The following is a 57,671-nucleotide window of genomic DNA, read 5'->3' on the forward strand; positions in this document are numbered from 1 at the left end:
CGGCAACGAGCAAATCAGACGTCGCATAAGAAGCGACCTACTCGCAGCTTGCTTCCTGCACGGTTCCGCAGGGAACCATGGGATGCACCTCGCATGTATAGCTAACCGGGTTGTTTCTGGTAACAAGGATGCCTCGCCTGAGCTCCAGAGCCGTTGGGATCAGCTGGTTAACAGCTCTGGTCAGTTCGTCATCCCTGGTCCTCGCGTCAGAAACCGTGATTTCCAGCTGATGCAAGGAGTCCAACTTGGTCATGACTTTCATTCCTTCTAGTAGAACAAGGGTGTCCATAGGGGTTTGCCGAGACAGGATTCTCGACTTTGCAGCACTCTTAGAGTCCGGAGGAACCATTGACGGGAATTGCGGCCCGTCAACGGTTCCTCCGGAAGCCTGGCGGCGGAAGTCACCATCAGTGTGTTCACGTCGGGGGCACCGTAGCTTCGCCAGCGAAGCGAACCAGTGGCAGGGCTTAGGCTTGCGCCTCGACCTTGCTGGTCGCCGCGCCCAGCAGTTCTTCATCCTCCTGTGGCTGGTAATTCCGGCCAATGATCATTCCGACGATCGAAACGGCACAAGCGATGGCAACGTAGATTGCGACTGGAACCCAAATTTTAAAGCCATCGAAGAGGGCAGCGAACGCCAGTGGTGCGATGGCGCCGCCAAAGGTGCTGCCAAGCGCGAAGCCCATTGAGCTGCCGGTGGCCCGGACCCGTGGCGAGAATTGTTCCGTGATGAATGCCCCTTGCGGCCCGTACATAAAAGAGTGGATGGTCAGCCCGGAAGCAACGCCGGCAACCAAAGCCAGCATTGAGCCCGACGAGATCAGCGGAAAGAACAGGAACGGCCAAATTGCGGCCGCCAGTGCGGCAAGGGCAAACAACAGGCGCCGGTTCATCTTGTCGCTAAGTGCGCCGGCCAGCGGAACGAAGATGATTTGGCACACGGATCCGACCATCACCGCGATGAGCACCTGCTGGCGGGGAAACTCCAACACCAGGGTCGAGTAGGTATAGATGAAAACTGCGAAGAGAGCATAAGTAACGTCGGGGCCGATACGGGCAAATGCTGCCGCAATCAAGCCCCGCCATTCATAACGGAAGACGTCCCGCAGTGGAGCAACAGGCTGCAAACCCTCGTTCTGAATTGCCCGTGAGATGGCCGTGTCCTCCAAGCGGACCCGAATAACGAGACCGAAGGCGACAAGGATGACCGAGACAAGGAACGCGATGCGCCAGCCCCATGCGAAAAATACCTCGTCCGTCATGATTGACGACAGGATGGTCAGGGAAAGGTTAGCGAGCAAATTGCCTAATGCCGGGCCTATCTGTGAAGCCGAGGACCAAAAGCCACGGCGCGCCGAGTCCCCGTTTTCGTTGCTGTACAGCACAGCGACCCCAAGTTCACCGCCAACGCCGATGCCTTGGGCGAGGCGAAGCAGGACCAGCCCGATAGGAGCGGCGACTCCTATCGTCTCGTAGGTCGGCAGCAGTCCGATTACGAATGTCGAAAGTCCGATCAAGACGAGGGTCGCTACCAGCACCTGCTTACGTCCGACTTTGTCACCAAGCCGTCCGAAAATAATGGCTCCAAGCGGGCGGGCCACGTAACCGACTGCATATGTGGCGAAAGCCAGCAATATGCCAGTCATAGGGTCGGAACTTGGGAAGAACAGTCGCGGGAAGATCAGGGCAGCTGCTGAGGAGTAGATGGCAAAGTCATACCATTCCAGCGCCGTGCCGGTGAGACTGGCCGTGAAGGCCTTAACCCGGTCTTTTGGTTGGACATCTGTAACTGTCATTTAGAGCCCCTTTGCATCTGCTGCCGGTAGTAAATATACTTAACGTATATTGCAGGAGGGCCCAGTAGAACGCAAGACCTTTTTTGGAAGAGGCTGCTTAGGTTGAGCCCTTCCTACCCTTGCCTGGGCCTACGACAGAAGGATGGTCACATGAATAGCAGCCAAGCCGGATCTGCCAAGTTGGACGCACCCAGTGCCCTGGTTACCCCGGTCGTACGCTACGGCGACCTTATTTTCGTCAGTGGCCAGCTGCCCAGGCGAGATGGGGAAATCACGGCCCGCGGAGTCGTTGGTGACCAGTGCGCCGTAGAGGACGCACGCGCCGCAGCTGCCCTAAGCGCGGAAGCGTGCCTCAAGCTGGCTGCCCAGGCTGCGGATGGTGAGAACTTCGTTGTCGCGAAAATTACCGGATTCGTGGCCAGCGCACCTCTCGCCACTCATATGGGAGCCGTTATCGATGGTGCCTCTGAGTACCTTTTGAAGAACTTGGGCGAAGAAGCAGGACGCCATGCACGCAGCGCAGTTGGAGTTGCGGCGCTTCCGCATAACGCCAGCGTTGAAGTAGAGATGATCGCACGAATCCTCTGACAAGCAACAAGGGTGTCGGGTGGGGCCAGGTCTCATGCCGCTCAGACACCGCAGGAAACTGCGCTCAGGTCCCCAGAGCGGCTGAAACTGAGCACCGACAGGTGAAACGCGTGGCCAAGTAGGGGAGTGGCCAGCGCGGTCGCGCGGAAGTCTAGTGTCCAGAGAGCTGCTTTACACGACCCGGTTCCGTATCCCTTTGCGTCATGACCAGACGGCTACCCCGGCGAGAGTCCGCGGGCAGCGTTCCTGATCCTTCTGAAGGTCCCTGTCCGACGCTGGTACCGAGCGGCAGTCCGTCCCGATCAAGGGGACGCCCTTTTGATCGACATGAAGTCCTCAGTGATCTGCCCGGCGGCGGGGTTGACGATGATGACGGAGTTGGCCGGCCAAGACGGGTCGGGGCATGCGGGAGATGTCGAGGTCAGAGATAAGAGTGCTGTTTTTCGGCCTGTTGTAGGCGGCCACGACTTTTCCTGTGCGGTGATCATGGTCACTGGTTTCCTGAGGAATGCCTTTTGCGCTGCCACACAGGGCGTTGAGTTCCACGATCCCTCCAACCGCCGATGGGACACTCCTGTACGGTGTCCGGGCCACATGTGTCTCGGTTTTCGAGGAGCGCCCTAAGCGCTCGGGGAGCTGTCTTGCAGAAGGTAGCGAGGGACATTATGAGCGTCCGAGTGGAACTTTGGCGCTGTTTATAGCAGTCCGCGTCCGTTCTTGGAAGCGCCGTCAGTGGCCCGATCAGATTGTGTTGGTGGCGGTAGGAAGGAGTGAGCGTTGGCAAGTACGGGTAGTTTCAGGCGGACGTCTTCAACTTCGTTTGGGTCGATGTCTACGAACGCCAGGGATGGCTCTGCGCTGAGCTGAAGGATGACTTGACCGAGAGGTGAAACGACGGCGCTGTGCCCTACCCCTGTGGGGGCGTTCCCTACCCGCGGTATTCCAAGAGTCGTTGGATCGGCTTGCCCGCATGCAATGACGAAGGACGTGCTATCCAGTGCACGTGCCTGGGTAAGGAGGGACCATTGCTCGATCTTGTTTTCTCCGGCGCCCCAAGAGGCACACACGATGTTGATCGTGGCACCCATACCTGCTGATGCTGTGAATAGCGCGGGAAAACGGATGTCGTAACAAGTCGCCAGTCCTACCGTATGGCCGTTGAGTGCGAAGGTGACGGGGCGAGTGCCCGGCTCCACGCTGTCTGATTCCTTGTACCCGTACGCGTCAAATAGATGCACTTTGTCGTAGCTGTTGTCGACCTCCGGGCCCACTGCAAGCAAGGTATTTTTCACACGGTGTCCGCTCCCGGGCGTGAACATCCCAACGACCATGACGATGCCCAGACCTATAGCCATCTCGCGTACCCTGTTGGCCCAGGGACCGTTTAAGGGCTCGGCTATGGGATACAGATCGTTGCCAAAAGCGCACATGGTGGCTTCAGGGAACACAACCAGCTCGGCTCCCCCTTTCGCTGCGTCCTGACCAAACCGTTCAACGAGTTCCAAATTTTTTAGCGGATCCCCGCAGCTACTGATTTGTGCGACTGCTATGCGCATACATCGTTTCCTTCCTGGATATCGTGAGCACGGGTAAAGCGTTAGGTATACCGGGTTCCTGACGAGGCACGACGTACTCGTACCTCCGCCAGTACGTCTTGACGGACGGTTCGATGCAAGTTCAGTTACTCAACGAGCAGGAACTGGCAGAGCACATTAGCGCCTGCACGTAGCTCCGTCCGCAGTCATTCCTTCTCTTCGAGGACGACAGGTACGTGAAACTAATCCCTCAACTCAGCGCCTATGTCCCGCCCGTACTGCTGGCCCGTCGTTTCAGATCCCCTTAGGATTTGGTCCGTTTTTTGACATTCATGGATCGCGGGGCGTCTGTTGCAGAAGTGGCCTACACGACGCGCGCACGGTCCTTGCGTCATAGGTGCCCTAGTTGATTTCTCATCCTCCTGGCGGTCAGGTCGTTCGCGGACTGCGGCCTATCGAAGCACCGCGAGCAGAGCGAGATGAATCGGTATCGGAAAACACTGGCGGGATCGACAAACGGTTGAACCTAGCATATACATAACGTATATTCCTTCCAAGGGCTCTTATCTCGCGTTTCCCGGGCGAGGCTCAGGTCTATTCGAGCGTCGGCGATGCAGGTGTTGTAAGGCATACCCGGCATAGACGCACGTGCCCCCTAATACTTCAAACCACAATGCTGCATACGCAGAAGGAGACATGATGTCGACTCTTACTCTTGTGATGCCGGATGGAACAACTGAGGACGTCCGGGTACTCCATTTGCTTAACGCGGGCTACGCAGGACGTGAACAACAAGAAGTGCAGGCGCATATCGCTGAGCTGGCTCAGCTTGGTGTAGCTGCACCTTCCGCGACACCGGCCCTTTACCCAGTCTCTCCCTATCTCGCTCAGCAGACGGACACTGTTCATGTGCAGCACGATAAGACCTCTGGTGAAGCGGAATGGGCTCTCATCATCACCGAGGACGACGTGCTACTGACCGTCGCATGCGACCACACCGACAGAGCTTTAGAGGTACATGGGGTTGCGTGGAGCAAGAATGCGAGTCCTAACGTGCTGGGACGCCAAGCGTGGAAACTGGATCACATCCGCGAGCACTTGGACAGCATTACCCTTCGAGCATGGGTTGGCACTGGGCACGATGAGGAGCTGATCCAGGACACTACCCTGGAGACACTGCTATCCCCGGATTATTGGCTGCGTGTTCTATCTGACAGGGGGCTTCGCGAGGCCGGTACAGTGCTGATGTCGGGAACGGTTGCGATGATTCACGGCATTGATCAATTCGGTTCTACCTGGCGGGTCGAACTTGCCGATCCGGTCCTAAATCGTTCTCTTGAACTGAAGTACAACATCGTTGTCATGCCTGCGCCTGTTGGCTAGTTCGTGGATGCAGCATGGTCACGCCGCACCTATAAGGAGCGGCGTGAAGTTCGTCAGAATCACACAATGCCGGACCAATACTGGGTTGCGGACCCTAATGCGGTACAAGGAGAAATGATGTCAAAACCAAAAATTGAGTTTCATGTTCCTTCAGGGGAGTGGGTGATGGCGAGCAACTCAGGGATTTCTGATCAGATCCTGGCTCGTGACGAAGCTACTGGTGACACGACCCTGCTACAGCGTTATGAGCCGGGCGCGTCCACCCCTGAGGGCACCATCACGCACGACTATTGGGAGGAAGCGTTCATCGTGACAGGTACCTTAACTGACCTCGGATTGGGCGTAACCTTCGATGCGGGGTCATATGCATGTCGACCGCCTGGCATGCAGCACGGGCCATTTACTAGCGCTACGGGGTGCCTAACTTTCATTGTAAACAGGTATTCCTAACTCAAATCCCTGCTGACAGATCGCTTTTACCAGCTTCAGTGAGGCACACCCCGCGTCAAACTGAATAGCATCGCCTCCAAATCAGGCGAGGCTACTTCGGATAATTCAGGTGCACCTTTCGGGCAACATCTATAGCCTAACGCCGAGATGCCCCGGTGGTGACTGCTCGACGGGTAACGACTCTGGGGCGGCAGATCGAGCGTGGTTCCCGTGAACGAAGCGTTGTGGCTTCAGTACCGCGATTTCTGAACAGCGCGCCCAGGGGCATGGCTGCCCCAACGTCCTTTAAGTTCTGCGGCATGACCGTCGACATATGTGGCTGCTAAGACACCCACAATCAGCTCCTCGAAAAACGACGGGCTTTGTCGAGCATCAACTGAAAGAGAACCGCACATAGCTATGTACAAATGATCGAGAAGGAGTCTTCACATGAGCGCTTCTACCACTCAGGACCGTCACCGGGAGGTGCTCCGTGCGATAATCGGACTTGCTCCAGACGGTGTTGCGTATGTTCCCAGCGCGAGTATCGCACCCATCATAGACGGGGCACTGGAGGCCCAGGCGAACGGTGATCTTGCACTGGTGTACCCGGTGTCCCGTGAAGAGGAGGCAATGGGCCTTGTCGGCGCGTACCCTTTCGCCGGCAAGTTCGGCGTCATAATCATGCAGGACAACGGTTTCGGCAACGCCCTGACTGCGTTAACCACATTCGCCGCGGCCTACCACTTGCCGCTGCTCATCGTGGCGAACACCCGCGGTGGGTTGGGCGAGTACAACTCGATGATCCACAGCATCTCCGAGCCCGTTCCGGAACTGCTGCGCTCTGCAAACATCCCGGTATTTCGTGTAGACCGTCGAAACCCCCCAGAGGACTGGGGCGCCACCGTGAAGGAAGCCGGCAATCACGCAAAAATGACGTTCCGCCCGGTCACTGTCCTGATGGAGTTCTACGACCATAAAGATGGAAAGGCCAAGGCATGAAACGCATCGAAGCCCTCCGGGCGGTAGTAGACGCAACCTCGGACCTCCCCGTCATCGCCACGTGCGCTGCGACCAGCCGCGAACTTGCCTCCATTGAAGACCGTGACAATCACCTTTATCTTCTTGACGCGATGGGGCTTGCGGTCTCAGTCGGCACGGGCTTGGCCCAGGCGATCGAGGGAAGCGCTGTTTTGCGGGCAGTTGTTATTGAAGGTGACGGGTCATTGCTGATGAATCCGGGAGCTGCACTGACTGCCGGTTATCTGAGGCCGGAAAACCTGGTTATCGTGCTGCTGGACAACGGCGTGTACGCCTCCACCGCGTCGATCCCAACCCACGCGCAGCAGCTGGACCTTGGTCGCATTGCCGAGGCCGTGGACCTGAAAGTCCTCCAGGTGCAGAACACCGAGGAATTGGCCCTGGCTCTGAGGCAGACCCTGTCCGAAAACGGGCCGTGGTTCATCCACGCACGAACCGAACCCGGCAACGAGCCCGGGATCGAGCTGCTGTTAATCGATCCAGTGGTGCACGGTGACCGTTTTCGCCGATGGCTCAGCCAGCGCCTGCATGCCTGAAGCGCTGCGGGCCCGAAAGCCAACTGACCCGTAAAACTATTTGCATCATAATTGCGACGGGAGCATTGAATGAGTAGTGGACCTACTCTGGACCTCAGCCGAAGTAAGCTCTTCATCGGCGGGGAATGGAGACATGGGCGAACCGGCCAGACCCTCCCGGTCATCAACCCGGCAACGGGAGAAGCCTTTGCCTACGTAGCCGACGCCACCGTCGAAGATGGCCTGGCCGCATTGGACGCCGCCTGTACCGTCCAGAACAGCTGGGCGGCTACACCTGCCCGAGTCCGGGCTGACATCCTTGCCCGCACGTACCAAAGCATCATCGACCGCCGGCATGAATTCGCATGCCTGATCGCGGACGAGATGGGCAAACCTTGGGCGGAAGCCCAGACCGAAGTTGACTATAGTGCCGGGTTCTTCCGCTGGTTCGCCGAATCTGCGGGACGCATCCACGCCGAAGGCCAGCTCGGCCTCGAGCCCGGCTCCAAGTACCATATCGCCGTATCCAAGCGCCCGGTCGGCCCGTCCCTTCTGATCACCCCCTGGAACTTCCCTCTCGCCATGGGCGCCCGCAAGATTGCCCCGGCCCTTGCCGCTGGCTGTACCACAGTGCTCAAACCCGCCGCCCAGACCCCTCTGACTTCCCTGCTGCTCGCCCAGGTCCTACAAGAAGCAGGGGTCCCGGCCGGCGTCATAAACGTCGTTGTTACAGGTAACTCCAGGGACCTGATCGCTGCCATCATGAAGGACCAACGTACTCGGAAGATTTCCTTCACCGGATCCACCAAGGTCGGAAAGAGGCTCCTGGCCCAAGCCGCACAGAACGTCATGAACACCTCCATGGAGCTCGGCGGCAACGCACCGCTGATTGTGTTCGACGACGCCGACATCGAAGTCGCTCTCGAAGGCGCCTTCTTGGCAAAACTGCGCAACGGTGGACAGTCCTGCGTAGCCGCGAACAGAATTTATGTCCAAACCGGCATTGAAGCCGAGTTCACCGCAAAATTCATCGAACGCCTCGCAGCCCTACGGGTCGGTGACCCTCACGACCCGAACACAGTTTTGGGTCCGCTTATCGACGACAAGCAGCGCAGCACTGTCCACAGCCTTGTCACCGACGCGGTCACCAAGGGCGCCACCTGCCCCATCGGGGGCCAGATTATCGAAGGGGCCGGCTACTACTACCCGGCGACCGTCCTGACGGACATCCCTGCCGACGCCATAATCAGGAAGAAGGAGATTTTCGGCCCCGTGGCCGCCATCTACACCTTCAACACTGAACTAGATGTGATCGACCAGGCCAACGGCACCCCTTATGGCCTAGCCTCCTATGTCTTCACACAAAACCTCGCACGTGCACTGCGCGTTGCTAACGCCATTGACGCGGGCATGACCGGCATAAACTGTGGCCTCATCTCCAACCCTGCCGCCCCCTTCGGCGGGACAAAACAGTCAGGCCTCGGACGCGAAGGTGGCACCGAAGGCCTCGGCGCCTATCAAGAAACCAAATACACCGGCATTCAGCTTTGATCGGACAGGTCGGACTAACCGCAGGCAGAACCGGCAGGATCGGTCCTTCCTGTGGCTGCTCCTACAGAACTGATACCTGTTCCCCAGCGGCGAGGATCTGCACAGTGTCAACACCGTGTGCGGCTCCCAATTGCGATCCGCTGTCAGGCGTATCGGCCTGCACTGGAAGCCGCGCCCTCAAGTTGTTGGTGCCGCATCTGTCCGTTTGTGCAATTGCGAGTTGATCTGGTGTTCAAGCACAGCCGGCGGAGAAGCCATTATGACGATTGTTCGAGGCGAACCAACTAAACGCCGATAATGGATATTCCGTCAGGTATCTACACTGCCGCTCCCGTCAAAGTTTCTCTGAGGTCCCCTTACCGTGAAGTCTGGGGGACGGGGGGTGGCGGGCAGAGCGGTGCAACTTGCGGCCGCCGGTCCACAGTCGTATCTGGCGTACGGCAAACCTCGCGACGGATCGCGTTTCCGTCAAAATAGCGCGGTATTTCGTTTTCTTGGCAGTGACTCAATGGTCTCCTCAGATCCCACCCTGACAGTAGAGGGGCAGGAAACCGATAGTGCGATAGGCCGCGAATCATGGAAATAGTCCGAAAATCGGGGCTAAAAGAAAACAGCTTGGCGAAGGGGCCTGCGATGTTGCCCTTTGTGGCTCGGCAGGCGCCCGAGAACAAGAGCAGAGTGCACCGACAGTCGGATCCTCCCTTGTCAGGCAGCCCGGCCGTCAGATTGGGGTGTGCTTTCAACGGACACTCTGCGAAAGATTCATGCGTTGGCCTGCAATTCGGGCTCTTCTTACCTTGGCGCCCCTGCTGCCAAGCGTCCTGAGCTGACCGCTCCGGTAGGCATCCTGCCCGTCCCTTAACCACAGCCTGTTCGACTGTGGTTGCAGCCCTCCGCAGTGGCCGCTGAACGCCGCTTTGCCCGAACCAGCTTTCTGTCCGTGGTGTACGGGTTCCTTCCTTTGGGAGGTGATTAGCCGCTCCTGACAGGACCTGCCGATGGCTTGCAATTCAAAATCGTGTCCGACGATGATCCATCCCGAATCCTTTGGTGAGGCGGGGTAACAATGCCCCGCCTTGTGGGGAAATATTTTGGGCCTGCCGTTGGTCTTGAGATGGCACGAAGGGTTACGAAACGACTCCCACCTTGCTTCCTCGTCCTAATTCCACGGGAAAATCCGCGCAATCGGTACCTACCAGGGGTTGTTTGAGGACGATTCGCGACGCAACGCGACGGTGTACCAGTGGGTAGGTTTCGCTGCATTGCCCTGGATTTCTCTAGTTTCCGCCGCATGTCGTTGTGCGTCAGGTTTGCTCTGTGCGACGCCGTGTGATCTGACCGTTACTCCCGGTTTCCCTCCATTAACGGCGCTCTTCTGCGGCGGTTTCTTCTCTGCTCTCATGGTGGACACAACGCAAGGCGGCCACACCCCGTCCCACACATTCCACCCTCGAAGCTAAGAAAGTCCCTTATGAAAAACGCGCACATATCCCGCAGAACCTTCTCTGTCCTCGGCGTGGCCGCGGCCATGTCCGTCTCCTTGGTAGTGTCCGGCTGCGGGGGCCCGGCGACTGCTCAGGACAGTACTGGAGCACCTGAGGTTACGGAACTGCGCTACGAAGGCTCAGCCAACAGCGTCAGCCTTCCGGAGTTGGCCGAGGACCTTGGCTATCTGGGTAATGTGAAGCTGAACTGGGTGGGAAACACCATCAGCGGCCCGGCCAGCATCCAATCGGCCGCGACCGGTGCCACCGATTTCGGGGGTGCGTTCTCCGGGGCCGTCGTTAAACTCATCGAGGCAGGCGCCCCGGTAACTGCCGTCATCAACTACTACGGGTCGGACGAGAAGACCTTTTACGGCTTCTACGTCAAGGACGACAGCCCGATCCGCACCCCCCGGGATCTCATCGGCAAGAAGGTGGCCGTGAACACTCTGGGCGCGCACCACGACGCGGTCTTGAACAGCTACCTGAAGAAAAACGGTCTCAGCCAGGACGAGATCAAGCAGGTCCAGCTTGTCGTGGTTCCACCCAACGACACCGAGGAAGCCATCCGCCGTGGCCAGGTCGACGTCGGGGTCCTGGGCGGGGTGCTGCAGGACAATGCTGTCGCCAAGGGTGGGCTTCGTTCTCTTTTCAGCGACTTCGAGCTGTTCGGAACGTTCGCCGGCGGCCAGTACGTCCTGCGCAAAGACTTCATCGAAAAGAACCCGGAGACCACGAAGATCTTCACCACCGGCGTCGCCAAGGCCATCGAGTGGGAACGCACCACCCCGCGCGATGAGGTGATCGCCCGCTTCACCAGCATCATCGAAAAGCGCCAGCGTAATGAAAGCACCGCGGCGTTGAAGTACTGGAAGAGCGTCGGCGTGCCAGCTAAGGGGGCCATCACCGACCAGGACTTCAACCGCTGGTCAGAATGGCTGAAAGACACCGGCATCGTCACCGGGGACATCACACCGTCCAAGTACTACACCAACGAATACAACGGATTGCTGAAGGCCTCATCATGACGCAGAGCTACGTGCCTAAAATCAGCCTGCAGAACGTCGGGAAAACCTTCACCGTCAGGCCTACCAAGGACGCCCCGCTCGGTTCAACCCTAACGGCTCTGGACGGTATCACCCTTGACGTCGCCGCTGGGGAATTCCTCACTTTGGTTGGTCCCAGCGGGTCCGGGAAAACAACACTGCTGGACCTCCTGGCCGGGCTGACCCGGCCAGATACCGGAAAGGTGCTGCTGGACGGCAAAGAGGTCACCGGGCCGGGCAAGGACAGGGCTGTTGTCTTCCAGCAATACGCACTGTTTCCCTGGCGCACGGCCGCGGCGAATGTCTCCTTCGGGTTGGAAGGCACCGGACCGGACGGCAAACGCCTCAGCCGCAGGGAACGTGCAGAAAGGGCCCGCACCTACCTTGACCTTGTGGGCTTGGCCGGCTTTGAGGACCGTTACCCGCACGAACTCTCCGGCGGAATGAAGCAGCGCGTGGCAATCGCCAGAAGCCTCGCCTATGAGCCGGACGTCCTGCTAATGGACGAGCCTTTCGCCGCCTTGGACGCCCAAACACGCGAACAGTTGCAGGAGGAGCTGCTGCGGATCTGGCGGACCACCGGGAAGACCATCATCTTCATCACCCACGGCATCGATGAAGCGGTTTATCTGGGCCAGCGCGTTGCTGTGCTCAGCTCACGCCCCGGCCGGCTCAAGGAAATCGTCCCAATCAACCTCGGAGACAGGACCCGGGATGGCGACGTCCGATCCGACGCGAGGTTCGTGGAGCACCGGCACAAAGTCTGGGCGCTCCTTCACGACGAAGTCCTCAAGGCCCAGCAAGCCGGTCACACCAAGATCCTCCCCGACGGCACCGCACCCGATGAAACCCCGCAGCCTATCAGCGGAAAGGCAGCCTGATGAGCGCCCCAACCCTGACCACAAACACACACTCCACCACGCAGACCAGCGTCACCTCGCCCACCGCAGATGACGTCACCCTGCGGAGAAGCCCTGCTCCTGCAGCCGGTCTTTCCAGAATCAAAAGTGGACTAGTCAACGGCGGCCGGGCCCTTTGGAGGGCGGGTGCGATCCTGCTGTTCCTGCTTCTATGGGAACTCGGACCCCTCTACCTCGCCCCGGCCTCCACCCGGGTCTTCCTGCCGCCACTGCACGAAGTCCTCGCTGCTCTGGGCTCACTCATAGCCAACGGCCAATTGCAGAACCACCTCGGCGCCAGCCTCACCCGGTCCGCGAGCGGATTTGGCATCGCCGTGGTCTCCGCCGTCGTCCTGGGCCTCCTCGTGGCCTGGTACGGAGCCCTTGACCGGTTCCTGAACCCCCTGCTCGAAGTTTTCCGGAATACCGCCGCGCTGGCCCTGCTCCCCGTGTTCACCCTGCTGCTCGGGATCGGCGAAACCTCCAAGATCAGCATCGTGGCCTACGCCGCGTTCTTCCCGGTGCTCCTAAACACCATCGCCGGAGTTCGGACAGTAGACCCCCTATTGATCCGCGCAGCCCGCTCCCTGGGACTGTCGAACTTCACTCTCTTCCAAAAAGTCATCCTTCCCTCAGCGGTACCAACCATCTTCACCGGCATCCGCATGGCCGGCACCTCATCAATCCTTGTCCTCATCGCCGCCGAGATGGTCGGCGCGAAAGCAGGCCTGGGCTACCTGATCGTCAATTCGCAGATGAGCTTCCTCATCCCCGACATGTACGCCGGCATCCTGGCCGTCTCACTGTTGGGCCTGGCCGTGAACTACCTGTTGGTCGGCGTCGAACGCCACTTCTCCCGCTGGCGTACCGCAGTCGGCTCCCGGAACAGCTGACCTTCCCCGCAAACACCATCCCTGAACCACAAACTGAACTGCAAAGGAACCCATCATGTCCGTCATCACTGAAACCAGGCTCGAGTTCACCAAACTAGGCTCCCGCATCGGAGCTGAAATCCGCGGGCTGGATCTCAGCGCAGATCTCAGCGAGGCCACCATCGCCCAGATCCATGAAGCGTTGAACGAGCACAAGGCCCTCGTCTTCCGGGAAGCAAACGTGCTCGACGACGACGCCCAGGTCCGCTTCGCCAGCCGCTTCGGCCCGCTCACCAACGCCCACCCCACGGTTGCGTCGGTGGACGGAAAGCCGGCGGTTCTCCCGGTGGACAGCGAAAACGGCAGCGCCAACAACTGGCACACCGACGTGACCTTCGTGGTCAACCCGCCCCAGGCCTCCACACTGCGCAGCATCACCCTGCCAACGTATGGCGGGGAAACACTCATCGCGTCCTCTGCCGGCGCGTACCAGGACCTACCGGACGAGCTGCGCAATTTCACGGACACCCTGTGGGCAATTCACACCAATGACTACGACTACTCGGTTCCCAAGAACCTCGAACATGCCAACGCCGAGGAACGCCGCAAAGAGTTCACCCGCGTCCACTTCGAAACCGCCCATCCCGTGGTCCGCGTCCACCCGCTGACGGGGGAGCGGGGCCTGTTCATTGGAGGGTTCGCCCAGCGGCTGCGGATCGTGGGACTGTCCAACACCGAATCCAAAGACATCCTCCGGCTCCTGCAGGCCTACATCACCCGCCCGGAGAACGTGGTCCGGGTGAACTGGGAACCGAACCAGCTGGTCCTGTTCGACAACCGGATCACCCAGCACTACGCCCCGGACAACTACGACGGACAGCCCCGCAAACTGAACCGGGTTACCGTCGCCGGTGACATCCCGGTCGGGGTCGATGGCCGCCACAGCACCGCCATCAAGGGCGACTCGTCCACCTATTCCGAAACCGTTGTCCTGGAAGAGTCTGTTTTTGCCGGGGCGCAGCGATGACCGCCAGGCAGAGGCAGCTTCACCTCAACGCCTTCCTCATGAGCACCGGCCACCATGAGGCGTCATGGCGGCTACCGGAAAGCGACAGCCATGCAGGGACGGACGTAACCCATTTCCAGCGCCTGGCGCAGACAGCCGAACGCGGGAGACTGGATTCTATTTTCTTCGCCGACTCCCCGGTGTTGCACGGCGACGTCACCCAACGACCCTACGGAAGCCTGGAACCCACAGTCCTGCTCGCGGCGATAGCGGCCGTCACGGAACGGATCGGACTCATAGCCACCGCCTCCACCACGTACAACGAGCCGTACAACCTCGCCCGCCGCTTCGCCTCGGTAGATCAGATCAGCGGCGGCAGGGCGGGATGGAACGTCGTCACCACGGCCGGGGACGCTGCGGCGAAGAACTTTTCCCTGACCGGTCAACCTGCGCACGCGCAACGATACGAACGGGCCGCAGAGTTCCTCGACGTCGCCAAGAAGCTGTGGAACAGCTGGGATGATGACGCCGTCGTGGCCGACAAGGCAGCCGGCATCTGGGCGGATAACACCCGGGTGCACCCGGCTAACCATGAGGGCCGGCACTTTCAGGTTGAGGGCGCCCTGGACGTTCCAAGGTCCCCGCAAGGGCACCCCGTGATTGTGCAGGCAGGCTCCTCCGAGAATGGCAAAGACTTCGCCGCCCGCTACGCCGAAGCGGTCTTCACCGCGCACCAGACTCTGGCCGATGCCCAGGCGTTCTACTCCGACCTGAAACACCGCACCGCAGCAACAGGCAGGGACCCGGAATCGATCAAGATCCTGCCCGGCATCGTACCGGTCATCGCCTCAACCGAGCAGGAAGCGCAACGGCTCGAACAAGAACTCGATGACCTCATCCTTCCCGAATACGCCCGCAACCAGCTCGCCGGGGTACTGCGTGTTCCGGCGGAGTCCCTGAAGCTGGACGAACAGTTGCCGGCCGAACTGCCCTCCGAAGACCAGATCGAAGGCGCCAAAAGCAGGTACACCCTGATCGTGAACCTGGCCCGCCGGGAACACCTCACCGTACGACAACTCATTGGACGGCTCGGCGGCGGCCGGGGGCACCGGACATTCGCCGGCACCCCCGAACAGGTGGCGGACGCGATCCAGGAATGGTTCGAAGCGGGCGCCGCGGACGGGTTCAACATCATGCCACCCGTGCTGCCATCCGGACTGGACATCTTCGTGGACCAGGTCGTACCCATCCTCCAGAACCGGGAACTCTTCCGGCGGGAGTACTCCGGACGGACCCTCCGGGAACACTTTGGATTAGACAAACCCGCGGATCTATCCGCCCGGGTACCGCTACCGGTCTAGGTTCAAGAAAAAGAACACGCCCCAGCTTCGGGAGGCAAGCCGAAATGCGAGTCGCCCACCTCATCGTGGAACAGGTTCTAACAAACCGGGAAAGCTCAAACGGAAGAGGAAGAGACTCGCACCAACAGCACCTCCAAAAGCTCGAAAACTGGAGTTCACTTTGGAGGTGCAGCTCAGTAACGCAAGGGACACCGCGGAATATGTCTTCCTGAACCCTACTCTGGGGCTTTTCTAACCAAAACGCTCGAGGCTGGGGTGTGCGGTAACCGAACAACTGGGTGTAGGGGCATGTCCTGTTGGTTGGGGTGCTGTACGCGTTGCGCCGTGGTCAGGTCTGGCTGTAGGGCCATGCGATTTAGGTTTCGTGAGTGTGCTGAAGCTTTCGACCAGATTTTTCGGGCGCTCGTCCTGGACTTTGACATAGTCCAAGATGGATCCGCGGACCCGGTAGGCCAGGCGCCTGACCATGTCGTATTCGGGCCGGATGACGTTTGCGACGCCGAGTTGGTGAGGATTTCGGCGTGCGGTTCGCTGATGGCCTTGGCCCAGATCTGCGGATATTCGAAGGTGAGGAGCCGAGACGTGGTGAGGATGCTTGCCTCAAGATGGGCACCGATGCCTCCTTCATGGTGGTGCAGCATGAAGCACCCCCGCTGATGGTGTCCTGAATTGTGCACGCTGATATCACCGGGCCGGGGATTGCCTGGAGTCTGTGGCGCGGTCCTGGGGCCAGGAAATCCCGTTCCAAGGCGATGGGTTTTAAGCCACCGTTTCTATGCCTCCCTCGCAGGGGCTCCTGCTGAGTGCTGCTGCACCAGTACGCTCAAGCGCTCGGAGCTTGCCCGCAAGGCGTCCAGCTCGCGGCGGCTATATTCATCGACCGCGCCGTGTATCAAATCCGGGAGTTCTGCGTCTGCTCCCTCGTCCACTTCGAACTCGTGTGTAAGCGTGACCTCGGAGCAACCGTGCGCCTGCAGGATTGCCCAGTGACCGCCAAGATGCAGCAAGGGATATTCCAGATCGAGCTGTTCAAATTTGCCCCGGTGCCTGGCAGCGTCGAAGACCCGGTGACAGTGGCTGGAGTTCAAGGCACCGTTCACCACAACGGACGTCCGGAGCTCATGGTCGGCGTCATCACCGCTTACCCGCTCGGAGTACACGGTCAGACCGTCCAGGAACGGCCAGTGGGTTGAGTCCTGCAGCACGGTGAAGATCAGGTCGGCGGGGGCCTCGATGGTAAGCCTGTGGGTTGTCCGGCGCGTGGTTAGCGACACGTCATACACCTCCTCGATTCAATGGGAAACATTCAGCAATCTAAGCCAGCCCGGCCCCGGTGCGCGGGTTTTCGTCCTCTTGCGTCATGACAGGAAATCAGGGGTAACACTAGGTCCCGTAGTCGGCCCTTACCTGGTCACCGGATGAGGCCCGGCTGTCTTGTACTCTTCGATTGCTGGCAGTGCCTTGAACCGCGCTCCCTAAGTCCGGACAACCACTAACCGATCTTGCCCTGGTCCTTCCCCAGAAGTGCCAAACGAACGACCACGCCATTCAGCACCGATAACGGATTGTCAGGTCGGGTCCCGAAGCAATCAGCAGAGGCGCTTGAAGTCGGGGGGCATGGAACAGCGAGAAGCGCTGTCAGCCCAGGACTTGATTACCTCATGATGCGAATCGTGAACGCAGGTTGCCTTGGGCGTCAGTCCGTTTCACCACCGGTTGAACCCCACGCAAGCGGGTGGTTGGTTGGAGTCACCGGTTTCGAAAGGAAAAGAACATGACGGAACACTTCGATCTCAGTCAGCAGCGCCTGCGCCATATCCTGGGTCACTTCGCCTCCGGGCTGACCGTCATCACCGCGGCCACGGACAACGGTCCCGCCGGCTTCACATGCCAGTCCTTTTCTTCCCTTTCACTGGAACCGCCGCTGGTGACCTTCTGCCCGGCCCGCAGCTCCAGTACCTGGCCCCACCTGCGCCGCGCCAACCGTTTCACCGTAAATATCCTGCCGGCCGGACACCAGCACCTGGCTGCCCAGTTCGCCCGCTCCGGTACCGATAAATTCGCCGGCGTGGAATATTCGGCTTCCCCGCTGGGCAACCCCATACTGAATCAGTCGCTCGCCTGGGTGGACTGCGAACTACATGAAGAGTATGACGGCGGCGACCACACCATTGTGGTCGGTGCTGTCCGCGCCCTGAAGGCCCGGGAAGCGGCCGAACCGCTCCTCTTCTACAAGGGCAACTACATCAACGGTCCGCAGCTCCGCGCCGGCCGGCTGGAAAGCGTGGCATGACGTCTGCCGCACCCGACACCTCCCAGCGGAAGCGCCGCCCGACCAAGACGGCAATCGTCGACACGCGGCGTCGCGGCGAGCACTACCAAGCAAGCCGACACCAAGGGCATCTTCGACCTGACAGCACACAAAGAGCGGAAACTACTGCCGATAATTTCCAGGTATGAATAGCACCGCTATGCCGTTGTTGCCACCAGAACTGACACGACAGCAGTCCTTCCCACACAAGACCGACCTGGAGGATGAGCTCTACGACGCTCCTAAGCGCCGGGCTTCGACATGCTCCTGCATGCCCTATCGGTAGCCCGGGACCACGAGACCGTGCCGTCACCGGTCCGATCTTCGACGCGGCCTACGAATACATTCGCCGCAAAATGCTCGCCGGAAGGGCTCTCCCATGAGCCGCCTGAACAGCACCGACCGCACAGAGGATCTCATCCCGCTGCGCGAGGCCACCAAAGCATGGTTCAAGATCTCCCTGCAGACCTTCGGCGGCCCGGCCGGGCAGATCGCCTGATGCACCGGTCCCTTGTGGAGGAGAATCGCTGGATCGGGGAACGGCGTTTCCTGCACGCCCTGTCCTACTGCACGCTGCTGCCCGGCCCCGAGGCCCAGCAGCTGGCCATCTACATCGGCTGGCTGCTCAACGGCGCCCGCGGCGGGCCGATCGCTGGAACGCTGTTCGTCCTGCCCGGTGTCGTAGCACTGCTGGCACTCTCGGCCACTTATGCCGCCTTCGTGGACACGGGCGTCGTCACCGCCCTGTTCACCGGCCTGGCCGCCGCGGTCCTGGCCATCGTCGCCCAAGCGGTTATTAAAGTCGCCAAACGCGCCCTCGCCCTGCACCACCGGGCCCTCGTGCCCTCGCCGTCGCCGCGTTCGTGGCCCTGGCCGTTTTCCACGTGCCTTTCCCCGCGGTGGTTGCGGCCGCGGCCCTCACTGGGTGGACCATAAGACGGGTACGGCCCGGGATTATGGCCGCCCCGGCGTCGAAACAGACAGCTGACGGGCCGACACCGATAATCGCCGACGACGCCCTGCATCAGTCCAGGCCTTCCGCCCGGCGGGCCCTGCTCGTGCTGGGCGCAGGGATCCCGCTGTGGCTGGCCCCCGTCGGGCTAGCGGCGTTGCTCACCGGCCCGGGCAGCGTGTTCACGCAGCAGGGCCTGTTCTTCTCCGGCACCGCCTTGGTCACTTTCGGCGGGGCCTACGCGGTCCTGGCCTACGTCGCCCAGCAGGCCGTCGCCAGCTACGGCTGGCTGACCCCCGGGGAGATGGTGAAGGGCCTTGCCCTGGCCGAGACCACCCCCGGCCCCCTGATCATGGTCGTGCAGTTCGTGGCGTTCCTTGGCGCCTTCCGCGACCCCGGCACCCTCGACCCCTGGGTCGCCGCGGTGCTCGCCTCACTGCTGACCACCTGGGTGACGTTCGTTCCCTGCTTCCTGTTCATCTTCCTCGGCGCACCGTACGTTGAACGCCTGCGTGGAAACAAGTCCCTTTCCGCGGCCCTGACCGGTATTACCGCCGCTGTCGTGGGCGTGATCGCCAACCTCGCCGTCTACTTCGCCGTCCACACCTTCTTCACTACAACCACAGCCCTGATCTGGGGACCGAACCACCTTGACGTGCCAGACATCGCCAGCCTGCACCCGACCGCTGTCCTGATCTCGATCGCTGCCATGTTCATGATCTTCAAGCTCAAGTGGAGCGTCCTGCGCACCCTCGGCGTCTGTGCCGCCGCCGGCCTCGCATCCGGTCTCCTCTAAATCCGCCCCAAACACGTTGCCTTAATGTCACCCTGGTAAAGCCACCGGTGCGTCTCCGGTTCGCGCTTAAAGCCCTCGATAAAGAACTCCACTCTTGAGAGAGGGAACTTCAGCCGGTCTTGCTAAAAAAGACAAGGGCCTCGTGCAACCCTCACGGCGTCGCTTCCTCGGTTTCAATGCCGATTAGTGGATATTCGGTCAAGTAGCCTGAGGACCTACCCAAGCCCAAAGAGGATACGGTACCCGCCGGATCTGGCGGGGTTCGGAGACGTCGTGTCGCCGAAATGTCGGCTGTCAGAATAACGTCCAATTCCAACTCATTGACAGTGACTCGATGAGGCTTTCAGATCCCATCCTGACAACCCGGGGGGAGGAAATTGAGGGGGCGGTCCGTCCCGCGGAGGCGAAAGAGCCGAAATGTGGGGCTTGGTGGGGATTCGTTTGGGGGCAGGGGATGGCGAAGTCACCTCGCTCGGCTCGGGACGTTTCCGAGAACAAGGCCCCAGCTCCGACGATGGGAAAATCCTCCCTGGTCAGGCGAGTGCGGCGTCAGGTTGGGGTGTAGTCCACGTACCATTAGGGGCCTTCAAGGTTCTGCGCGACATAATGTTGCCGCACACCGTGACGGAAACTGGCTATGCGCTGTCATTCTCCTTGGACAACAGTCTCTGCGCGCTTCCGATGATGTGATCCTTCACCCGCTCCTTGATCAGCTCCTTGTCGTTTGAGCGAAAAGCGTCCACGAGCTCCTGATGCTCCTGGGGAATGTCTTGAATAGCACTGTGGCGGGCAGACAGCTTATAAATCTGCATCCTGATTCGCGGCTGGACGTTGTTCCAGATCTGTAGGGCGTGAGTAGAGTCAGCAGAGCGAACAAGCAGTTCGTGAAACTTCAGGTCAAGCTCATTAACATCCTGGAGAACGCCGACATCGGCAGCGCGGCGCATCTGGTCAACGATGCTTTGCAGACCAGTCAGTGTTTCCTCTTGGGTATCGATTTGAACCGCGGCATAGGTTTCTATTGCAAGGCGGCGGCGCACCCAAGGATCGCCGCTCCGGTGAGGACCTTCTTGCGGGGGAAACGGCTGGCCAGGAACGCTGCGGTTGCTGCTCCAATCAGGGACCCTGATTGCATGATGAGGGTGAACCAAAGGCTGGTGTTTACGGCGTAGCCCCGGGAGACCAGAATGGTTGGCATCAGGGTCAGCATTGAGATCTGGGCTGCGTAGGACATGCACACGGCGATGCAGAGCAGGACGGTCCGTTTCAAGAGCCTGCCGCGCAGGGCATCCTTCCAGTGGCCCTTGGACTCTATGACCGCCGGTCCAGGAACGGCTGTGATATAGACTTCGGGATTGTCGATCCGTCCTGACAGCTTGCCCCGGGCGAGCCGGGTGATGACCATGTTCGCTTCATCGAGCCGGCCCTGTGAGGCCAGAAAACGGGGAGTTTCCGGCACATACCGCCGGAAGAACATGACCAGCAGTGCCGGAATAAGGAGCAGGCCGAAGATTCAACGCCACTTGTCCGGGCCGTCGAAGAGGGTGAAGACCAGGATGCCGAAAGCGGGGGCCAGCATGTTACCAAGGCCTGCGGCGGTGACGTTGATGAGCCCTACAGCGGTGCCGCGGTGCTTGGCTGCGAAGAACTTGGCCATCATGATCACGGCGACGGCGATCTCGCCTCCGAGTCCGAAGCCAACGATGAACCGTCCCGCGGCGAGGACCGGGTAGTTCGGTGCCACGGCACAGAGCAGTGAACCCCCCGCGAAGATGATGAGATTGATGACCAGCGTGTTGCGGCGGCCGTACTTGTCGACAATGAGTCCGGTTGCCACGCGCCTGAGTGCTGTGGCGGTGAACGTCATGGTATTAAACCGGGCCAGTGATGCCGACAGCGTTCTGTTCCAAGGCATTAAAAAATACCCCGAGCAAAATCATCAGCACAATCTGGCGGTGTGCACCTGTAACCCCGATACGCTGATACGCGCCTTCGATTTGTTTAGCGAGGGTGGTCTTGGTGCTCCCAGCCTCTGATACCCCCATGCGGAACCCGATCCTGCGTTACCTTTGGTTTTGGTTTTTCGCCACCTGCATCGTCGCAGCAATGAACGCGTCCATCACCTGAAACTGTGCCGGCCGCGAACCCGCGTCCCAACGTAGGCTATTCGGCCGGGTACTGCTGTTTCCGTAGTACCCATGCCAGGTGGGCTGCGTTGCGGGCGAGTCCAGCGTTGGTGGAAGCAACTGGGTCGGGTACTTTGTCGAGGTCTTTGAAGTCCACGGTTTGCATGGCTTCACCGACCCAGTAGGTTGCACCCTGGGCGGGGATGGTGAAGCCGATGTCGTTCAGACCCTGCATCATGTCGGCGATGGTTTTGTGGGCGCCGTCCTCGTTTCCGACGACGGCGATCGTGGCAACTTTCCCGTACATGATGGGCCTGCCCTGGTCGTCGGTTTCGGACAGGTCAGCGTCGAGGCGTTCCATTACCTGTTGGGCGACGCTGCAGGGGTGGCCCAACCAAATGGGCGTGGACAGGACGAGGATGTCCGCGGCGAGGATTTGTTCCCGGATGGAAGGCCATTGATCACCGTTGCCCATGTCGATCTGCACGCCGCGTTTAACGTCGTAGTCCACTACCCGCAGGCAGGAAGTGCTGACCCCGTTTTCTTCGAGTGCGTCCAGGATATGCCGGGCCATGAGCTCGCTGCTCGAAGGCTTCGGGCTGGGGGTAAGGGTACAGACTACAGACGATGGCGATGGCAGTGAGGTCGATCATTGATGGTTCCCTTCCATGGCAGTGGCCGTCCTGCCGCATCCGGAAGAGGAGCAAAGACGTGACGGGACTCCCGGTCCGCAGGTGGCAGGCCTAACGCAGCAGTACACCACACGAAAGAGTTCGGCACCATGATTGACGGCAGAGACCTTTGAAAATGGTCATGCGGATGGATCAGGGGCCTGGGCGGGAGCGAAAAATTCCAGGGCCACTCCGTCGGGGTCTTTGAAGCTCAGTACTGTTCCATAGGAAGCAGTTATCAGGCCGCTGTGCTGTACGCCCATGCTGTCGAGGTGAGCTTCCCATTCTTCAAGCTGGGCGATCCCGGCGACGGAGAATCCGACGTGGTCAAGGCCGGGATTCTGTTCATCGAACGTGCCGAGGCCTTCTGAGGGCCGGTGTTCTGTCAGTCCCAGGCCAAGGCCGCCGGCAAGGGTGAATTTTCGGCGGACAAAGGGGCCGTCGTTCATGGTGCTGCTGGGCTGCACCCCCAGCAGCACTGCGTAGAAAGCGGCACTCTTTTCGACATCGGTCACCGTTAGAGCAAAGTGGTCAAGTCCGGGCAGCGAAGGCATGGTGTTTCCTTTCATGGCAAGATTTCCAGCTTGCGCAGGTGAAGTTGTGAGAGTTCTGCAGGGCTTGCGTTAGCGGATATCGCTCTTGACCCGGATCCAATGGACTTTCCGTTGTTTTGCGGTAGCTTTCCACCAGGCACGTCGGATTCTGTTGGTCAGGCCAATTCCGCTGTTGGCCTGCTTGGTTGGATGAAGGTGCCTGTTCCCTGGTGGAGCATCCTTCGGCCGAGGCCGCCGTCTGCCCAAACCCATACGACGGAATTGTCCGGCATTACGGCGTCCACCGTTCCGGATCCTTTGATGCCTTCGGCAATGAAGCTGACGTGCTCACCTACTTCAAGGCGGTCCTTCCGCCGCTTCCGGATTCGGGAGCCCTTGTGGGCAGTAGCAGCATCCCCCTGGTTCGAGCGGTCACCGGAGGGTTGCTGGCCGTATTCCTCCTTGGTTGTTTCGAAGCTGCTGGGGCTGGTGAGAGCTTCAGGCTGTGCCGCCTCCGTCGGGGTTTCGGTGACATTCACCGTTTCCGGAAGGTTGTGGTCCATACTCATTCCTTTCAGAGGAGGCATAGAAGACCCCTCTTTTTTAGCCGAGAAAGGTGTGCAGGCCGGCAGTGCAAGCCCTGGTTGTGGAGTTGCACTGCCGGCCGTGGGAGGACGGTCCGCTCAAAAAGCGTTTGCTAGTGGGGTTCGCCGTCGGACCTTGATGCGATTTTTACTTCGTTTCCGTTGCAGTCGATGAGTTTTCCGTTTTCGTAGCGGTCGCCGTGTTCGAGGCATGCCAGGTCTTCTTCTTTAATGACCCGCCCGGTGCCGGCGACGAAGACGGACTGGTTTTCGGAGTTGCCGGCTTTGAGGTGGTTGAAGAGCAGGTTCAACAGGATGGCCATGACTGCGGCGGAGCTGATGCCGGAGTGGAAGATGGTGGCGAACCAGTCGGGGAACTTGTCGTAGAAGGCCGGCGCGGCGATAGGGATCATGCCGAAGCCGATGGAGGTGGCGACGATGATCAGGTTCATGTTGTTCTTGTATTCCACCTTTGCCAGGGTGCGGATGCCGCTGGCGGCGACGGTGCCGAACAGGACGATGCCGGCTCCTCCCAGGACTGCTGTGGGGACCGCGGCGACGACGCGGCCCAGGACGGGCAGAAGCCCAAGGATCACGAGAATGACGCCGCCGGCGGCTACGACGTAGCGGCTCTTGATTTTGGTGACGGCGACCAGGCCAACGTTTTGGGCGAACGCGCTTTGGGTGAAGGATCCGAAGACCGGGGCGATGAGGCTGGAGCCCATGTCCGCGCGCAGGCCCGCTGCGATGCGCTTGGAGTCGACTTTGGTTCCGACGATTTCGCCGACAGCCAGGATGTCGGCCATGGTTTCGGTCAGGATGACCAGGACGACGATCAGCATGGAGATGATCGCTGCGATCTCGAAGGTGGGGGCGCCGAGGTGGAACGGGGTCGGGAACGCGGCAATCGGCCCTTGCCCGACCTTGGAGAAGTTCGCCATGCCGGTGGCGACAGCCACCAGGGTTCCGATGACCATGGCCAGCAAAATCGAGAGCCGGGAAATGGTCGCGTTGCCGAGCTTGCTCAGGACGAGAACGAGGACCAGGGTGATTGCGGCGAGACCGATGTTTTCAATGTTGCCGTAGTTCTCAGCCCTTCGGTTGCCGCCCATGGCCCAGTTGGCCGCGACCGGCATCAGGGTCAGGCCGATGGTGGTGATGACGGTGCCGGTGACCACCGGCGGGAAGAACCGCACGATTTTCGAGAAGACCGGGGCGATCAGAAGGCCGATGGCGGCTGAGACGATGACTGCGCCGAAGACGGACTGGATTCCTCCGCCGGTGGTGACGATGGCGACCATTGTTGCCACGCCGGCGAAGGATACGCCCTGGACCAGGGGCAGTTGGGAGCCGAAGAACGGGATGCCCACGGTCTGCAGGATGGTGGCGAGCCCGCCCATGAAGAGCGCGGCCGCGATCAGGATACCGATGTCGGCAGGGGGCAACCCTGCAGCCTGGCCGACGATGAGCGGGACGGCAACGATGCCGCCGTACATGGTCAGGACATGCTGGAAGCCGTACGCGAAACTGCTTCCGATGGGCAGCCGTTCGTCCTCGGGGCGGGTTGATTGCTGGCCTTTGCCGGCGACGGCGGTGGCGGATTTCCTTTTGATGTTCATGGCAGACTTTCCTGGTTCATGGCAGACGTCTTCGTCTGGCTAACGTTGTCTGGCTAACAAGTGCATAGGTGGCTGAAGGGGCCGAAGGGTTCTCTTGGGTGCCTTCGACCGCTGCGACGAGGGATGTGTGGTTCCTGAAGGTGGCGGGGCCCTCCGCTGATCCGGAGGGCCCCCGGGTGGCTGCCGGGTGCAGTCGGCGGTTTTAGCAGAAGCCGGCGATGCCGGACCAGGCGGCAGGAGCCGCGGTTGCGTCATCGCGCTGGACGGTGGCCTCGATCAGGCCGTACGGGCGGTCAGCTGCGTAGAAGACCTCGTTGGGGTTGTCCAGGCCGAACGGTGTGAGGTCGACCAGGAAGTGGTGCTTGTTGGGCATGGAGAACTTGATCTCGTCGATCTCGCTGTGGGCTTCGAGGACCTTGGCGCCCATGTCGAACAGGGTCTGCTGCAGGGCGTGGGAGTACTTCTCGGTGAAGCCTTCGAGCAGGAGCGCCTTGACGTCCTCGTAGCTCTTGTTGAAGTCCAGGGCGCTGAAGTCGGTCCCGGTCTTGAAGCGCCAGCGGGCGGAGACGTCCGTAGCCAGAATGCGGTCCGTGGTTTCCTGCAGAGTGGTGTAGCGGTCCCGCGGATAGCCGACAAAGCCGGACTGCGTGGACTTCAGGACCGTGAGGTCCTTGAGCCCGGAGATGAGGTGCTCAGTGGCGCCGTCGCGGACCAGGACCGCGGTGCGGACTTCCTGGCCGTTGCGGACGAACGAGTGGTCGTGTTCGCTGCCGTGCGCCTGGATGCGGTTCCAGGCGTACGACTGGGCTTCCCAGCGGCCGCCGGTGACCCAGTCGAAGCTGGAGGTGAAGTGCTCGCCGAGGCGCAGCAGGAAAGCTTCGGGTGAGCCGACGCCGTCGCGGGCAAAGGCGTAGATGGTGTTTTTCTGGGTGTCCGTGGCCACTACGTGGGCGTTGTCGCCCTCCAGGTGGGCAGCGGTGAAGTCGCCGCGCAGCTGCGAGGTGACGTTGAGGTCTTCAATTTCGTGGCGGTCGCTGTCTCGGGTGATCTTGACGACCCGGACCTCGGCCTTGCCGTACTGGTTTTCGCCGAGGATGATCTTGCTGCTCATAGCCGTTTACTCAACTTTCGTAATGCGGAAAAATTATTCCAAAATACAAATAGGTATGCGTTACCCATGGCTTATGATCTAGTCCGCCCACAAAAAAAGCCGACATCGATCGATGCCAGCTCATTACGACCCTGCCTGCTGCTCTCAGGTCACGTGACTTACATCACGTAGTAAGAAAATGGTACCTGCCGCTGGCCCCGGTGTATAGGGGCGAGGCTCTTCACTGATTATGACTGAGTGCGGTGGCGCTTCTCAGGCTCCTGTCGGCCTCGGTGCGGCATAGGCCAGGAGAGGCGGCACTTGTTCTGGGCTCAACTTTTCTCGAGGATGCTGAGGGTCCGGTAGATCGTGGTGTGAATGGGCGCTGGGATGCCGTGGTGTTGTGCGATCCTCACGACCGTTCCGTTTTGTTCGTCGAGTTCGGAGGGGCGACCCGCGGCGAGGTCCCGTTGCATCGAAGCGGTGCTGTCCGGGGTGAAGGCATCATATTGCGACATGGTGATTTGGATGTCAGCTTCGGTCAGGTTTGCCCCGGCCGCCCTTCCGACTGCAGCCACTTCCGCCATCGCATCCTGGACGAGTCTGCGGGTGTGAGGGTGGCTGCGGACCTCGCCGACAGGCTTGCGGCACAGGGCGCCGACGCCGCCGTAGGAGGTGATGAGCATGAACTTCCGCCACATGTCCGTGCTGATGTCGCTGGAAACCGTCGCTGTGATACCTGCGCCATCCAGCACAGCCTTCAGATCACGGACGCGGGACGTAGCAGCGCCGTCGAGTTCGCCGAGTGTGACAGCCGGTTGTCCGCCGACATGATGAACATGCCCTGGCTCCACCAGGTAGGAGATGATCATGCACACCCCGCCCAGGGCGTGCCCGGCACCCACGGCCCGGTGTATCTGTTCGGCTGCCGTCACCCCGTTCTGAAGGGGGAGAACCGGCGTGTTCTTGCCCAGGAGCGGACCGGCAGCAGTCATCGCGTCATGCACTTGTCCTGCTTTGCAGGCCAGGATGACCGCCTCACACCCACCGATCGATTCCGCATCCGTTGCCACCCCGGCCAGGGCAACCGTGCTGTCCTGCCCGTCACCGGTTGTCAGCCGCAGTCCTTGAACGGTAAGGGGCTGCACGTGCCGGGGTGTGGAAAGGACATGCACTTCATGCCCGGCAACGGTGAGGGCGGAGGCGAAGTACGCCCCGACTCCTCCGGCTCCGATGATCCCGATTCTCATGATGACTTCCGCCTTTCCTTGATGAACCCGCTGAGCGTGACCGTCCCGCGGGCACTGGTGCATTTGGGTCTGATGGCCAGAATGAGCGTCGCGAGGATGATGAGTGCTCCTATGATTTGCCCGGGAGTAAGGGTTTCATTCAGTAGTGCCCATCCACACAGGGTTGCGACCAGGGGGCTGAGGAGCCCGAGGAGTGCTGTTGTTGATGCCGGCAGCAGATGGATCCCCCGGAACCAGAGAATGTAGGCGAGGGCCGTGCCAATAAGTCCCAGATACAGGTAACCCATGAAGTTCAGCATAGAAAGGCTTGATGGGGGAGCCCCCTCCAGGAGGATTGTGACCGGAGTCAGAAGCAGTCCACCGGCAATGAGCTGCCAGGACGTGGAGGCGATGAGGTTCTGCGGCGGCCCCCACTTCTTGGTCAGGACGACCCCGGCTGCCATCGCGAGTGCTCCGCCCAGCCCGGCCGCGACACCCAGTCCGTCCAGGCGGCTCTGAGCCTGAAGTACTAGGAGCCCAACCCCGGTCAGCCCGGCAATGCCGGCAAAAACCTTGCCCGGTGTCAGCTTTTCGCTGATCCACACCGACGCGAGGAGGGCAACGAGCAGCGGCTGGACGGCGCCGACCATGGCAGCCACCCCGCCCGGCAGGCGGTAGGCGGCAATGAAAAGCAAGGCAAAAAAGACCCCGATATTCAGCATCCCCAAAACGCAGGACCTCCACCACCAACTATTCGATGGCAGGCGCCTGACCAGGGCAAGCATCAGCAGTCCGGCCGGCAGGGATCGAAGGACCGCGGCCAGCAGCGGCCGGTCCGCCGGCAGGAGTTCAGCGGTGATGATGTAGGTCGTTCCCCAGGCGCAGGGAGCGGCGGCGGTCAGAGCCACAACCATCCATTTATTGCTAAGCACTTAGCTAAGCTAGCTTAGCGCTTAGCAAAAAGCTAGAGTGATGGAATGACGGATCATGTCGAGGCGGTCCTTGCGCAGTGGCGACGCGAGCGTCCGGACCTGGACGTGTCGCCGATGGCCGTCATTGGACGGATATCGCGGGTAGCCAAGCAGGCCGACGATCATCTGGCCAGGAACTTTGCCGATCACGGGCTGGACCGGGCCTCTTTCGACGTCCTGGCAACGCTGCGCAGGTCCGGAGAGCCCTTTACCCTTGCCCCTAAGGATCTGGCCGGAAGCACCATGGTCACCTCCAGCGCCGTCGCCCAACGCCTGAACAAATTGGAGGCTGACGGTCTGGTTGTCAGGGAGCCCAGCGAAGCCGACGGCCGCGGCAAAAAGGTCCACCTTACCGATGTCGGTAGACGTCTTGTCGATGCTGCCCTTCCGCATCACCTGGCAACCGAGGAGGAGCTGTTGGCACCGCTCACTAAAAGGGAGCGGAGGCAGCTCGCTGACCTTCTGGCAAAACTGGACCAGCACCGCTGAACTCCGCACTAATCCCATAGCATTCGCCCTCCACCGGCGACGCATTGTCCTGCAGGAAAAAGGTGCAGGGTGTTGAACAGTGCGGGCAGTCGGTCGTGGACTCCTAGCCATGCCCGGCTGCCCGCAGCACCCCCACCGCTCGTAGCTCTGGCCCATCACCCTATGGTGCGTGAACGGCCCACCAGGACGGCCAAGAGACACAGGATTACCATGCACCCCGCTGCGAGGAGCAACGGAAGTTCGAAACTACCTGTCGCGTCGTAGAGCAGGCCGAAAGCCACAGGTCCTGCCCTGCGATGGCGTAACCCCCGGATTGCGCCATCCCTGGGAGACCCGCGGCCTGGGCGTGGTTGGTGGTCCGAAGGCTGAACAAGGAAAGGGCAATAACGATGAGACTGCCGCAAGCAAGCGCTGCGCAAATGACCCACAGCAACATCAGGTCCGGAACCCTTGCCAGTCCCAGGAAAGCGGTCAGTGCCAGCAGGCTGCCGGTGAGTCCTACAGCGCGCTGGTCCGACAGGCGCATCATGACTGCTCCAGTTCCGAGGCTGGCGCCTACACCCACCAGCAGGAAGAGCGCCATGTGCAGGCCGGCAGTACTATCAGACACTCCGTGGCTCCGCTCAATAGTGGGCAGCCACGCATTCAACACGTAATAGGTCAATGACTGGTCCTACCGCCCCCAGACAAATGGAAAGATCGAACGCTTTCACAGAACTCTCGCCGATGGATGGGCATTCAAGCGCTTCTACGCCACGGAATCAGCCCGCAGAAACGACCTCCTTGCCTGGCTACACCACTACCACACAGCAATCGGAGGCCATCCACCAACCAGCCGATTAACTAACCTCCCTGAGCAGTACAGCTAGGAAAAAGGTAACGGGGCACATCAGTGAGCAGCCACGGGTGTGGCAGCTGAGGCGTCGACGAGTCCCTGAAGCGACGCTCGCGTGGTGACGAGCGAGGCGATCCTAGCGTCATATTCGTTGAGGTGCTCGACAAGGACGGGCACAGTGCAGGGGTCGAGGCGGCCGGGTTCGTGTACGCAGTCCATCAGGTCACGGATGATGCGGATGGGCAGTCCTGCAGCAAGCAGTTCACGTATGTACAAGACCTGTTGAATGGCGCTGTTTTCGAACAGCCTCTGTTTGGTCGAGGACCGCTGTGCCGGAAGTATTCCTTGATTCTCGTAGTAGCGCAGCAGCCTGGCACTGACCCCGGTACGTGCTGAGAGATCTCCAACCCGGAGCAACCCGTCGGATTTTGCCTTTGTCACTAGTGTCAACTCCTACATTCGTAAGCATGATCTCCAAAACGTGCTTCAACGGTAAGCCTGCCACCGCCGACGACCTTGCCCCGCTGGCGTTCGCGGGATACGCGCACTTCACTGCCATGCAACTTCGCGATCGAGCAGTGCGAGGGCTTGATCTCCATCTCGACCGCCTGCGCAATGCGAGCGATGAGCTCTTCGGATGTCACCTGCCAGACAAAAAGATCCGCGAACTCCTGTCGTCGGCCGTAACCTCAACTCCACCCGATGTCACCTTAACTGTCTTCGTAAGCTCTCGACCCGGGGAGTTCATGCGGACGCACGGGAAAGTCGAGCTTGACGTGCTCACAAGAGTCACGGACCCGGTCATGCCATCAGCTGAGCCCCCAACCCTTGACGTCGTCATGCACTCCCGGCACCTTCCACATGTCAAACATGTAGGCGAAGTCGCGAAGACACAATTTCTCCGCCGCGCCAATAAGCGCGGCTTCGATGACGCTATATTCGCCGATGCCTCTGGATATCTCAGCGAAGCAACAATATGGAACCTTGCGTTTTGGGACGGGCGATCGCTGATCTGGCCCAAGGCTGACGTACTCCCCGGGATCACCATGCAGATCGTGAAGCGCCAACTGTCCGCCCGCAACATCAAGCAGGTCAGTCGCCGAATCCGTACCGCCGATCTGACCGAGGACCTCGCTGGCGCCGTGATGAACTCGTCGAATCCGGGAATCCCGATCGCACGCATTGGTGACTTTCCGCTGAGGGGACAGTCCGATGAGCTGACTCGCATCCTGCACGAAGCATATGCGTCCGAGATACCTATCACCCTGTGAGTCAGCCGACTGCCCTCGTGCCCCGAGACCGAACGTTGCAGAAAACAAGCTTGTCAGAGGGCTCAAAACGGGGCCAAGACCCTATTGCAGCTTCTTGGTGGCACCGACGTTAGGATCCATCCAAACCTCGTACTTCGACTCGGCCTCGTACAGTGTGCGGTGCCGGGCTCCCTGCGGTTCCAGCCAGACTATTGAAGAATCTGGCATAGCAGCGTCTACTATGCCCCTGGCAATAGCCTTGCCGTCTTTTCTGATTTCTACCGGGAGCCCGACTAGGCCATGCCATGCAAAGCTTTTTTCCATGCGCACTCACTCCAACTTTTTACTGAACGGTCATTTTCTCAAGGCAAAATACTGAGCGCCCTGGCGTTGCTCAGGCGTCACTGTGTAATCGGGCAGCTTGGTTGGATAGGGGTCGGTGGGCTTTGGGAACTGCATCATTGTTGCGTCCAACGCTGGGTGGCACAGGACGGCGAAAATCAGAAGTAGCACTCATTGCGTCGGAGGTAATCCAGCGTGACGAAGCGGGTACGGCAGGTGCTGGCAACAGAGACGGTTACATCGTTATGGAGCCCTACGGTTTGCAGAGTCACGCGCTGATTGGTGTCGCTGAAATGAACCTGGCTGGTGAGTTCCGGCGCTCCGGGCCGTCTCGCCTGGCGTAGCAGGTCATCAAGGGTTCCAGCGCCGGTTTTGAACAGGGCTTCAACCTGGGTCATCACCGCAGCGGAGGGCAAGGGTGGCCGTGGGTGCGCTGCCAGGACATCCACGCCGATGCGCCCCGGTCCGATGGCGACGGCAACCGTTCCCTGGTGATGGGACCATGACACATCAAGGTTGCCGGTGTTAGGAATGCGCGGCCGCCCGTGCCGGCCCCCACAGTGATCGCATAGCTGATGTATCTCAAGAGCCGAAGCTGGGACACCCCGCAGGTGTCCCATTAAAAGAAGAGCAGCTCTGCGGACGGCGGTGAAGTCTTCACGATCCTGCGCCCTGGCGAGCCGGCCGCGCCGTTCCGCGTCGGCCTCATCCAGCGGTGGCCCGTCGATAAGCTTCAGCACGTCGTGACTTCGTGCAACAGCGGTGAAGGCGTCCCCCAACGTCACCTTCACCGCCCTCACCGGATCATCTGGCGGCCGCCAGTGGAACGCGGTGAATCGAATGACCAAAGACATACTCAAGGTCATCGACGCACTTCAGGAGGAACGCAGGAGTCAGCCCGCACAGGTTGACGGAGGGGTCTGCACCCAGGGCAACAGTAAGTTCCTGAGATCCGATGAGCGAGCCGTAGGACGGCTCCTCCGGCCGTGAAAAACCTTCCAGCAGCGGCAGCACCGAAGCGCGCTTGTCGTCCCTGCCCAAGGCATTCAGGGCCACCGTGAACCTAGCGAACCAGTCAGCGTAGGACCCAATCCGGGTCAGCGGTACGCCCATATCAATAAGCCAGTCCACTATTGTGTCCAAGGACACGCCATCATCAAACGGGTTGACCAAGTGGTAGGTGGAAAAGGGCCTGTCCCGGCGTTGGGATGACAGGGAAGAGATAGCTGCAGCAACGACATCGACGGGCAGCCCGTCGTAGTGGGCGCGGTCGCCGTCGTGGCTGTAGAAGGATCCAGGCGCGAGTCCTGTCCGGACCAGGCTGTACAGCAGCCGTGTAAAGGTGTCGGGAACGTTGATCTGTCCCCGGTACTCGGAATGCGCCAGGATCATACTGGACCTGATGACGGTGACGGGCAGGTTGTATCTGTCGTGGGCGTCACGCAGGAGGACTTCCCCCGCCCACTTTGTTGCCGCATAGCCATCGACAATGCCGCCGGTTGTTTCAATCTCCGGAAGTGCCTGGCGGATGTCTGAGGGCTCATCCAGTGGAGCTGCAGGTCCGGTCAGGAGCGCCGTGGCGATGCTGGACATGAACGTCACAGGCTTCAACGTACCCGTCAGAGCCAGGCGGATGATGCCGGCGGTACCGCTGACGTTGGAGGCGAAAAGCTCCCGGTACGGAAGAGCGTGGTTGACCATCGCCCCCGCGTGGATGATGCTGGTGATGTTGTCACAGAGCTGCTCCCATACCGGGCCACCGAGCCCCAACCGGTCTTCGGAGATATCACCGGCGATGACATCGAGATTGGCGCTGAGCGCATCGAATTCAGCAAGCAGAGACTCGGTTGTGGAGAACGTCTTTCGTAGGCGGGTTCGTGCCGCAGCATCGTCACTGGCCCGGATCAGGCAGGTCACCCGGTGACGGGTGCCGGCAAATTCACGCAATTTTTGTAGACACAGAAAGCGGCCCAGGTAGCCGCTGGCACCGGTAACCAAGACTGATTGTGCGGCCCCTGGCATGGCCGGCTCGCCGGGGGCAGGAAGTTCATCTTCAAAGAACCTAGGGAGTACCAGGTCAGCCGCCAGGAGGCGGCTGGCTTCAGCACCGTGGATCTGTTCAAAAGACACTGTGTCACGGCGACCCGAGGACGAGGAGCGTTTGGCGTCGATGTACCCGGCCAGTTGCCCGATCGTATAGGACTCGCTGGCAAGGGTGTCCACAGGCACGCGGATGCCATAAATCTGTTCAAACAGCCGGGACAGGTAGACCGCGGTGAGTGAGTCTCCGCCAAGGTCACGGAACTTGGCGGCTAAAGCGATGTCTTTCACATCGCTTTGCAGGGACACAGCGATCGCGGTGCGCACAGTGGACTCAGTCTCATCGGCAGCACCGTGGGCCACCAGCCAGTCCAGGAGTACATCCTGGCTTGCCTTCATCTCTTGGTACAGGGCAGTGAGCCTGGGCCGGTACTTTTCGGTCAGGCGGGGCCGTACAGGCTTCCGGTGGTCCGAGAGCAGCCCGTTGGCTTCGCTAAAGGGCTCGAAATCCACGAGGACCGCAGCCGGGATCTCATAGGAGTTTAGACTCTCGTCAGCGGCGGTGCTCCTGAGTTCGCGTAGGATCCTCTTTTGGATGGCTGCCTCATCGTCATTGAGTTCAGCCCGCAGATCTTCGGAGGGGACGACGACACCAACGATGGAGGACTGGTCGCTTTCCCCGTAGAGGAAGACTTGGCGGACGACGTCGCTTCCGGCTGCGTACCTGGCCTCCAGTGATGGTAGCGCGACGAATTCTCCCTGGGAGAGTTTGATGATGGCGTTCTTGCGGTCGATGATCCGCACTCGGCCCTCGGGATCGACCGCGGCGATGTCTCCAGTGCGGTAGTAACCGTCTCCGGTGAAGATCTCAGCATTGAGTTCGGGGCGGTTGTAGTAGCCGGGCACCGTCGAAGTGCTCATGATGAGCAGCTCTCCACGAGCATCGGGCCGATCGGAGGAGAAGTACCCGAGCTCCGGGACGTCCTGGAGCCGGTAGTCGATGACTGGGGGACGCAGGAACCGGCCGTCGGCGAGGACGCCGCCGATCTCGGTCGTGCCATAGAGCTCGTGCAGCTCGATGCCGAGCAGGGATTCCATGAAGCTTTTCAACTCTGCCGACACCGGAGCCGAGGTGCAGCTGGCCCACTGGACCTTGCCGCCCAGGATGTTTTCGCGCATGTCCGCCAGCACGATCGAAGCATCGGCGTCGTGGAGCCGGCCCTGGTATTCCTGGTGCAGGAGTTCACAGACCCTGGGCACCAGGGACAGCTCAGTGGGCCGGGCCAGGCTGAGGTCCTCAAAGAAGCTGGACAGGTTGGTCGTGGACGCAAAGCAGGTCACCCCGCCACGGGCCAGAGTGTTTCTGATCGAGGAGTGGCCGGCCACGTGGCTCATGGGCATGTAGTGGAAGTTGGCGATGTCGGCTGCTTCGGCGAAAAACTCCGACCAGCCTTCCCCGCCCCACATCTCCGCGACCAGTCGCTGGGTGTACATCGCACCCTTGGGTGTGCCGGTGCTGCCCGAGGTGTACAGCAGCATCGCCAGGGCATCATCGGAGCTGATCTGTTCGGGGTCCGGCACGAAGCCGTCGCCGCCCAGGTCAATGGCCAGCGTCTCCGGCCGGAGCGAGACCTCCTTGGCCAGGGCTGAAACAGCATCCCGGTGTCCGGTGTCGCCACCGCGGTAGTCAAGAACGATGAGCCGCTCGAGATGAGGGTGCGCAGCCACGAGCAGCGCAGCGCGTTCCAGTAGGCCCACCGTGACGGCCAGGGTACGTGGGCTGGTTTCGGTAATGACCGCACTTTGCTGGTCAAAGGTGCCACTGGTCTGCAGCGGGACCGTTGTAATGCCGGCAAGGTTGCAGGCGAAGTCAACGGTTGTGTAGTCGACCCCGGCGTGTCCCAGCATTGCGACGCGTTCCCCGGGCCTAACAGGGGTGTGGTCGGGAGCACTGCCCTGCAGCTGGTTTGCTACCGCCGCCACCCTCCAGCCAAGTGCCCGGTAGGAGAGGGTCTCGAATGTATCCAGGACACGGTTGTCCATGTGGTTGAGCTGGTCGTTAGTCAAAGGGATGTTCCGACGCTCAGCCAGCGCCGGACGATCTCCGAAATGTGCGAAGGCTGACATCATTCTGGTCTTGAGACGCATCTATCAGTGCTCCATCGAAAGCTGTGAGGCTGCAGAACCGCTGGCCCCGGTGAACGTTGTCCGCCTGATACCGTCCCTGGGCGCCTGGAACTTGTTGGGCAGAACGCTGAGCCCGTCCCGGGATGCATCATCGTTGGGTGTGTAGACTTCCAGCCGGTGATCCGGAGACTCCGGCTGCAGCCAGACCTGGTAGTCAACATCCAGGGCCCCGACGGTGGGGTGCGCCAGCAGCATGTTGCCCACCGTGCAATCGGCGACGTCGCCTTCGGCCCACAGGCTGGCAAACTCGCTGCTCTTCATGGCCAGTTCGCCGATGAGCTCAGCAAGCCTGGCATCAGTGGGATAGCGACCCGAAGTCAGCCGCAGGTATGCCACATGGATGCGGGCGAGTTCGTGCCAGTTGCTGTACAGGTCCCGGGTAAGCGGGTCAAGGAAGAACAGCCGGGGAACCGAAGGCCGCCGGTTGACGTCCGTCGGCACCTCGAAGGGCAGGTGCTCAAAGAGCAGCTCATGGCCGGAATGGTTCCAGGCCAGGATGTCACCACGCCGTCCTAGGACAACAGCAGGGATGGTCTCGTGCAGTGACTCAAAGAGGGAAAGCACCCTGCGGTGCGGTTTTTCCACGGGCTCGCGCACCATCCGCGATGACGACGACGTGGAATTGGCCAGGTTGTACATGTGGACCCGCTCGGCGTCTTCGAGCCTCATAACGGTAGCAAGCGCATCGAGCACCTGCATTGATGCCGTCCGGGTCTGGTCCTGCTCGATCCGGGTGTAGTAGCCGACGCTGACGCCGGCCAGACGCGCCAGCTCCTCCCGACGGAGACCGGGCACTCGCCGGGGCGCGTTTCCGGGATCCAGGCCGATGGATGCGGGATCGGTCTTGTTGCGCCGGGTCTTCAGGAAACTGCCGAGAGTGCCTTTCATGTTTTTCAGGCTAGTCGTGTGTGAAGGGCAATTGGGCGGGTGAGGGTAACCCTGTTTGGTACACCCAGAAGGAGCTGAGACCTCGATGATCAGGAGCAGTTACTGATCTATGGGCACGCGGGGTAAACGTAGGACCGTCCTTTGGCATGTAAGCTGCTCGACCTGCGGATCAAAGATGCCGAAGTAGATCCATATAAGAACAGCGGCAATTGGTCGCGGCAGCCGGTACACCTGTTGTGGATACCCACCGCGGGTGTACCCACGGCCGCGAGTACCCAAGACTGTGGCCTTGTTGTGGCCCTGTGGATCTTCAAGCATGAGGACCATGGATGTCATCGCGCAGAGCAGTAAAGAGAAGACAGATTCCGCCCCAAGCAGGTCCTGGTGGGGCCTTATTGCGACCCTGGGCCCGGTCCTCGTAGTGGCCATGGACGGGTCAATCCTCTTCCTGGCCATGCCCAGTATCAATGAGGCAATCCGGCCCACCACTGACCAGAGCCTGTGGATCCTGGACATCTACGGATTCGCTGTCGGCTCGCTGCTGATCACTTTCGGCAATCTTGGCGACAGGTTCGGAAGAAAAAAGCTCCTGCTCATCGGTGCCACCGTCTTTGGCATCGGATCACTGTGCGGGGCACTGTCCCCCACTCCGGAGCTGCTGATCGCCTCCCGCGCCCTGATGGGCGTGGGCGGAGCGACGCTCCTGCCTTCCTGCCTGGCTGTGATCAGTGAGCTGTTCCAGAACCCGGCCCAGCGTGCCCGGGCGATCGGTATCTTTGCTGCGACATTCGCTGCCGGCTTCGTGATCGGCCCCATCGTCGGCGGCCTGCTGCTGAACCATTTCTGGTGGGGCTCGGTCTTCCTCATCAATATCCCCGTCATCGTGCTGTTCCTTTTTCTGGCGCCGGTCCTGCTGAAAGAAGTCCACGGCTCCCGCCCTGGCAAGATCGACCTGCTCAGCGTGGTTCTGTCCTCCATCGGCCTGCTGGTCGCAATTTACGGTGTGAAGCACGCTGCCACATACGGCATCGATGGCCAGAGCGCCGTGATGATCGCCGTCGGCATTGCGTTGACTGTTGTGTTCATCCGCCGTCAGAAGCGACTGGAGTTGCCGCTGCTCGATACCGGCCTGTTCAAAGAGCACGTCTTCGCCGTGGCGATCCTGACTGGACTGCTCGCGCTGTTCGTGTGGTCCGCCGCGGCGTACCTGAGCATGAACTACCTCCAATCGGTATTGGGCCTGTCGGTGCTGGACGCTGCACTGCTGGCCATCCCGGGCGCCATCGTCCTGACGCTCACCTGTGTGCTGACCCCGCGTCTGGTCGAACAGGTAGGAGCCCGCAAGGCCCTTCTGCTGTGTCACTTCTGCATGGGGCTGGGAATGCTGTTGTTGCTGTTCACCAACGACACCACAGGTGCGCTGTTCTACGTGGCCTCAACCATGGTCGCCGGCGTGGGCTTCGGTATCTCCTTCAGCCTTGTTGCCGACACCGCTGTCTCAGCTGTTCCGGAGTCGCGGGCCGGATCCGCCGGCGCCATCGCCGAAACCAGCAACGAGATCGGCAACGCCCTCGGCATCGCTCTGCTGGGGTCACTGGCAACGGTGGTTTTCCGTTCGGTGTACCCCGGCGAAGAGAGCGGCATTGGTGAAGTCCTGGACCGGCAGGGCGTCGGATCAGAAGCGTTCGTTCAGGCACAGGCTGCGTTCCTCACCGGCTTCCATTCAGTCGCGGCCGCGGCCGCAGTGATCTGCTTCGGACTGGGAATCCTCGCCATCCGGTGGCTTCCCAAGACATCCGATGTCCAGCACCAGGTCCAGGAGCAGCACGTCTGAGCATCACAGCAGACTTCGATAGCAGCCTCGGCTCACTCAACCTTTTTGCCACTTTTGTCACTGGAAAGAGACTCGAATGACTAGCAACAACACTGCCCTGATTACCCCTATCGAAGAAATACGGGACACCATAGCCGCGCTGCCGGCACAGCAGCAGCCGGACTGGGGCGATGACAAACTCAGCGACGCCATCGTTTCGCTCGAAGAGTCGGCGCCGCTGGTGACGGAGGCTGAGATCCTTGATTTCAGGAGCAGGCTTCAGGAGGTCGCTGAGGGCAGGTCGATCATCCTTCAGGCAGGTGACTGCGCTGAACCGATGACCGATACCTCTCCGAATGTCGTGGAACAGAAAGTGCTCGCCCTGGACATCATGGGTCAGTTGCTTACATACACCACGGGTCTGCCGGTGCTGCGCATCGGTCGTATCGCCGGACAGTTTGCCAAGCCCCGTTCCCAGACCCACGAAACAGTCAGCGGTTCTCTGATCCCTACATACCGCGGAGCGCTGGTGAATGACCCTTATCCTTCGGCCAGGGCGCGGGAACACGAGTCCGAGCGTCTTGTGAGGGCACGGGTGGCAGCGGAACAGGTCACCGAACACCTGCGTTCAAGGACCGCACAGCAGATCTGGACGAGCCACGAGGCGCTTGTGCTGGACTACGAGCTTCCGCAGGTGAGGCCCACCTCCGACGGACGGGCCATGCTGACATCAGCCCACACCGTGTGGATCGGGGCACGGACAAACCAGGTTGACCACGCCCATGTGGCGTTGGCGGCTGCTGTAATCAACCCGGTCGGCTGCAAAGTTGCGGCCACGACCACTCCGGAGGAGCTGGTTGAGCTGGTTGAAGCTATCAACCCGGAACGGGAATCCGAGAAGCTGATGCTAATCGCCCGTATGGGTACTGCGATCGATAAGCTTCCTGAGCTCATGGAGGCAGTGCAACGCCAGGGGCAGCCGGTCATCTGGCTGTGTGATCCGATGCACGCGAACACTGTCACCGCCGCTGACGGACGGAAGACACGGTACGTGGAGGACATCAGGCACGAGCTGGTCCGGTTCCAGGAGATTTCACAGGCCGCAGGTGTCATTGTCGGGGGAGTGCATCTGGAAACGACCATCGATGACGTCAGGGAATGCCTTGTCAATGAAGAGGAGACCCGGTACGGCAACGACCCGTACACCACGCTGTGCGATCCGCGGCTGACTGTCCGGCAGGCACTGGATGTGCTGAAGCACTGGCAGATCGGAGCGTAGCCATGACCAACATCCACTGGGACCAGGCGCAAACGATCAGCTACGACGCGCCACGGCCCGATGAGTATCCGGAACCGGTGGTGCACTGGCAGGCCTCGGCGGTCACGTCGGCGCTGCTGGTCCATGACATGCAGCGCTACTTCCTGCATCGTTTCGATGTCCAGGGACAACCTGCCGCCGGCCTGGTCGACAATATCGAGCGGGCCATCACGACGGCCCGGAAACTCGGGATACCGGTCATTTACACAGCACAGCCCGGAAGCATGACACCGGAGCAGCGCGGCCTTCTCAAGGATTTCTGGGGACCGGGGATGACGGTTGCACCCGAACACCGTCGTGTTGTTGACCGTCTCGCTCCCGACTCTGGCGATCTCGTGCTGGATAAGTGGCGGTACTCGGCCTTCGCGCGTTCTCCGCTGGAAGAGCATCTGCGCGTGACCGGTCGGAGCCAGCTGGTCATCTGCGGCATTTATGCTCATATCGGAGTGCTGGCAACGGCTTTGGATTCCTACACCCGTGACATCGAGACTTTTGTCCTGGCTGACGCTGTGGCTGACTTCGACCGAATCCAGCATCTGAACACTCTTCACTACCTGGCCCGCACCTCTGCGCGGGTGGCACCGACTGCAACTGTCCTGGATGAATGGGAACGCAACAATGACAGGTAACCGTGATGACGCCTTCGCGCTGATCATGAAGGACGGTGTTGTACACCGGTACGACGGCGAGTCCGCTCTGTTTGATGACATCGAGCAGGCCCAGGGCGAGTCCGGTGAAATGGTCCTTGCCCTGCCGTTCCGCCAGGCGCTTTGGGGGAGCCGGCCGATGTCCGGCCCCGAGCGGCTGGCCCGTCAGCATGTCTCCGCAATCCGGGTACGAAGCCACGGGGAATGCAGTGTTGAGGACTTCCTCAAAACCGGCGAAGGGTCAGAGACCCGGCTCAATGACGGACACTTCGACGTCAGCGACGAGGATTACGCAGAACGGGTCCGGTCGGTGGTGGATAACGAAATCCGGACCGGCCACGGGTCCAACTTCGTGCTGCACCGCACGTACCGCGGTCGCGTTTTTTCCCGGAACGTGAATACGGAGATGTCGATTTTCCGGTCGCTTCTCAGTAGTGAAGCCGGGGCCTATTGGACGTTCCTGGTCCATTTCCCGGACCACACCCTGATCGGTGCCAGCCCGGAAGTGCATCTGCAAAGGGACTCAAACGGCCTGACCACCATGAACCCGATTTCCGGAACATACCGTTATCCCAAGGGCGGACCGGATGAACGCTCCATGCGGACCTTCCTTCAGGACCCCAAAGAGCGCAATGAGCTGTACATGGTGGTTGATGAAGAACTGAAGGTCATGTCGGACCTCTGTGACGACCGGCCGTGGATTTCAGAGCCAAACCTGCGTTTCATGTCCAATTTGGCGCACACAGAGTATTACATCCACGGTTACAGTTCACTGCCCTGGACGGCGGCCCTGCGCGGTTCCTTGGTAGCACCGACTGTTCTTGGCAGCCCGCTTGAGTCTGCGTTCCGGATGGCTCACCGCAACGACCTGAGCCCAAGAAACTATCTGGGCGGGGTGCTGGCGCATGTGACAGGCGGCGGGGACGAGAGCTTTGATTCAGCCATCCTCATCCGGACAGCGTGCATTGAAACCACCGGTGAAGTCTCTATTCCAATTGGCTCGACGATCGTCAGGGACTCGGACCCGGCGATGGAGGCGGCTGAGACAGTGGCGAAGGCCTCCGGAGTGCTGGCAGCGTTCTCCAGGCCCAACCAGAAAGTCCTACGCTCCCTGGCCGCCGAGATACTGGAGGAAAGGGTCAACGACGTCGCAGGGTTCTGGGTGCAGCCCGCCAGCAGCAGGCTCGACCCCGGCCCGGGCAAATTCAAAGCGGTAGTAGTCGATCACGAAGATCGTTTCACGGGCATGCTCGCGGCCCATCTGCGATCACTCGGGCTGGACGTTACTGTGATTACCTGGAGCCCCTCGCCCGAGGAGCTTGCCGGCTTCGACCTGCTGGTCCTTGGGCCCGGTCCAGGTGACCCCGATGATGAAACAGATGAGCGGATCAGCGGAGCCCGGAAACTGGCCCGGTGGGCAGTAGAAACACGGGAAATCCCTACCCTGGCTGTGTGCCTGTCACACCAGCTGGTTTCCCGGGAACTCGGCTTTGAGGTCAGGCGCCTGCCCCAGCCCAACCAAGGCAGCCAAAGGATCATCTCCCTGTTCGGGGAGGAAGTCCGGGTCGGCTTCTACAACTCGTTCAGCGCCTATGACTCAGGGAAGCACCATCTCGATGTTGATGTCGCCCGTGACCCGGCCACCGGTGAGATCTACGCCCTTCGGACATCCGGGATCATCAGCCTGCAGTTCCACCCGGAATCCATCCTGAGCGTGGATGGGGCTGAAGTGCTGCGGAAGTCGGTTCTGGCCCTGGTGAGGGACCTCTCCGCTGTTGCCTGAACGCAGACAGCCCAGCTGCTGCAGGGGTAGGTGTTGCGGAAGTCGGGTGACCAGTCCGTACCCTCAACGGACAAGGAGTACCGGCAGTCTTCAACGGCTTTGATTCGTGCGTTCAGTTGCATCGTTCAGTTCCGGTATGTGCTGCTTGGGCGACTACGCTCCTGTTGGATCAGCGCTCTTCTCGTGCCGTAACCGGATGTCACGGATGGTGGCGGCCATCCGAAGTACGGCTTCGGGGTCTTCCTCCCCCGCTTCCCGTTGCGGGTGCAGGCGTGGAAGCTGGTTACCCCCGATCCTTCGGCAGCTTGGGCGAGTTCGGCCCACGCTTCTTGAAGCTCTTCCAGCTGGGCCGGTGTGAGCGGTTCTGGCGCCGGTAGTGGTGACCACGATGGTCGGTTCAGTTGTGCCGGCTGTTGCTGGTTATTTGGTGAATAAGTTTCGTAAACCCATGTATTCCCCCGGATAAATTGGCCGTCCCGTCGGAAGGCCCTTCTCGGGGGAAGAACCTGCAACCGGCCGGACCCATCCCACGGTACCAAACCCATCCGAACTGGCTCTTGTGGGGGAAAACAACGGGCCGCATTCCAAAAGAAATGCGAACCCGCTGCCTGGTAAACATCCTGCTGCTTACACCCTCCAGCATGCCAGATAGTTCCACCCAGAGGGGAAAGGGCAGCAGGCCGGGATGCGTGTCGTGTCAACGATGTTCCTATACAAGGAAGTGGGACAGACACGTCTTACGGGTTTGTAGGCGCGAGGAAAAGTTTCACCGCATACCCGAGTCCCCGATCGTCGTGTGCGGGGTTTTCATTCTGAATTAGTGTGGAGGCACGCCAACACTGCAGTCGACTATTCGTTTGCAGTTCCATGAGATGGATGTGCTGAGGGATCAAAGGTGAGGAGGGTTTTCATGCGGAACTTGTACGTTGTCATCCGTACGGAAGCGACTCACCTCGTCGAGAATCTTCTCGGGGGTTGGTACGACTTTGCACTAACTTTTCGGGGTATCAGGGACGCCCTACGCATTGCCATGGCGTTGGGTGAGCGAATACCTTGCGATAGTGGAACTTTCCTCGTTTGCTCGGATCTGTTGCGGACCCGCCAGTCATACGCTGAACCCCTGATAACTGGGGGATATGAATCGTCAGGCAACTACAACAGCAACAGATTTGCGCCTTAGCGGTGAGATCCCCATTAATTATGCCACTGTTGGTGAACGGCAGAATGCCAGCTATGCATGCGGAATAACTCTTGGAAGCTAGGACGTCAGCGGTAATTCGATCCGCGAAGGTGGAAGGCCTTCAGATCATCGGCTGCCGCAGCTGACAGAACCTTTCGGTCAGGCAAGGAGAAGGCCGGGTTTGGGGCCGCTCCAGCGCCTATCCTAGAGCGCCGATAACGGATATACCGTCAACTAGCGGGGCCTGCCTTAAGGCCGAGGGATAAAGTAAGCGCCTGCGCGACGTGGTCCCTGTCCCTGTTTCCGTTACAGGAAACAGGGACAGGGACCAAAGGCATTTATTGCTAAGAAATCTTCCGCTTGCGGAGCAGGAGGAACCCGGCGCCCAGCAGCAGCAGGGCGAAGGGTACGAGAGAGATGTCCGTGCCGGTGTTAGCCAGGGCACCAGCCGTACCGGTGGTGTTGCTCCGGTAGGAAGAGTCGGTGCCGATCACGGCGCCGACGGCGGTGGAACCGGCAGCGGCAGTGAAGCTGCTGCGGCTACCGGAGGCTGCGGTGCCGGTTTCGTCAGCACTGGTGCCAGTGCCGTTGGTTCCGTCGTTACCCGTGCCGGGGTTGTTGTCGGTGCCGGCATCGACTGTGCCGTTGCCGTCTGTGCCGGGATCGACGCTTCCATTGCCGTCGGTTCCGTTGCCAGGGTTTTCCGTGCCGGGGTTTCCGTTACCCGGGTTGTCGGTGCCTCCGTTACCGCCCCCGATACCGAGGTCGATACCCAAATCGATGCCGGCATCTACTCCGCCGTTACCACCAGTGCCCAGGTCAACACCGAGGTCAACACCTGCGTCTGTCCCGCCGGTGGTGCCGTCGGTGCCGTTACCGCCGAGATCCAAGTCAATGACCGCGTCCACGAGGGCGCCTGCTCCGCCGTTGGTGCCGTCGGTGCCGTTACCGCCGAGGTTCAGGTCAATGACCGCGTCCACGATGGCGCCTGTTTCGCCGTTGGTGCCGTCGGTGCCGTTACCGCCGAGATCCAGGTCAATGACCGCGTCCACGATGGCGCCTGTCCCGCCGGTGGTGCCGTCGGTGCCGTTACCGCCGAGATCCAGGTCAAAACAGTTTCATACCCCGCGGAATCTCATTTTGGCCCTATGTGGCGAAGCTGGGGAACTGGCTGAACTCGTCCAATGGACACGCGATGACGAAGTTCAGGCCTACTTGCAGGAAGAGACCAATGCACAGAATCTTCGCAACGAACTAGCCGACGTGTTCTCGTACCTCTTGCGAATTGCTGATGTCTGCGGCGTTGATTTAGAGGAGGCCCTCAAAGACAAGATTGAGCTGAACCAGACACGTTACCCATTGACATTGGCGAAGGGGTCCCGACGGAAATACACTCAGCTCAAGGGACCAGACTGAGAGGGCCCGTGACTGGGGGTTTAACAAGGCATGTTCGACGTCGTTCTGCAGCCTTGCGCTAACAAGGCAGCACAATTGCACTACGCGGCCACCATGGCAAAGCCTGTTCAGCTCAACAGTATCCGCAAACAACTTGCCCTAGCAGACGAGCCCTATCGGCATTGGCGGACAAGGGCGATGTTCGGCTTTGGGGTGCCAAACCAGGAGAGGACGGTCGCAATGAAGGTCGCTGGAAGCGGGTTTCTCCTGGTGACTACCTTTTGTTGTTCGTTCACGGCGGTGGAAAAGTCACTGTAGCGGAGGTCAGTTACACCTTCCGCAACGAGGCATTGGCCAGATCCCTTTGGGGCGAAACAAACACCGCGAATGGCACCAGGCAGACATGGGAGTTCATGTTCTCGCTTCTGGAACCGCGCGATCTGGTCATGCCCACGCCTACCCTCAACGTGCTCATTGGCAGAAAGCCGAACGCGTCCGTCCAAGAGTTCGTGGTCCTGGCACTAGAGCCGAGTGCTGCCGTCGTTGACTTTCTTGATCTGCCGGACAGCCCTGCTAACCCGACTGTCCAAGTACCGGCTACCCCCGTCGGCAGAAAGCTTGTGACCCGAGAAACGCCCGATCGGGAGTTCGACGAGCTAGACGAGCAGGCTATCGTTCTGAGACGCAAAGAGCAGGCATACCTCCGCAAGTACATCCTGCCCGGCAATAGCGGGATATGCGCATTGTGCGAACGGGTCCTTCCCATTGAGTTTCTCGTTGCGGCACACATCAAACGCCGTTCCGAGTGTTCCGACGGGGAGAAGCAGGATTTCGAGAACATCGCGATGCCGAATTGCAAGCCCGGTTGCGACGAACTTTTTGGACGCGGCCTGATTGGTGTCAGTTCCGAAGGATACGTAGAAGTGAGCTCAAAAGCACCCGATGTTGGTGCCGTTGCTGTCTACTTGGAAACACACCTTGTTGGGCGGCATTTGGACTTTTGGACTAGCCATCCGGCGTCTCGAAAGTACTTCGAGCACCACCACTTGAAGGACTTCAGAAAGTAGCCTCCGCGATGCAGTCAACGACCGGTGATTGCGGGCCTCCTCAACTCGAATCCATCCTAAAAAAGGTTGTCGCCTAGATGCCAGCCCATGATCATTCCGACGAATTAGATGCCAATCCTCTTCGTTCCATCGAGGATGGAGGGCATGGCTTTTGTTACGACATCGACCGGAGCGTGTTTCCTGGCGCATCCGCCTCCACACACGGCCCACTTCTTGTCGGCTTAGATACGAACGCCGTCCTAGAGATTCAGGAATATGGTGTGCGGTTGATCGATGATGTGAGGATTCATCATCCGGACGCAGAACACTTACGCGACATCTACGCGCTGGGCGACCTCGTCCAGTTGTGGTTCGTGCGGGACATTCGTTTCGTTGTACTTCCAGGAGCACGGCGAGACCAGCGGCGCCCGGGCAAATCCGAAAAGATTGCACGGCTGCACGAAACCCTTTCGGCCATTGAGGAAGCTTTGACTTTCCAGATTCAAGATTGGGGCTACGAAGATCACCGATTTGACTGGGCTCGCACTCGGAACCTGGGCGTGGATTGCGCTCTGGCTCGAATTCCCGGCAGTTTGGATCGTCGCTTGGTCGAGCAGTCCTATGACGCCGGTGTAGACGTTTTCCTAACTATGGACAAACAAGTACTTCGATCCGTGTCAACGCTGCCATCCGGCTTTCCAAACTTGTGGCGGCCTCCACGCTTGTGGCTCATCTGTCTAGATTAGGAGTCACGCAATTGGGCGGCGGGACCTTGCAGCATCACAACTGTACTTACGGTAGTGATTGGCTGTTTCCTGATACAGGGAAGATGAGCCGCCTGCTTTCCGCTCTGGAATGAAGCGCTACAAACAGCAGTAGCGGGACACTTCTGCTTACGGCGAGGGTGCCGCTCAGAATTTTCGGTTATTCGGGACATAGTCAGAATGCGGCTCAAACAGGCCACGCTTCCCCAAGAAGAGGCCTAGTGCACTGCTGCCCCGCCGGCAGTAGCGTCATACACTCTTCTATTTCTCACAGCCTCGTTGGCAGTTAAGGCAGCGTTTACCACGTGATATGAAAGGAGCTTCAGCTTCCGCCATTGGGCAGCTGTCCTCTCTCCACTATCAGACGCGCCAACCTGACCAAATCCTATGGGCGCACGGAAAGTGCTCTGGGCACGAAAGTGCCTATAGGGGTAGGACTAGCAAATGAGGACGCTTCCAGGCTAAAGGCAGCGTCAATCCACTACATCCGAACTTACAGGACCAGGCTGCACTGCAACCGCGGCCCGTTTAAAGGAGAACCTTCGCATTAGGCCAACCGAGACGACTGAAAAGAAAATCAGCGATATGCCCATTGTGAGCTGGGGTGATAAGTAAGTCATCATGGTAGAACAAATGCCAAGGGAAACGAGCCCAACTACAGCAGTAACCGTACCGCTCAAGGAACCAACAGTAGACATCACCTGCGAAGGTATGGCGGACTGGAGTGTGGTGTGCAAGCTTCCCAGATAAATGAACAAGGGCATAGGCAGCACCAACAATGTCGCGGCCAGTAGAACTGCGTCGTCAGCTAAAGCGCTAACCAGCCCGATCAAAAAGAGACAACCCAGCGCCACCAAGTTGTGCCACTGATGGCGGTGAAACCGACTAAAAATGTAGTTTGCGAGGACGTTCACTACTTGAAATGCAATGAAGAACAAACCAAAGGTTGCTGGAGTGAAGTCCGAATCGAGCAGTACCATTTGCCAAAGATGAAAGAACGGGTTGACCGCAAATTCTGTTATGGCAAGAAGCGCGATCGCAGAAACTATTCGCGAATCGCGCGATGCCAAGCGTAGGCCTTGCCAGATTTCATTTCGGAAGCCTTTGTGCTCTTGCTCTTGCTCAGACTTATCGTCTTGTGGTCTAGTATCGCGAGGAAGTAGGACGATACCTAGTAAAATGCTTAATGCAAAGAACACCAGGGACAACAGATAGATCGCGTCTCCGAACAAATTATACAGAACCGTGCTCGAAAGCGCTGCACAAATGCTGGTTACAAGCATTACGTTTTGATCCGTCGAGTAGAAACGCTTGAGCGCACGCGTATCGGAACGAAGCCGTTCGGCGAAGTAGTAGTCCAGCGTTGAGCTCTGTGCCGCCGCGGACGCACCATAAACAGCCCAAGCTACACACATCATCCAAAATCCAGTGCTGAAATAGACGATGAGGTACGAGCACAGAATCAGGCCGATCGAACAGAGGTATACAAACGTTTTAGACGTTTTGTCAGCAAGCAAGCCGCACGGGAATTCCAACAAAAGTGTGGAAATCGTAAACGCGATTTGAACGAGGATGATCTCCGAGAAATCCAGCCCCTTACCAACAAGCACGGGCGTTAGCACCGCCTGAGGCAAAACTCGCCCAAAGTTCTGAGCTGCATTCACACTAAAGTAGCTACGCATTTGTTTGATCAGCACACGTTATCCTAAAATTGCAGGAGGGTGGGGCTGCACTGATAGGCAGCCCCACCCTATTCATAACTAGTCAACTACTTGGCGTAGCTAGCGGTACGGCAAGCAGCTGCGGTAGCCGGCTTCGTCTTGGTGATTGTGATCGAAGTCATGTCCCCTCCTTTCCTGTCCCTTTTTAACCCTACCGGTGCGGCAAGGAAAACTAAGTGAACCTATTTTTGAGATAACGATCCATGGTTATTGATATAGCCGCCTCGGGTTCGTGCTTATATATTCCCAAAGTCTCCACAAAGGACTCAGCATATTCCAGGTAGTCAAGCAGCTTATCTGGGTAGTTCTTCTGCGGTAATGCAGCATCAAGCCGGGCCTTTACGTCCCAAAACTTGCTACCAAACGCAGCTTCCAAACACGAGCCATTAGTGAATTCGGCATAAATTCCGCATAGTTGTTCATCCGTAAGCTCCTCTAAGCGCATGAAGGTAAATCTTCTTGCGAATGCGTTATCCGCAAGCAGGTGATCTACTTCATCTGGGGTTGTTGCACCTATCATTCGGAAGCTAGGTTGAAGTAAATACGGCTTAAGAATGTCAAGAAGGTTCACGCCGCCCTCCGCACTCTTTGTAAGCGCAAGCGTGTGAATTTCATCGACAAATATTGCGAACTCTTCATCGATTGAAGCGGTTAGGATCGTTACCATCTTGGATTCGAGCTCGCCTCGGTACTTCGTACCAGCAATCACGCGCGGAAGGTCCAGATAGAAGACCTCGAACTGACATTTGTTCGAACTGGCATAAGACTCTACGAGATGAGTTTTGCCGACCCCCGGTGGCGCACAGACGATAACATTATTGGTCGTACGCTTGTTCATTACTATTGCTAGTTCGTCCAGCGCCTCGTGGCGTGCAACGTCTGACTGCCCCCTGCAAGTGTCCATGAAGTAACCCAAGGAAGAGTATCTCGAGGGGCTTCTGCGGTTCCCAGTGCCAGGATTCTCTTCACGCACCTCACCGTCCCGCACCTTGTTTGAGCTATTCCCCTGTGGCACAAGATCTACAGCCCTGGCGAGGTCGGAGTCTGTCGTCTTGAGTAGCCTGACGAAGTCCTCCACCGTCTTAGACTCTTGGGCAAGCATGCGTAATTTCGCGCTGTCGTTGACGTCTTTGTAAAATCGAAAACTGTCAAGATTGACGGCAAGGTCCGTGCACTCGGCAATTACTTCTAGGGCCCCATAAATATTTTGCGATCTAGATAGCTTGTCGAGGACCGCATTAGTATTCATGACGGTCGATGCTCCAAGTCGAGGTGTTGAGCGTGATGGCGGAATTCAAAATCGACGGTTCCTGATATCCCGTGATGAATTTTACAGCCTCTATCACGCCCATTTTCGCAACCATAGCATTGTATGGATCCATAATATTGGGGCTGAACCTATCGTTGATATTCTGAACGTCGCTATTCTCATCGATCATAAAGGACTTGGGCGCGCGCTGCGTATACGACGGAGTTAAGCCAGGAACGCTCATTGGTCCGATAGTCAGTTCCGAAAAACCATGAGGCCCGAGATTGAAACATGGGACTCCTCGGCGATAACAGCTCTCATCTACCATGTAGTGGATCAGGCCTCTAGGCGTATCAGCGGCAATAAAAAGAAGATCCGGCAACGAACCCATCGATGATTCGATTTCATTCAATACAAACTCGACGTCATCCTGTGAGGCAATGCGCCTGTTCAGAGTCGTTATTTTCGTTCGAGGATTGTGCTTTAGAATCTGCTTCTCTGCAGCATTAATTTTGAGTTCGCCAATGGACTCTTCCGTATAGAGAACCTGCCGAGAAGTGTTGCTGAGTTCAATACTGTCGAAGTCGACTAACGACAGATGTCCGACGCCCATCATCGCCATGCCTAAACTAACATAGCTTCCAACGCCGCCTACACCTACAATAGCGATATGTGACTGCTCAAGCTTCTGCTGAAATTCTACGGCTTTTCGATCATCCACCTCCGGTAGCGATGCAAAGTTCCGAATCTGCCGGTCCCACTTCGTATAGGAGTAGGCGTCCAAAGAGGTTAGACTGTCCCGGAGTTCGGCGTACTCCGCCTTTTTAATAATGTTTTCATCCGTGCAGAAGTTGAGAACTTCGAGGACGGATCCAGGATCGTAGCCCTGGCGAGACATTTCATCAATGATTTCCTGATAGCTTCGCGAGCCGTCCACAAGCTGTAGGCATGCAAGAAAGTTTTGATAGTCACCAGACAGTGTGATCATCTCTTTGCCATTGACGGCAACCACCAGTCCGTCTTTGGTAACGGTCAGGTATAGAGAATCGTTTGTCGTCACTTTGCAGGTGGTATCCAGCATCGCCACTTTATTTACCCCATTCGCTTTAGCTTCGATTCGGGATGCTATCACAAGGTTCGACCCTGACGCCTGTCATCACTGAACGTCTCGATTATTACCGATGCGATTCACGGGTAGCATCTACTTTTAGAGAAAACAAGTCAACTGCTTCTTCTTGCTTCTGCAAGGAAATGGAGGCGCACTTTAGCAGGCTTATGCATTAGTGCATGTCAAGGAAACAGGAGGGTTTTGGATCACGCTGACAGAGTGGTTGAGCCGACGGTACGCACCTATTCGAGTAGCACTAGCCGCTGCTAGTCACCTCCGACGATGGTCAAGGTTGCGCGAAAGGAATGAGCAAAAGGTTTGCTGCGGTTGGCCATGCATCCCGTCAACCGGCTCTGCAGATCATTCACTGCAGGGGGCTGACGCCGCACTGATCGGATTGGATGGGATCCTTTGATGGCTACCTTGATTGCTCTGCACCCCTCCTATCACTCGTCGTGGTTAGAGGGGACTGCTGAATTCGCCGGTGAACACAGGGGCGGGGCTGGCGGTGAAGGGTGGTCTCTTATGGAACTTCGTGACGTTAATGCATTCTCCAAGTTCGTGGCTGACCTTAATGCTGATGCTCTACCCGAAAGTCCGCGTAAGCCAGGGTACGTTCCCTGCACGTACTTGTGTATTGTCGAGCGTCAGAGGTTTCTGGGGTCGCTGGTTATCAGGCATGAGCTAAATGAGTTCCTCCTCGAAGAAGGGGGCCACATCGGATATAGCGTCCGCCCCTCCGCTCGCGGACGCGGGTACGCCACCCGCGCCCTAGGAGAAGCGCTATCAATCGCTCGCAATCTAGGGGTCTCACACGTTCTTCTGACATGCGCCGAAGGCAACGCTGCATCAAGGACGATCATCGAAAAGAACGGTGGCGTCTATGAAGACAGTCGTAGGGGCACACGCAGATACTGGATTTATGCCGGCTTGGCGGACGAGGACGGCAGTTTCAGGCGTTGACAGAGTTCGCTGATGGTGCCTTTGTTCCCTTGTTTCCGCACTCGGAGCAGCATAGAAATCCTTGCCGCCCATCGTGGCACGGAGCGTTCAGTAAGCACAGGTACTTGCGGCATTCTGCCGACCCAGGTGATCGAGTTACAGCTACGGCTCTCACAGCGACCAGTCATATGAAGAACATTGCCAGCATGCGCCTTACTGCCCGAGCGCCCATCGCTGAGCGATGGCTGAACCGTTGGGAAGAACTTCTCCAACTGTCCGATGATGAACTGGAGAAGGCCATGCTTACTGACAGTGAAGAGGGCAGGGACCTGCGCCAAATCAGTCCTTTTGCAGGGGCTTTAAGCCCGGAAGACCGGCTAGTCGCCATGAAAAAAGCCCAGTTGCTTGAAAAGAGATGAGCTAGAGCACGCGATCCGGGACTGTAGAAAAACGGTGGGAACGGCGTGGCCTGACCGAAAGGCAAGGCTATGACCGAGACCGCAGAGATGATCGATCCCATGACGGGAGAGATCATCGATCAGAAGGAGCTCGCGGAGGCGCTGCTGGAGCAGGCGCGCGAGCAGGGCGTGAGCCTGCTGGGCCCGGGTGGGCTGTTGGCAGGCCTGACGAAGAATGTGCTCGAGACCGCGCTGGAGGCGGAGATTACCGAGCATCTCGGCCACGAGCGCCACGGGGCGGCTGAGAGCGGGAACGTGCGTAACGGGACCCGGTCCAAGACCTTATTCACAGAGGTCGGCCCCGTTGATATCGATGTTCCCAGGGACCGGGCGGGTAGCTTCGAGCCGCGGATCGTGAAGAAGCGCCAGCGCCGCCTGGACGGGATCGATGAGGTCGTCCTGTCCCTGACGGCCCGTGGCCTGACGACCGGAGAGATCGCAGCGCACTTCGATGAGGTCTATGGCGCCACCGTCTCGAAGGACACGATCAGTCGGATCACTGAGAAGGTCTCGGAGGAGATGGCGGAATGGGCCAACAGGCCCCTTGACCGCGTCTACCCGGTGGTCTTCATCGATGCGATCCACGTCAAGGTCCGCGATGGGCAGGTGCGCAATAAGCCGTTCTACGTCGTCCTGGGCGTCACCGTGAACGGTGAACGCGACATCCTCGGAATCTGGGCCGGAGATGGCGGGGAGGGCGCGAAGTACTGGCTCGGGGTGCTGACCGAGATCAAGAACCGCGGCGTGGAGGACGTGTGCATTGCGGTGTGCGACGGGCTTAAGGGCTTGCCCGAGGCGATCACTACCGTCTGGGAGCAGGCGACTGTCCAGACGTGCGTGATCCATCTGATCCGCAACACTTTCCGCTACGCACCGCGCCAGCACTGGGACGAGCTCTCGCGGGACCTCAAGCCTGTTTACACCGCCCCTACCGAAGCGGCGGCCCGTGAACGCTTCGCCGACTTCGAGGCCAAGTGGGCTACGAAGTACCCGGCCATTGGGCGTCTCTGGCGAAGCGCCTGGGCTGAGTTCGCCCCGTTCCTGGACTGGGACGCCGAGATCCGAAGGGTGATCTGTTCGACGAATGCGATCGAATCCCTCAATGCTCGCTACCGGCGCGCGGTGCGGGCACGGGGTCATTTCCCGAACGACGCCGCGGCGCTGAAATGCCTCTACCTCGTAACCCGTTCCCTTGACCCCACAGGGCAGGGACGAGCACGATGGGCCACGAGGTGGAAGCCGGCTTTGAACGCATTCGCGATCGCATTCGAAGGCAGAATCAATTAACCGCAAGCCAGGCCAGACCCACCGTTAATCTGACAGACCCTCTACATCCGCTGGAATGACTATGGACCGGATTTTGGAGTACTTCGGACCCAAAAAACTTTCGCTATGAGGCCGGGTATCCGTTGGGTAAATTGTCATTTGGCGCTCAGATGGACTGACGGTGACGAGTGTAACCCCACCGTCGGACAGGAACTGTGCCGCCCCGCTTGCGGGGGAGGGAGCTTCTTTGGGAATGAAGCGCCCCTCCATGAGTCCATCTTCACTCCAGTGTGTCACCAAGGTCCCTCGGTCGCCGGGCTGTATCCCGTACTGGGCCATAGATAGTCAACTTTCTTCAATCGGGCTGCACCCTTGGTTGGGCGAACTAACTTCATCAACAGTCGGTTTAGCCTGCTCAAGTGAATGCCTGGCTGATTGGCGGCTGGCGGCGGCGAAACCCGGGCCGGGGGAGAGGAGTCGCTGTGGAGCACCGCTGGTGGCGCGTCGCGCAGCAGCTGTGCCGGTATGTCTTTGTATCAAGGAGTCCATCTCTTGAATGCGGGCCCGAGCGTCCACCTACTGCCGGTCCGGAAGTCCAATCCAATTTTCGACAACGCGATCAATGTGTGCTGGCAGTTGGCTAAGTCTCTGCTTATCAGCCCACCTATTGATGAAGTCTGGATCGTTGCTCTTTGGAGCGTTTTGGATATCGCGGATTCGAACAGCCGCGGGAACACCGGTGCTTACTCCGGTTACCAAGGCATGTTGCTGCGCGAGGCTAGGAAGCTGATCCAGAAGAGATCTTGAGCTGAGCGACGTCGCATGGCGTAGCAGGTTTTGGTCAGCCTCATGCGTCAAGCGGTGCGCGATTACTGTCCCGCACTGTGCGACTACCGTTTCACTAAGTTCACTGGGACGCTGGCTTGCCAACAACAGGGACAGTCCAAACTTGCGGCCTTCCTTAGCGATCCGTTCGAATACAGAAGCGGACCGGCCTCCTGCGCTGTTCGATTCGCTGCGTGCGGGGACAAATCGGTGCGCCTCTTCGAGTACGAGCAAGATTGGATGCTCGGCCCGTGGATCGCTTCTAACAGCGAAGTCGAACAGGATTCTTCCCAGCAGCGCGGTGACATTCTCCAAGACGTCACTAGCGACCAAGCTCAGATCGAAGATGGTGACAGACGGGCCATCATTGTGGTTGGCCGTTTGTTCTTCATAGAGTTTTGCCCCTGGCCAGTCGGAGTCATCCCCTTCCTTTCTGGGGTCCGCCCCCATCAGCATCCTGAGGTATGAGCCCAACGGGTCGTAGTGGTTTTCTACCCGCGACATGAAGTCATAACGCCCATCTGCGAGGAGCCGGCTTAACCGCATCTGTAGGGTTGCGACATACGCGGCGATGCGATTGTCGCCCGCTTGTTCCATGGTGACGCGGTTTGGCAGGAAGAAATCACAGAGTTCCTGCAGCGAGTAGTAGATCGGTGCATCAAAGTCAGGCGAAACCTTTTCACTGCCGAGATTGAGGGCGCCGATCGCCTGAGAAATCTGAGCACGAAGCCCGTCGAAGAGAGTGTTGAGGGCAACGATCTGCTGTGCATCAAGCGGCGTCCACGGCTGCGGCCGGATGTTGCCTTGTCTGACCGTTTCACGCACGAGGCTCAGCATCGCGCTCCACTGGGCACTGCATGGACCTGAGTTCTGAGCTTGTAATTGGAACAGTGCCTCGAGCGCGGCTAGTTGCTGGGAGACTCGCAATTCGGCCTGCTTATCTGCGTAAAGTCCCTCGATAATGGTGATGGAGCTACGGACTGCCAGGAATCTGTTGACGTCAGAGCGCCCATCGGACTTGCTCGCCCGTGCGTCCGCGATCGAACGCTGCAGAATCGGGGCTTGAACTCCTTCACCTGCACGGAACAGCGCAAGGTTCTCTTCGCTATTCATAAACCAATGTGGCAGGAACAGGCCGTCCGATGCTCCCAGAGACGGCCCCAGCACCAGAGTGCGGGTAGATCGCCCGCGAGTAGAGTCATGACGGAACGATTGGGCGTACTCTCCGTTGACGTCGAATATGACGATGTGACCGTTAGGAATTGGTCGGTCAAGCAGCCCGTCGATGATTGCCATAACAGTGCATGACTTTCCTGATCCCGTAGACCCGACCACTGCGCAATGGTGTCCAAGGAGTAAATTTGCGTCCAGGTGAACGTCTTGGTCGGCCGCCACCGTCGAAGTTCCGAGGCGCAGCGCGGGGACATCACGAGGTAGGAAGATACTTTTCACCTCGTTTGGCGTCGCCGAGTGTACGGGAGCGTGTAAAGGCGGGTATCCAGTTAGTCCTGACTTGAATGCCCCACCTTCGAACCGTCCGACGACGGCTGCCTCAAGTTCGTACGCGCTCTGGTCGTCTTCGCTGCGGACAACTGACTCGCCACTGGGTTCTATTCGTCGGCTGATATAAACGCCGGTCACAATAGCGACGACCTTATGGGCCCCTGCCGGCACAGTGACATAGGAGTTTACGACACCGACGGTATGTAGGCCATCCGGCCCTACCTTGGTAAAGCCTTTCGCGCCGACATCCAGCGCGACCCGGAGTGTCGTGCTCTGAACTGCGGTTACGCGTCCTATGACGCCTACTTCAGGCACTGAAACCGTCCTCCGCTAGAGTTTTCGCGGTCGTCTTCCGGCCAATGAGCTCTAATGATTCGATAAGCTCGGAAACCGTTCGAGGGGATGCCACCGCGTCGCCCAGTGAGGGGTCCGGCATAAGGTCTGCAAAGACGGTGAATTTTCCAGCATCACCTGTAAGTACCGCGATTCTTGCGTCGGCAGCCTGGGCAAGTGCCGATACTGCCGTCCCCTTCGTCTTGCGGTCATCAGCGTCGAGACGCTTACCGACTACGTCATCGGATTCCAGTATTTCTGCCATCACCGAAGGTTCCAGCACCGCGAATGGGTCGACTACCAACACATTTAGGGCGGGGTTAACTGCCAGGCTACGCAACAGAATCCGGTTGATATGGGGATCTGCAAAACCGTATCCAACCGCAAGGATCGCGGTATCGTCCTGCTGAACCGAATCGCCTAACTGCCGCATTAGGTCGGAGTATGGAAAAGCGAGTGTGTCACCTTCTTTTGCAGTGGTCGGGTAGATGAGAACCCGGTCATCACCTGAGGGGGTGCCGTCCGCAACTTGGTGCACTTCCAGTGATTCGACACCAGTAATACGGTCTCGTTCAGTCCTGGCACGCCAGTTCAAACTGCCGTGAATCTTATGGACATAGAGGGCACCGTCGGCCCGGGCGATGACTTTCTGCGTACTCGTGTCTATCCGGTGGAAATCGAGCCCATAGAAGGACAAATTGAGTCTTCGTTCGACAGTCCCACTGAAGCCGTCGACGTATGGATATCCGAGTTCATCTAAGGCTCGCTCAATGACCAGATCGTAGTTCGTTGTAAAGATCCTGGGACGAGGTAGATTGGAGCGCCGCGATCGAACCATCCGGGAGATAAACGTCCGGTGGGCCCGTAATGGGTCGGTCCGGTAATCCTCGTCGACATCGTCCGCTTTTCCTGGGAGCTTGCACGCTTCGACAAGTGCTGAGCCGATCTTATGCCGTAGTGCTTCGAGAGCATCGACGTTGAAAGTCTTAGCGGCCGCGCCTTCGCCGAGGGTAACTGTCCCTCCTTGAGTGTGGATAGTTAACGCTGAAGCCAACTGAAGGGCGTTCAAAAGGCGTTCGAGATCACCGTTGTCCCCTGGGTTGACTAGCTTTAGTAGCGCCCTGTCGGCATCGTTCACACTTCCCCCCGCGTTTCCGATCAACTCGACAACCTTCTCGTTATTCAGGTTGCGAGTCTGCGGTGACCCCAAGTGAAACGACGCTCCCGACCCAAGAAGAACCACTAGGTTATGAACCTGCAACAGGTTCGAAAGGTGGTCTTGAAGAATATGCCGGTCCGCCAGGGTGACTTTCGATTTGATACGTCCGCCGACTATGAAGAGGCCCTGCACACTCTCTTGTTCATTCATCCCCATAGGCATACTCTCTCATGGGCTCGGTCAAGTGTTTGAGCGCACTACTGGTGGCTGACTTACACGTGAGACCTGGTACCTGGCGGGACAGAAGGTCCATTTTTGTCAGCGGCAGTCGATAATCTTTTCTCGGAAGCAAACCGAGCTCGAGTTGGGGGAAGACGATGGCTGAACAAGTCGACGTGAACAAGGCTGTAGAGGGCATTGGCAAGGCTTTTCGAAATGCGTCGACGCAGTTCATCGAGCAGGTTGAAAACGTCAAGGAAGCCGCCAAAGACACGGTCGACAAAATGGCCGTAAAGGCGTCGGACGCCTACGAGGAGGCCATAGCGGAGTACAACGCAGCCTTCGCTGCGATGAGCGACAAGGGGCTTTCGCTCCTGCGCCAGCGCGAACGGTCAGCGGACCTGATCGAGTTCGTCGAGCTGTTGGTGAACAGCATCGCCAACACCCCGAAGTCGTTCGAGACGTCCTTCGGTGAAATTGGCGACTACAAGGCCGAGTTCCTGGATGCGGAGGAGTTCGCCCG

The 57,671-nt window shown here is 59.2% G+C and carries 50 protein-coding genes and 3 pseudogenes (1 of these 53 cut by a window edge); 29 read left to right on the forward strand and 24 right to left on the reverse strand.

Annotation, left to right across the window (positions count from 1 at the left end):
• Window positions 1-467 precede the first annotated feature (467 nt).
• Complete coding sequence (locus FDW84_RS00895) at window positions 468-1,796, reverse strand: MFS transporter (RefSeq protein WP_138605648.1); 1,329 nt, start codon at window positions 1,794-1,796, stop codon at window positions 468-470.
• A 150-nt stretch (window positions 1,797-1,946) separates the two neighbouring features.
• On the opposite strand from FDW84_RS00895, the gene FDW84_RS00900 reads away from it, so the two are divergent.
• Window positions 1,947-2,384: a RidA family protein gene (locus tag FDW84_RS00900; protein ID WP_138605650.1), complete on the forward strand. Its 438-nt coding sequence runs from the start codon at window positions 1,947-1,949 to the stop codon at window positions 2,382-2,384.
• Window positions 2,385-3,079: 695 nt separating this feature from the next.
• Here the strand turns inward: FDW84_RS00900 and FDW84_RS00905 are convergent.
• Window positions 3,080-3,940: a carbon-nitrogen hydrolase family protein gene (locus FDW84_RS00905; RefSeq protein WP_138605652.1), complete on the reverse strand. Its 861-nt coding sequence runs from the start codon at window positions 3,938-3,940 to the stop codon at window positions 3,080-3,082.
• A 678-nt stretch (window positions 3,941-4,618) separates the two neighbouring features.
• Between FDW84_RS00905 and FDW84_RS00910 the strand changes: the two genes are divergently transcribed.
• From FDW84_RS00910 to FDW84_RS19140, 11 genes are all read left to right on the forward strand, one after another.
• On the forward strand, window positions 4,619-5,302 hold the full coding sequence (locus FDW84_RS00910; protein WP_138605755.1) for a DUF2848 domain-containing protein: 684 nt from the start codon (window positions 4,619-4,621) through the stop codon (window positions 5,300-5,302).
• 165 nt (window positions 5,303-5,467) lie between these two features.
• On the forward strand, window positions 5,468-5,752 hold the full coding sequence (locus tag FDW84_RS00915) for a cupin domain-containing protein (protein ID WP_371419115.1): 285 nt from the start codon (window positions 5,468-5,470) through the stop codon (window positions 5,750-5,752).
• Between the two features lie 429 nt (window positions 5,753-6,181).
• On the forward strand, window positions 6,182-6,733 hold the full coding sequence (locus tag FDW84_RS00920) for a thiamine pyrophosphate-binding protein (protein ID WP_240721300.1): 552 nt from the start codon (window positions 6,182-6,184) through the stop codon (window positions 6,731-6,733).
• Window positions 6,730-7,308: a thiamine pyrophosphate-dependent enzyme gene (locus tag FDW84_RS00925; RefSeq protein WP_138605654.1), complete on the forward strand. Its 579-nt coding sequence runs from the start codon at window positions 6,730-6,732 to the stop codon at window positions 7,306-7,308. The genes FDW84_RS00920 and FDW84_RS00925 overlap by 4 nt, the downstream gene beginning before the upstream one ends.
• A gap of 69 nt (window positions 7,309-7,377) precedes the next feature.
• A complete protein-coding gene (locus FDW84_RS00930) occupies window positions 7,378-8,838 on the forward strand; it encodes an NAD-dependent succinate-semialdehyde dehydrogenase (RefSeq protein ID WP_138605656.1) in 1,461 nt (486 codons plus the stop codon).
• Between the two features lie 1,471 nt (window positions 8,839-10,309).
• Window positions 10,310-11,350 (forward strand): ABC transporter substrate-binding protein, encoded by a 1,041-nt coding sequence (locus FDW84_RS00935; RefSeq protein ID WP_240721301.1) that lies wholly within the window; start codon window positions 10,310-10,312, stop codon window positions 11,348-11,350.
• On the forward strand, window positions 11,347-12,249 hold the full coding sequence (locus tag FDW84_RS00940) for an ABC transporter ATP-binding protein (RefSeq protein ID WP_138605658.1): 903 nt from the start codon (window positions 11,347-11,349) through the stop codon (window positions 12,247-12,249). Before FDW84_RS00935 ends, FDW84_RS00940 begins: the two co-directional genes overlap by 4 nt.
• Window positions 12,249-13,160, forward strand: a complete 912-nt coding sequence (locus FDW84_RS00945; protein WP_138605660.1) for an ABC transporter permease — start codon at window positions 12,249-12,251, stop codon at window positions 13,158-13,160. Before FDW84_RS00940 ends, FDW84_RS00945 begins: the two co-directional genes overlap by 1 nt.
• Window positions 13,161-13,215: 55 nt before the next feature.
• Window positions 13,216-14,166, forward strand: coding sequence for a TauD/TfdA dioxygenase family protein (locus tag FDW84_RS00950; protein WP_138605662.1), 951 nt, complete (start codon window positions 13,216-13,218; stop codon window positions 14,164-14,166).
• The gene (locus FDW84_RS00955) at window positions 14,163-15,506 is read left to right on the forward strand and encodes an LLM class flavin-dependent oxidoreductase (protein ID WP_138605664.1); all 1,344 of its coding nucleotides are present in this window, start codon (window positions 14,163-14,165) and stop codon (window positions 15,504-15,506) included. The genes FDW84_RS00950 and FDW84_RS00955 overlap by 4 nt, the downstream gene beginning before the upstream one ends.
• Before the next feature lie 521 nt (window positions 15,507-16,027).
• Window positions 16,028-16,174 carry a hypothetical protein gene (locus tag FDW84_RS19140; protein ID WP_171046597.1) on the forward strand — a complete coding sequence of 49 codons (147 nt, stop codon included), beginning with the start codon at window positions 16,028-16,030 and terminating at the stop codon, window positions 16,172-16,174.
• A gap of 105 nt (window positions 16,175-16,279) precedes the next feature.
• Here the strand turns inward: FDW84_RS19140 and FDW84_RS00965 are convergent, their stop codons facing one another.
• Window positions 16,280-16,780 (reverse strand): SRPBCC family protein, encoded by a 501-nt coding sequence (locus FDW84_RS00965; protein WP_138605666.1) that lies wholly within the window; start codon window positions 16,778-16,780, stop codon window positions 16,280-16,282.
• A gap of 500 nt (window positions 16,781-17,280) precedes the next feature.
• Between FDW84_RS00965 and FDW84_RS00970 the strand changes: the two genes are divergently transcribed.
• Together FDW84_RS00970 and chrA are read left to right on the forward strand one after the other, a co-directional pair.
• Entirely contained in the window at window positions 17,281-17,799 is a 519-nt protein-coding gene (locus FDW84_RS00970; protein WP_138605668.1) for a flavin reductase family protein, read from the forward strand.
• A 397-nt stretch (window positions 17,800-18,196) separates the two neighbouring features.
• Window positions 18,197-19,565 (forward strand): annotated as a pseudogene (gene chrA / locus FDW84_RS00975) (chromate efflux transporter).
• A 635-nt stretch (window positions 19,566-20,200) separates the two neighbouring features.
• On the opposite strand, the gene FDW84_RS00980 reads toward chrA, so the two are convergent.
• The 10 genes and pseudogenes from FDW84_RS00980 to FDW84_RS01020 all read right to left on the reverse strand — a co-directional run bounded on the left by FDW84_RS00980 (window position 20,201) and on the right by FDW84_RS01020 (window position 28,349).
• Window positions 20,201-20,605: an FCD domain-containing protein gene (locus tag FDW84_RS00980; RefSeq protein WP_240721302.1), complete on the reverse strand. Its 405-nt coding sequence runs from the start codon at window positions 20,603-20,605 to the stop codon at window positions 20,201-20,203.
• Window positions 20,584-21,480, reverse strand: a pseudogene (locus FDW84_RS00985) (MFS transporter). The gene FDW84_RS00980 and the pseudogene FDW84_RS00985 overlap by 22 nt, the downstream one beginning before the upstream one ends.
• Window positions 21,437-21,610 carry a hypothetical protein gene (locus tag FDW84_RS19575; RefSeq protein WP_240721303.1) on the reverse strand — a complete coding sequence of 58 codons (174 nt, stop codon included), beginning with the start codon at window positions 21,608-21,610 and terminating at the stop codon, window positions 21,437-21,439. The pseudogene FDW84_RS00985 and the gene FDW84_RS19575 overlap by 44 nt, the downstream one beginning before the upstream one ends.
• 118 nt (window positions 21,611-21,728) lie before the next feature.
• A complete protein-coding gene (locus FDW84_RS00990) occupies window positions 21,729-22,265 on the reverse strand; it encodes a flavodoxin family protein (protein WP_138605670.1) in 537 nt (178 codons plus the stop codon).
• Window positions 22,266-22,502: 237 nt separating this feature from the next.
• The gene (locus FDW84_RS00995) at window positions 22,503-22,916 is read right to left on the reverse strand and encodes a VOC family protein (RefSeq protein ID WP_138605672.1); all 414 of its coding nucleotides are present in this window, start codon (window positions 22,914-22,916) and stop codon (window positions 22,503-22,505) included.
• A gap of 155 nt (window positions 22,917-23,071) precedes the next feature.
• Entirely contained in the window at window positions 23,072-23,458 is a 387-nt protein-coding gene (locus FDW84_RS19580; protein WP_240721304.1) for a hypothetical protein, read from the reverse strand.
• A gap of 134 nt (window positions 23,459-23,592) precedes the next feature.
• Window positions 23,593-25,098: a nucleobase:cation symporter-2 family protein gene (locus FDW84_RS01005; RefSeq protein WP_138605674.1), complete on the reverse strand. Its 1,506-nt coding sequence runs from the start codon at window positions 25,096-25,098 to the stop codon at window positions 23,593-23,595.
• Window positions 25,099-25,300: 202 nt separating this feature from the next.
• Window positions 25,301-26,209 (reverse strand): factor-independent urate hydroxylase, encoded by a 909-nt coding sequence (gene pucL, locus FDW84_RS01010; RefSeq protein ID WP_138605676.1) that lies wholly within the window; start codon window positions 26,207-26,209, stop codon window positions 25,301-25,303.
• Between the two features lie 311 nt (window positions 26,210-26,520).
• Window positions 26,521-27,438 carry a 2-dehydropantoate 2-reductase gene (locus FDW84_RS01015; protein ID WP_171046598.1) on the reverse strand — a complete coding sequence of 306 codons (918 nt, stop codon included), beginning with the start codon at window positions 27,436-27,438 and terminating at the stop codon, window positions 26,521-26,523.
• The gene (locus FDW84_RS01020; RefSeq protein ID WP_240721305.1) at window positions 27,435-28,349 is read right to left on the reverse strand and encodes an EamA family transporter; all 915 of its coding nucleotides are present in this window, start codon (window positions 28,347-28,349) and stop codon (window positions 27,435-27,437) included. Before FDW84_RS01020 ends, FDW84_RS01015 begins: the two co-directional genes overlap by 4 nt.
• A 45-nt stretch (window positions 28,350-28,394) precedes the next feature.
• On the opposite strand from FDW84_RS01020, the gene FDW84_RS01025 reads away from it, so the two are divergent.
• Window positions 28,395-28,877, forward strand: a complete 483-nt coding sequence (locus FDW84_RS01025) for a MarR family winged helix-turn-helix transcriptional regulator (RefSeq protein ID WP_138605682.1) — start codon at window positions 28,395-28,397, stop codon at window positions 28,875-28,877.
• Window positions 28,878-29,082: 205 nt separating this feature from the next.
• Here the strand turns inward: FDW84_RS01025 and FDW84_RS01030 are convergent, their stop codons facing one another.
• Window positions 29,083-29,487, reverse strand: coding sequence for an MFS transporter (locus FDW84_RS01030; protein ID WP_138605683.1), 405 nt, complete (start codon window positions 29,485-29,487; stop codon window positions 29,083-29,085).
• Between the two features lie 64 nt (window positions 29,488-29,551).
• Between FDW84_RS01030 and FDW84_RS01035 the strand changes: the two are divergent.
• A pseudogene (locus FDW84_RS01035) lies at window positions 29,552-29,746 on the forward strand (integrase core domain-containing protein); the annotation flags it as partial.
• 20 nt (window positions 29,747-29,766) lie between these two features.
• Here FDW84_RS01035 and FDW84_RS01040 read toward each other — a convergent pair.
• Window positions 29,767-30,153, reverse strand: coding sequence for a MerR family transcriptional regulator (locus FDW84_RS01040; RefSeq protein ID WP_240721306.1), 387 nt, complete (start codon window positions 30,151-30,153; stop codon window positions 29,767-29,769).
• A 26-nt stretch (window positions 30,154-30,179) separates the two neighbouring features.
• Between FDW84_RS01040 and FDW84_RS01045 the strand changes: the two genes are divergently transcribed.
• Window positions 30,180-30,983, forward strand: a complete 804-nt coding sequence (locus FDW84_RS01045) for an aminotransferase class IV (protein ID WP_138605685.1) — start codon at window positions 30,180-30,182, stop codon at window positions 30,981-30,983.
• A 479-nt stretch (window positions 30,984-31,462) separates the two neighbouring features.
• Here the strand turns inward: FDW84_RS01045 and FDW84_RS01050 are convergent, their stop codons facing one another.
• The 3 genes from FDW84_RS01050 to FDW84_RS01060 all read right to left on the reverse strand — a co-directional run bounded on the left by FDW84_RS01050 (window position 31,463) and on the right by FDW84_RS01060 (window position 36,419).
• Entirely contained in the window at window positions 31,463-32,089 is a 627-nt protein-coding gene (locus FDW84_RS01050) for a hypothetical protein (protein WP_138605687.1), read from the reverse strand.
• A gap of 19 nt (window positions 32,090-32,108) precedes the next feature.
• Complete coding sequence (locus FDW84_RS01055) at window positions 32,109-35,411, reverse strand: thioester reductase domain-containing protein (RefSeq protein ID WP_171046599.1); 3,303 nt, start codon at window positions 35,409-35,411, stop codon at window positions 32,109-32,111.
• An 84-nt stretch (window positions 35,412-35,495) separates the two neighbouring features.
• Window positions 35,496-36,419: a helix-turn-helix transcriptional regulator gene (locus tag FDW84_RS01060; RefSeq protein ID WP_138605691.1), complete on the reverse strand. Its 924-nt coding sequence runs from the start codon at window positions 36,417-36,419 to the stop codon at window positions 35,496-35,498.
• Between the two features lie 316 nt (window positions 36,420-36,735).
• Between FDW84_RS01060 and FDW84_RS01065 the strand changes: the two genes are divergently transcribed.
• From FDW84_RS01065 to FDW84_RS19945, 5 genes are all read left to right on the forward strand, one after another.
• Window positions 36,736-38,253: an MFS transporter gene (locus FDW84_RS01065; protein ID WP_138605693.1), complete on the forward strand. Its 1,518-nt coding sequence runs from the start codon at window positions 36,736-36,738 to the stop codon at window positions 38,251-38,253.
• A gap of 76 nt (window positions 38,254-38,329) precedes the next feature.
• A complete protein-coding gene (locus tag FDW84_RS01070; RefSeq protein WP_138605695.1) occupies window positions 38,330-39,511 on the forward strand; it encodes a 3-deoxy-7-phosphoheptulonate synthase in 1,182 nt (393 codons plus the stop codon).
• A 2-nt stretch (window positions 39,512-39,513) separates the two neighbouring features.
• Complete coding sequence (locus FDW84_RS01075; protein ID WP_138605697.1) at window positions 39,514-40,179, forward strand: isochorismatase family protein; 666 nt, start codon at window positions 39,514-39,516, stop codon at window positions 40,177-40,179.
• Window positions 40,169-41,980 (forward strand): anthranilate synthase family protein, encoded by a 1,812-nt coding sequence (locus tag FDW84_RS01080; RefSeq protein WP_171046600.1) that lies wholly within the window; start codon window positions 40,169-40,171, stop codon window positions 41,978-41,980. Before FDW84_RS01075 ends, FDW84_RS01080 begins: the two co-directional genes overlap by 11 nt.
• Before the next feature lie 910 nt (window positions 41,981-42,890).
• Window positions 42,891-43,160, forward strand: coding sequence for a histidine phosphatase family protein (locus FDW84_RS19945; protein ID WP_138605701.1), 270 nt, complete (start codon window positions 42,891-42,893; stop codon window positions 43,158-43,160).
• 344 nt (window positions 43,161-43,504) lie between these two features.
• Here the strand turns inward: FDW84_RS19945 and FDW84_RS01090 are convergent, their stop codons facing one another.
• The gene (locus FDW84_RS01090) at window positions 43,505-44,212 is read right to left on the reverse strand and encodes a hypothetical protein (RefSeq protein WP_171046601.1); all 708 of its coding nucleotides are present in this window, start codon (window positions 44,210-44,212) and stop codon (window positions 43,505-43,507) included.
• A 1-nt stretch (window position 44,213) separates the two neighbouring features.
• Between FDW84_RS01090 and FDW84_RS01095 the strand changes: the two genes are divergently transcribed.
• The 3 genes from FDW84_RS01095 to FDW84_RS01105 all read left to right on the forward strand — a co-directional run bounded on the left by FDW84_RS01095 (window position 44,214) and on the right by FDW84_RS01105 (window position 46,347).
• Window positions 44,214-44,576 (forward strand): nucleotide pyrophosphohydrolase, encoded by a 363-nt coding sequence (locus tag FDW84_RS01095; RefSeq protein ID WP_138605705.1) that lies wholly within the window; start codon window positions 44,214-44,216, stop codon window positions 44,574-44,576.
• Between the two features lie 161 nt (window positions 44,577-44,737).
• Window positions 44,738-45,622, forward strand: a complete 885-nt coding sequence (locus tag FDW84_RS01100) for a hypothetical protein (protein WP_138605707.1) — start codon at window positions 44,738-44,740, stop codon at window positions 45,620-45,622.
• A gap of 77 nt (window positions 45,623-45,699) precedes the next feature.
• Entirely contained in the window at window positions 45,700-46,347 is a 648-nt protein-coding gene (locus FDW84_RS01105; protein WP_138605709.1) for a hypothetical protein, read from the forward strand.
• Window positions 46,348-46,838: 491 nt separating this feature from the next.
• Here the strand turns inward: FDW84_RS01105 and FDW84_RS01110 are convergent, their stop codons facing one another.
• The 3 genes from FDW84_RS01110 to FDW84_RS01120 form a co-directional block, all read right to left on the reverse strand.
• A complete protein-coding gene (locus FDW84_RS01110) occupies window positions 46,839-48,062 on the reverse strand; it encodes an MFS transporter (protein WP_138605711.1) in 1,224 nt (407 codons plus the stop codon).
• Window positions 48,063-48,258: 196 nt separating this feature from the next.
• Window positions 48,259-49,335, reverse strand: coding sequence for an AAA family ATPase (locus FDW84_RS01115; protein WP_138605713.1), 1,077 nt, complete (start codon window positions 49,333-49,335; stop codon window positions 48,259-48,261).
• Window positions 49,325-50,416, reverse strand: a complete 1,092-nt coding sequence (locus FDW84_RS01120; RefSeq protein ID WP_171046602.1) for a ThiF family adenylyltransferase — start codon at window positions 50,414-50,416, stop codon at window positions 49,325-49,327. The genes FDW84_RS01115 and FDW84_RS01120 overlap by 11 nt, the downstream gene beginning before the upstream one ends.
• Window positions 50,417-50,968: 552 nt before the next feature.
• On the opposite strand from FDW84_RS01120, the gene FDW84_RS01125 reads away from it, so the two are divergent.
• From FDW84_RS01125 to FDW84_RS01135, 3 genes are all read left to right on the forward strand, one after another.
• Window positions 50,969-51,406, forward strand: coding sequence for a GNAT family N-acetyltransferase (locus FDW84_RS01125; RefSeq protein ID WP_240721317.1), 438 nt, complete (start codon window positions 50,969-50,971; stop codon window positions 51,404-51,406).
• Window positions 51,407-51,573: 167 nt separating this feature from the next.
• The gene (locus tag FDW84_RS01130) at window positions 51,574-51,804 is read left to right on the forward strand and encodes a hypothetical protein (protein ID WP_138605719.1); all 231 of its coding nucleotides are present in this window, start codon (window positions 51,574-51,576) and stop codon (window positions 51,802-51,804) included.
• 69 nt (window positions 51,805-51,873) lie between these two features.
• Window positions 51,874-53,130, forward strand: coding sequence for an IS256 family transposase (locus tag FDW84_RS01135; RefSeq protein ID WP_371419112.1), 1,257 nt, complete (start codon window positions 51,874-51,876; stop codon window positions 53,128-53,130).
• A 555-nt stretch (window positions 53,131-53,685) separates the two neighbouring features.
• Here the strand turns inward: FDW84_RS01135 and FDW84_RS01140 are convergent.
• Window positions 53,686-55,752, reverse strand: a complete 2,067-nt coding sequence (locus FDW84_RS01140; RefSeq protein ID WP_138605721.1) for an ATP-binding protein — start codon at window positions 55,750-55,752, stop codon at window positions 53,686-53,688.
• Window positions 55,745-57,139, reverse strand: a complete 1,395-nt coding sequence (locus FDW84_RS01145) for an SIR2 family protein (protein ID WP_171046603.1) — start codon at window positions 57,137-57,139, stop codon at window positions 55,745-55,747. Before FDW84_RS01145 ends, FDW84_RS01140 begins: the two co-directional genes overlap by 8 nt.
• 167 nt (window positions 57,140-57,306) lie before the next feature.
• Between FDW84_RS01145 and FDW84_RS01150 the strand changes: the two genes are divergently transcribed.
• Window positions 57,307-57,671 carry the 5' portion of a hypothetical protein gene (locus FDW84_RS01150; protein ID WP_138605725.1) on the forward strand. 607 nt of this gene lie beyond the right edge of the window, so the window shows 365 of its 972 coding nt (coding positions 1-365); it begins with the start codon at window positions 57,307-57,309; its stop codon lies off the right edge, out of view.

This window comes from Pseudarthrobacter sp. NamE5, from assembly GCF_005796225.1.
Lineage (GTDB): Bacteria > Actinomycetota > Actinomycetes > Actinomycetales > Micrococcaceae > Arthrobacter.

What these genes read in the sequence shown, in the direction of transcription:
- FDW84_RS00920 (WP_240721300.1), top strand. Translation starts at nt 6,182, where the DNA reads ATGAGCGCTTCTACCACTCAGGACCGTCACCGGGAGGTGCTCCGTGCG.
- FDW84_RS01115 (WP_138605713.1), bottom strand. Translation starts at nt 49,335, where the DNA reads ATGAATACTAATGCGGTCCTCGACAAGCTATCTAGATCGCAAAATATT.
- pucL (WP_138605676.1), bottom strand. Translation starts at nt 26,209, where the DNA reads ATGAGCAGCAAGATCATCCTCGGCGAAAACCAGTACGGCAAGGCCGAG.
- FDW84_RS01130 (WP_138605719.1), top strand. Translation starts at nt 51,574, where the DNA reads ATGAAGAACATTGCCAGCATGCGCCTTACTGCCCGAGCGCCCATCGCT.
- FDW84_RS00945 (WP_138605660.1), top strand. Translation starts at nt 12,249, where the DNA reads ATGAGCGCCCCAACCCTGACCACAAACACACACTCCACCACGCAGACC.
- FDW84_RS00935 (WP_240721301.1), top strand. Translation starts at nt 10,310, where the DNA reads ATGAAAAACGCGCACATATCCCGCAGAACCTTCTCTGTCCTCGGCGTG.
- FDW84_RS00940 (WP_138605658.1), top strand. Translation starts at nt 11,347, where the DNA reads ATGACGCAGAGCTACGTGCCTAAAATCAGCCTGCAGAACGTCGGGAAA.
- FDW84_RS01045 (WP_138605685.1), top strand. Translation starts at nt 30,180, where the DNA reads ATGATCTCCAAAACGTGCTTCAACGGTAAGCCTGCCACCGCCGACGAC.
- FDW84_RS01005 (WP_138605674.1), bottom strand. Translation starts at nt 25,098, where the DNA reads ATGAACATCAAAAGGAAATCCGCCACCGCCGTCGCCGGCAAAGGCCAG.
- FDW84_RS01145 (WP_171046603.1), bottom strand. Translation starts at nt 57,139, where the DNA reads ATGAATGAACAAGAGAGTGTGCAGGGCCTCTTCATAGTCGGCGGACGT.
- FDW84_RS00915 (WP_371419115.1), top strand. Translation starts at nt 5,468, where the DNA reads ATGGCGAGCAACTCAGGGATTTCTGATCAGATCCTGGCTCGTGACGAA.
- FDW84_RS19575 (WP_240721303.1), bottom strand. Translation starts at nt 21,610, where the DNA reads ATGGGGGTATCAGAGGCTGGGAGCACCAAGACCACCCTCGCTAAACAA.
- FDW84_RS01015 (WP_171046598.1), bottom strand. Translation starts at nt 27,438, where the DNA reads ATGAGAATCGGGATCATCGGAGCCGGAGGAGTCGGGGCGTACTTCGCC.
- FDW84_RS01120 (WP_171046602.1), bottom strand. Translation starts at nt 50,416, where the DNA reads ATGCTGGATACCACCTGCAAAGTGACGACAAACGATTCTCTATACCTG.
- FDW84_RS01105 (WP_138605709.1), top strand. Translation starts at nt 45,700, where the DNA reads ATGCCAGCCCATGATCATTCCGACGAATTAGATGCCAATCCTCTTCGT.
- FDW84_RS01065 (WP_138605693.1), top strand. Translation starts at nt 36,736, where the DNA reads ATGAGGACCATGGATGTCATCGCGCAGAGCAGTAAAGAGAAGACAGAT.
- FDW84_RS19580 (WP_240721304.1), bottom strand. Translation starts at nt 23,458, where the DNA reads ATGGACCACAACCTTCCGGAAACGGTGAATGTCACCGAAACCCCGACG.
- FDW84_RS00925 (WP_138605654.1), top strand. Translation starts at nt 6,730, where the DNA reads ATGAAACGCATCGAAGCCCTCCGGGCGGTAGTAGACGCAACCTCGGAC.
- FDW84_RS00910 (WP_138605755.1), top strand. Translation starts at nt 4,619, where the DNA reads ATGTCGACTCTTACTCTTGTGATGCCGGATGGAACAACTGAGGACGTC.
- FDW84_RS01080 (WP_171046600.1), top strand. Translation starts at nt 40,169, where the DNA reads ATGACAGGTAACCGTGATGACGCCTTCGCGCTGATCATGAAGGACGGT.
- FDW84_RS01070 (WP_138605695.1), top strand. Translation starts at nt 38,330, where the DNA reads ATGACTAGCAACAACACTGCCCTGATTACCCCTATCGAAGAAATACGG.
- FDW84_RS00900 (WP_138605650.1), top strand. Translation starts at nt 1,947, where the DNA reads ATGAATAGCAGCCAAGCCGGATCTGCCAAGTTGGACGCACCCAGTGCC.
- FDW84_RS00905 (WP_138605652.1), bottom strand. Translation starts at nt 3,940, where the DNA reads ATGCGCATAGCAGTCGCACAAATCAGTAGCTGCGGGGATCCGCTAAAA.
- FDW84_RS19945 (WP_138605701.1), top strand. Translation starts at nt 42,891, where the DNA reads ATGCGGAACTTGTACGTTGTCATCCGTACGGAAGCGACTCACCTCGTC.
- FDW84_RS00930 (WP_138605656.1), top strand. Translation starts at nt 7,378, where the DNA reads ATGAGTAGTGGACCTACTCTGGACCTCAGCCGAAGTAAGCTCTTCATC.
- FDW84_RS01075 (WP_138605697.1), top strand. Translation starts at nt 39,514, where the DNA reads ATGACCAACATCCACTGGGACCAGGCGCAAACGATCAGCTACGACGCG.
- FDW84_RS00950 (WP_138605662.1), top strand. Translation starts at nt 13,216, where the DNA reads ATGTCCGTCATCACTGAAACCAGGCTCGAGTTCACCAAACTAGGCTCC.
- FDW84_RS00970 (WP_138605668.1), top strand. Translation starts at nt 17,281, where the DNA reads ATGACGGAACACTTCGATCTCAGTCAGCAGCGCCTGCGCCATATCCTG.
- FDW84_RS01025 (WP_138605682.1), top strand. Translation starts at nt 28,395, where the DNA reads ATGACGGATCATGTCGAGGCGGTCCTTGCGCAGTGGCGACGCGAGCGT.
- FDW84_RS00895 (WP_138605648.1), bottom strand. Translation starts at nt 1,796, where the DNA reads ATGACAGTTACAGATGTCCAACCAAAAGACCGGGTTAAGGCCTTCACG.
- FDW84_RS00995 (WP_138605672.1), bottom strand. Translation starts at nt 22,916, where the DNA reads ATGCCTTCGCTGCCCGGACTTGACCACTTTGCTCTAACGGTGACCGAT.
- FDW84_RS01125 (WP_240721317.1), top strand. Translation starts at nt 50,969, where the DNA reads ATGGAACTTCGTGACGTTAATGCATTCTCCAAGTTCGTGGCTGACCTT.
- FDW84_RS00955 (WP_138605664.1), top strand. Translation starts at nt 14,163, where the DNA reads ATGACCGCCAGGCAGAGGCAGCTTCACCTCAACGCCTTCCTCATGAGC.
- FDW84_RS01060 (WP_138605691.1), bottom strand. Translation starts at nt 36,419, where the DNA reads ATGAAAGGCACTCTCGGCAGTTTCCTGAAGACCCGGCGCAACAAGACC.
- FDW84_RS01095 (WP_138605705.1), top strand. Translation starts at nt 44,214, where the DNA reads ATGGCGCCTGTCCCGCCGGTGGTGCCGTCGGTGCCGTTACCGCCGAGA.
- FDW84_RS00990 (WP_138605670.1), bottom strand. Translation starts at nt 22,265, where the DNA reads ATGGCCCGGCATATCCTGGACGCACTCGAAGAAAACGGGGTCAGCACT.
- FDW84_RS01135 (WP_371419112.1), top strand. Translation starts at nt 51,874, where the DNA reads ATGACCGAGACCGCAGAGATGATCGATCCCATGACGGGAGAGATCATC.